This is a genomic window from Lysinibacillus sp. RU7, assembly GCF_057837305.1.
Map to the genome: position 1 here is coordinate 285,032 of NZ_JBYQFK010000001.1, position 43,416 is coordinate 328,447.

Below are 43,416 nucleotides of genomic sequence, written 5' to 3' on the forward strand. Positions count from 1 at the left end.
ATCCTACTTGGGTGAAATATAGTGCTGAATTACTAGCTGGTACAGATGTAAAAGTGTGTACAGTAATCGGTTTCCCTTTAGGTGCGTCTACTCCAGCAACAAAAGCATTTGAAACGAAAGATGCAATTGCTAATGGAGCTGGTGAAATTGACATGGTCATTAATATTGGCGCATTAAAAAACGGTGAGTACGATGCCGTTCGTGATGATATTAAAGCTGTTGTTGATGCGGCAAATGGGACGTTAGTGAAAGTAATTATTGAGACATGCTTATTAACGGATGAAGAAAAAGTAAAAGCATGTGAATTATCGGTAGAAGCAGGAGCGGATTTTGTGAAAACATCAACAGGCTTCTCTACTGGTGGGGCGACGGCTGAAGATATCGCATTAATGCGGAAAACAGTCGGACCAGATCTTGGTGTAAAAGCGTCAGGTGGCGTTCGTAATCTAGAGGATATGAAAACGATGATTGACAATGGTGCTACACGTATTGGCGCAAGTTCGGGTGTAGCGATTATGGAAGGATTAACTGCTCAATCTGATTATTAGTAGTTAATTTCCTTCAGCTAAGGGTTAGCTGCGGCGTCATGAATATACATGACAAGTACTTTCAAGACAGGCTAATACTTGCATCTTTTAATATTAATAGTTTTTGTTGACTGCTCTAAAACAATGCGTTATAATTTTTTAGTACACATCAATAAGCAGTATTGATGATGTATTGACGTGTGTTCGGAGGGAGGGAAAGAGAGATGTCAAAAACTGTCGTTCGCAAAAACGAATCGCTTGAAGATGCTCTTCGCCGCTTCAAACGTACTGTATCAAAAAGTGGTACAATTCAAGAAGTTAGAAAGCGCGAGTTCTACGAAAAACCTAGCGTAAAACGTAAAAAGAAATCAGAAGCTGCACGTAAACGTAAGTGGTAATTTTCCCTGTAAAAACCCTACGTTCATAACACGCAATTTTATGATTCACTGAGCAGACAAAATATATACGCCAACATTTGCAATTGCAAATGTTGGCGTATTTAGTTTGAGCAAAAGATGTCTAAGGCAATGTTTATGAGCCCTTGTGATTGCCTATGAAAATTCAGACAATCCTAACAGCCTTGAAATCTTTTTACTTAATTTGCAGCAAATCATACATAGTTATACGTTTTATTTAACAAATACCAACGAAAAAAGAAATCCGTCTGCTCCAAGACAAGGTGAGCCATGTCTTATGCATAGAAATAAGTTATAATAAAATGAGAAGAAATTCATTTTTTATGAAACTTTAATGAGAGTCGTTCGTAAATTAGGAGAAGCTATAAGAAGGGAGGTCGAAAATATGAAACAAACACGCGTTTTTAGCTGGCTATTTATGATGACGCTTTCATTTTTATTGATTATCCCGAGTTTAACGGCTTTTGCAAATGCCAAAGTATACCATGTCCCTATTGAAGATAATGTGGAAAAGGGACTGCTAGCATTTTTAGAAAGGGCTTTTAAAGAGGCGGAAGAACAACAGGCGGAGGCGATTGTGCTGGAAATACATACGCCTGGTGGCTATACGGATGCTGCTGAAAAAATAGGCAAACTGCTAGATCAATCCGAGATGAAGGTGATTGCTTATATCAATACAAAGGCCCATTCAGCAGGAGCTTTTATCGCGCTACATGCAGATGAGATTTATATGTCCCAAAATGCTACGATGGGTGCGGCTGGGATTATTGATGGAGAAGGCAATACGGCGGATGAAAAAGCTGAAAGTGCATGGTTTGCCGCAATGGAGGCAGCAGCGTTATCGTCTAACAGGAATCCGAAATATGCGCTAGCGATGGCTAATAAATCAATTGATTTACCAGAATACCGTGCACCAGAAGGTAAATTTTTAACGCTTACGGCTGATGAAGCACTAGAGGTAGGCTATGCAGAAGGAATAGCGAATACGCTTGAAGAGGTGCTACAACAGGCGGGGATTGAAAACCCGGACGTCATTGATTTGGAACCAACATTAGCTGAAAATATCGCGCGCATTATTACAAATCCGATTGTTGTGCCAATCTTGTTGTCGATTGCGAGTCTTGGGTTAGTGTTAGAACTATATTCACCAGGATTTGGGGTGCCAGGAACGATGTCGTTATCTGCATTCGGTTTATTTTTCTTCGGTCATACTATTGCAGGCTTTGCAGGATATGAGACGATTATTATGTTTGTCATTGGTTTAATCTTGCTTATACTAGAATTGTTTGTTCCAGGTGGTATTGTGGGTATTATCGGTGGGGCACTTATTATTATTAGTTTGTTATTTTCAGGGGCAAGTGTCACACATATGGCATACTCAATTATTATTGCAATGTTTATTGCAGTGATGGGAATGGTGATTTTAATGAAATTCTTCGGTAAAAAGTTGCATGTGTTTAATAAGTTGGTCTTAAAAGATGCAACGACAACAGAAGAAGGCTATGTGTCCAATACAAATCGTATCGAATTAATCGGTCGTATGGGAGAGGCGTTGACACCACTTCGTCCAGCCGGTGTGATTATCGTTGATAAAGAACGAATCGATGCGGTTTCAGAAGGCAGTTATATCGATAAAGGAAAGCCAGTAGAGGTTATTAAGGTAGAAGGCTCACGCATTGTTGTGAGAGAAATTTATAAAAAGATGGAGGAATAGCGCATGTTTTTAGATGGAGGTATGGTCGGCTTAATTTTTATTATTGTAGTCGCATTTATCGTACTAGCAGTATTCTTTACGCTTGTTCCGGTTGCACTATGGATTAGTGCTCTTGCGGCCGGTGTTCGTGTAAGTATTTTCACATTAATTGGTATGAGATTACGTCGTGTAATCCCCTCTCGCATTGTAAACCCTTTAATTAAGGCACATAAAGCGGGATTAGATGTAACGATTAATCAATTAGAGTCTCACTACTTAGCAGGTGGTAATGTAGACCGTGTGATTAACGCATTAATCGCGGCACAACGCGCGAATATTGAATTGACGTTTGAGCGCTGCGCAGCGATTGACTTAGCTGGTCGTGACGTATTAGAGGCCGTACAAATGTCGGTAAATCCAAAAGTAATTGAAACGCCATTTATTTCAGGTGTTGCAATGAATGGGATTGAAGTGAAAGCAAAAGCGCGTATTACAGTACGTGCGAATATCGATCGATTAGTCGGTGGTGCAGGTGAAGAAACAATCGTTGCCCGTGTTGGTGAAGGAATTGTATCCACTATAGGGTCAGTGGATACTCATGCTAAAGTACTAGAAAATCCAGATCTTATTTCACAGACGGTACTTTCAAAAGGGTTAGATTCTGGTACAGCATTTGAGATTTTATCGATTGATATTGCGGATGTAGATATTGGTAAAAACATTGGTGCAGAGCTTCAAATTGAGCAAGCGCAAGCGGATAAAAATATCGCCCAAGCAAAAGCGGAAGAACGTCGTGCCATGGCAGTAGCGAACGAGCAAGAAATGATAGCGAAAGTACAAGAAATGAAAGCAAAAGTAGTAGAAGCAGAAGCAGAAGTACCGAGGGCTATTTCGGAAGCATTACGTTCTGGGAACTTCGGTATTATGGATTATATGAATTATAAAAATATTCAAGCGGATACTTCAATGCGTGATTCAATTGCGAAAGTATCACAGGACAATCAAAATTCAGGTGACAAATAATCGAGGAAGGGAGTTGATGCTAAGTGGAAGGTCTAATCATGATGATTATTATCGGGATTGTAAGCTCTTTATTATCGAAAAATAAAGAGAAGCAAGAACAGAAGCCGACAAAAGCGATGCCACCATTTAGTCAGCAAAAGCCCCCTCGAGAAAATACACAAAGGCGTTCTAACACATCAGAGCGCCCGAAAGTGAAATCACTAGAGGATTTTGCGAATGAAATTTTCGGGCAATTAAACGAAAAAACGGGACAGAAGCAAGTAATGGATGAACCTATTGTGGAACAAGCAAAACCCGTCGTACAAGAGTTTGTACGGGAGGAAACTGTACGAGACCCACGAAAATCAACACGCCCTGAACTAGGCGCCTCGAGGTCAATTGTACAGCAGGCAAAAAAGGAGTCGCTTGTCGTTGTTCCACAGACGAAAGAGCAGTTAATGCAAGCGATTATTACTTCAGAAATATTAGGATTACCAAAAGCAAAGCAACGTAAATAATACATGCCCCCTTTGTTGCATAGACTGTAATGAAAGGGGGCTTTTTTTTGAAATCATTAATGCAGTTAGATGACATGCTAGAATGGATTCAATTTCAGCAAATTCGATGGAATGGTACATACGATGTACATGAAGTAAGTGCTACTATTTTTAGTTGTTCAATCGGAAAGTTCCGCTTGACAATTGAAGGAGAGGGGCTACTCGTACAGTATTTAACAACCGAGGGCTTTCTTTTAGAAGTTAAGGCAATACACCAGATTAAGATAGAAAAGCGGGTAGCGTAATGGACCGTCGCACAGTATTAGTAGAAGTTACGCAAGGGCCACATGTCAATCGTTTATTCCATCTTTTACATAAAGAACGTATTATCATAAAAAATGTTCGCTTTTGGGAACACAATGTGACGTTCGAAATAAAAAGAAGTGACTTGCCTACATTACGACGTATTAGACGTAACACAAAAGCGCGCTTGAAGCTCCGCTATGATAAGACAGATGCCGTCCTGCAACTGACGACAAAAACATTGATAGGTATGTTATTATTACTCGTTATACCCATTATATGCACGCAATTTATATGGCGTCTTGAAGTGACAGGCGCTACACCAGAAACAGGATATAAAGCAGAAAAATTTCTTCGTGACGAAATCGGCATTTCCGTTCCGCTTACGAAAAATGAATTGCCGACAGACTATGAGTTGCGACAACGACTGATGGCGGCATTTCCTGAGCTATCTTGGGTACACTTTATAAAAAGTGGTGGAGATATTACAATCGATTTGCAGCTCGCACCAGAAACTGAGGTAAAGACGAAATCTGAGGAACCGATGCATTTAATCGCAAATAATAATGGTGTCATTACCCATTATTTTTTAAAGAGTGGCGTAAGGGTAGTTGATACAAATATGACCGTTTATAAAGGAGATACACTTGTATCAGGTGTTTTAGAGGCAGGAGACAGGCATGTGGTTGTCGGAGCAGAAGGTGAAGTTTATGCAGATTACTGGTTTGAAACAGCGTTTACGTTAAATAAACGAGTAACGTATTATACACCGGTGGAAACATCTTGGAAAGTTGTAACAGATCAGAAATCTTATGCTGATGAAATAAAACTTCCTTCATGGATAAGACAATATATGCGGATTGTAAAAGAGCAGTCTTATCAAAAACATGAACAGGTGTTAACGGAAGATAATCTTGAAACGATTATACTCCCGTTACTTCATAAAAAAATTTTACAAAGCTTACCGCCTAAGACGACGATTAAAGCCGAAAAAATTTTGCACGTTACGTTTGATGATGATACAGTTAAAGGGGAAGTCCTATTTTTGGTAAATGAAAATATTGCAACACCCTACCCTATTTATCAAGGAGAATGATTTATGTCAGAAAATATGTCGGAACTTTTAGTCGATAATCCAAATGAAGCGGTCATGCTTTTAGGAATGTCGGATGCGAATTTAAAATTAATTGAAGAAACATTTGAGGTGCAAATCATTACACGCGGTGGAATCATTCAAATCGCTGGTGAGAATGATGCTAAAAAAGAGTGCGCAACAGCCGTTTTACGTGGCCTTTTGCAAGTCATTCGCAAAGGCATTAACATTGATCAACGCGATGTCGCGACAGCAATTGAAATGGCTGGAAAAGGAACAATTGAATACTTTGCAGAACTTTATGATGAAGAGATTGCCCGTACGACAAAGGGAAAAGCAATTCGTGCTAAAACAATTGGACAACGTGAATATATTAAAGCGATTCGCCATAGGGATTTAGTCTTTTGTATTGGGCCTGCTGGTACAGGGAAAACGTATTTAGCTGTTGTCATGGCTACACAAGCGCTGAAAAATGGACAGGTCAAACGTATTATTTTAACACGTCCAGCTGTAGAGGCAGGAGAATCACTTGGATTTTTACCAGGGGATTTAAAAGAAAAGGTAGATCCGTATTTACGCCCATTATATGATGCTTTGCATGATGTGTACGGTCAAGAGCAAACGCAACGCCTAATCGAACGTGGAACGATTGAAATTGCCCCGCTCGCTTATATGCGCGGTCGTACGTTGGATGATGCGTTTGTTATTTTGGATGAAGCGCAAAATACAACCCATCAACAAATGAAGATGTTTTTAACACGTCTTGGCTTTGGGTCAAAAATGGTCATCACAGGTGATAAAACACAAATTGATTTACCGAAAAATCAAGAATCAGGTTTAATCATTGCTGAACGTACACTAAAATACGTCAAGGACATTCATTTCCAAATACTAGAGCAAGGCGATGTAGTACGTCATCCATTAGTAGCAAAAGTAATCCAGGCATACGCTGATCAAGAATTATAATATGTTAAAAAAGCAAAATCCGTGTAGGATTTTGCTTTTTTCATGAAATCGCCTGTAGAAATTGGTAAAATGAACGTATGGACACTATAGGAGGTGCTGCATGGAAAAACATTTAAAGCGTTTTATCGACTTAATGGGCTTCCGTTCATTTTTGGTGGCAGTAGTCATCTTAACTGGGACTATACAATTTACATTAATGCTTGATAATGTACGGGGCGTTACATATGATATTTCAATGGGAAGTTTAGCACCAGAAACGATTCGAGCATCCAAGACGGTAGAAGATACAGAAAAGACCGAACAAGAGCGGATCAATGCCGAAAATGCTGTCACTCCAATCTATGATTTAAATCAAGGAATCGCAGAACAAAAGTCAACTCTTATAACATTGTTTATCGATTTAACAATTGAAGCAAGAAAGGAAATAGCAAAAGAGGATGACCTTACACAAACAGAAAAGCTAGATTTACTAAAGGCAAAATTAAAAAGTGTGACAGACAACCAAGGTGGTTTATCGTTAACAGATAATGAAATGCAATCATTGTTAGCGGCATCAGAAACACAGTTGATGAATACACGTAATAGACTAGTAAAATATGTCGAGGATGCACTTGCTGAAAGTATACGTAAAGAAAACTTAGTAACTGCACGTGCAAATATCGAAGCAACTATTCGTTCCTCTTCCATTGATAACTCGTTATTATCAGTGGCCATTACATTAGGGCGTGGGGCTATTGTTGAAACCGAAATATTAAACGAAGAAAAAACAGCTGTAGCTAGGCAACAAGCGCGTAATTCGGTGGAAGCAACAAAAATATTACAAGGTCAGATTATTGTGTTAGAAGGGGAAATTATTGATCGTGAAAAATATCGTCAATTAGAATTGCTAGGGTTTGTCGATAGCCAATCGTCTTTAAAGCCTATAGGTGGATTAGGGATATTTATCGTATTACAGATGTTATTTATGCTGATTTTATTTGATCGTTCAACAATACCATTTAAAGAAAAGCGTAATTATTTATTAGTGTCGGTCATTGTATATATTGGCACAATTATTATGATGAAATTAGTGAGTATCGTGTCCGATAACTTTGATGTTGTCGTAGCGTTTATTTTTCCAACAGCCTTGGCAACAATGCTAGTAAGGCTACTTGCGAATGAACGTGTTGCAAGTATTGTAACAATCCTTATTGCGTCTTCGGCAGGGATTATGTTTCAAGAAAGCTATGCAGCCATTTTACAAATGGACATCGCACTGTATGTTTTATTTGGTGGATTTGCTTCGTTGTTCTTTATGCATAGCGTGGAAAAGCGATCTCATATTTTGCAAGCAAGTACGGTCATTATGGCTGTCAACTTAGTGTTTATCGCGTTTTATTTGTTAATGACACAGTCTGACTATGGCTTGTCGGAAATTGCATTTTATATCGGGGCAGGGATAGTGTCTGGTTTATTATCTGGTGCATTAACGATTGGATTATTGCCATTCTTTGAATCGATGTTTGGTATTTTATCGACAATGCGTTTGATTGAACTGTCGAACCCAAATCACCCGTTATTAAAGAAAATTTTAACAGAAACACCGGGTACATATCACCATAGTGTAATGGTTGCCAACTTAGCTGAGGCGGCTTGTGAGGCAATCGGTGCAGATGGGTTGCTAGCACGAGTAGGTTGTTATTATCATGATGTCGGAAAGACGCGTAGACCCGCATTCTTTATCGAAAACCAAATGGGAATTAACCCTCATGACACATTGCCTCCTGATGCGAGTGCAGATATAATTATTGCCCATACAACAGACGGTGCTGAATTGTTGCGCAAACATAAAATGCCGCAAGAAATTATTGATATTGCGTTACAGCATCACGGGACAAGTTTATTGAAATTTTTCTTGCATAAAGCAAAAGAAGATAGGAAACAAGTAAATGAAGCAGATTTCCGCTACCCTGGACCGAAGCCGCAAACAAAAGAAATTGCCATTATTAGTATCGCTGATAGTGTCGAGGCTGCTGTGCGGTCAATGAAAGAGCCAAATGCGGAAAAAATTCACAAGCTGATTCAATCGATTATTCAAGATCGTGTCCAAGACAATCAATTTGACGAGTGTGATATTTCACTAAAAGAGTTAAAAATAATTGAAAAGGTGTTATGTGAAACATTAAATGGCATTTTCCATACACGTATTGAATACCCGAAAGAGAAAACGGAGGAACTATGATTTTAAATATTGATTTTTTAGATGAAACAAATGAAGTGAAGGATGAGCATATCGCGTTAGTTGAAAAATTGCTGCAACATGCAGCGAAAGTAGAAAATATTGAAGAAGGATCTGAAGTGTCTATTACGTTTGTGACAAACGAAGCCATTCATGAAATTAATCGTGAATATCGTGATAAAAATCAGCCAACTGATGTCATTTCGTTTGCATTGGAAGAAATGGGCGAGGGCGAAATACAAATTATTGGTGAGGGTATTCCGCGCGTTTTAGGCGATATTATTATTTCAACCGATCGTACACGTGAGCAGGCAGAAGAATATGGTCATTCATTTGAGCGGGAATTAGGTTTTTTAGCAGTCCATGGGTTCCTACATTTACTTGGCTATGACCATATGACAGAGCAAGACGAGAAAGAAATGTTTGGAAAGCAAGATGAAATTCTTGGCTCGTTCGGCTTATCACGTGAATAATGGATATTCGTAAGTTTATCAAGTCATTTGGCTATGCTATACAAGGAATCGTTGCGGTGATGCAAGAGCAAAATATGCGATTTCATGTGTTAAGTGCTGTAGTGGTGATTATAGTAGGTACTTTAACAGGTCTTTCTGTAACAGAATGGATCATATTAGTACTAGTGATGGCACTTGTCATCGGTGCAGAAATGTTCAATACTGCGATCGAGCGTGTTGTCGATCTTGCTTCGCCTACTATTCACCCGCTCGCCAAACAAGCGAAAGATATTGCGGCAGGGGCGGTACTTGTATTTGCTGTAGCGAGTGTTATAATCGGATTACTCATTTTTTTACCAAAATGGTTTTAACTTCTTTCAGCGTGTGTTAAAAGTAGTTAAAAGCCTCCAGAAATGTGTTAGCCGAGGCGTAATTGATACTTATTTGAAAGGGGTTGTTCTTCTATGAACATGGAACAGTTATTAGAGCAATCAAAAATTGCACGTGAAAAGGCATATGTACCCTATTCAAAATTCCCAGTGGGGGCTGCATTGCTAGCGGAAGATGGCACAGTATACCACGGGTGCAATATTGAAAATGCAGGATATAGCATGACGAATTGTGCAGAGCGTACAGCGTTTTTTAAAGCGGTATCTGAAGGGATAAAGAAATTTAAAGCGTTAGCTATTGTAGCAGATACAGATCGTCCATGTGCACCATGTGGGGCTTGTCGTCAAGTGATGAGCGAATTTTGTGCACCAGATATGCCTGTCTATTTAACAAACTTAAAAGGTGACGTACAACAAACAACAGTGGGTGAGCTATTACCAGGCGCATTCACACCGGAGGATTTAGATTATGCAGCTAGCAAACGATAAAGGGTTCAAATCGGGCTTTATCTCGATTATTGGCCGACCAAACGTTGGGAAATCAACGTTTTTAAACCGCGTGATTGGACAAAAAATTGCCATCATGTCAGATAAACCACAAACAACACGCAATAAAGTGCAAGGTGTATTAACACAAGGAAATTCACAAATGATTTTTATTGATACGCCAGGAATTCATAAGCCGAAGCATAAGCTTGGCGAGTTCATGTTAAAGGTAGCGAAAAATACATTACGTGAAGTCGATGTTATTATGTTTATGGTCAATGCCGAACAAAAAATTGGCAAAGGCGATGAATTTATTTTAGAAATGCTAGAAGGCAATAAAACACCGGTCTTCTTAGTTATTAATAAAATTGACCAAATACACCCTGATGCGCTGATTGATATTATTGCAGATTATAAGGATAAATACCCGTTTGCAGAAATTGTGCCGATTTCGGCTTTAGAAGGAAATAATGTGGAAAACTTACTTGCAACGATTGACAAGTATTTGCCAGAAGGACCGCAATATTATCCAGCTGATCAAGTGACAGATCATCCAGAACGCTTTATTATTTCAGAGCTAATTCGAGAAAAAGTATTGCACTTAACACGTGAGGAAATTCCACATTCGATTGCCGTTGTTATTGACAAAATTAAACGTGATGAGGAAAACGGAGACAAAATTCGTGTGCAAGCGACAATTATGGTTGAACGCGACTCTCAAAAAGGGATTGTGATTGGAAAACGTGGTGCATTATTAAAAGAAGTAGGGACACGTGCGCGTAAAGATATCGAAATGTTACTTGGCTCCAAAGTATATTTAGAGCTTTGGGTTAAAGTGCAAAAAGATTGGCGTAATAAGCAAACGCATCTTCGTGACTTCGGTTTCCGTGAAGACGAATACTAAAATACCGTTAAAACAGATGAAGGATTGCATTAGTCCTTCATCTGTTTTTTGTGGAAAGTATCATTTTTATACGATCAACTCGCACCCAAATAACGCGAGTGGTATAGTTCTCGTGTATAATAGAAACAGAAATCGAGTTAAGGACGGATGGATATGCTACATAAATGGGAAGGTATTGTACTGAAAGCAAAGGCGTACGGTGAATCAAATAAAATTGTTACATTAATGACGCGAGAGGCAGGGAAAGTGGCATGTATGGCGCGCGGTGCAAAAAAACCGACAAGCCGTCTCGCAGGGATTACACAGCCGTTTATGCACGGCTCTTTTTTAGTGCAACGAACGAGTGGAATGGGAACATTGCAACAAGGTGAGCATTTTAGTTCGATGCGTACATTGCAAACAGATATTATCGCAACGGCTTATGCAAGCTATATTGTGGAACTTGTTGATCGGTTAGTTGAGGAAGGGCGTGAAGAGCCGTACGCGTATGAGGTATTACTGCAAGCGTTAAATGCGATTGATGAAGGCTATGACCCAGAAGCGATTACATTGTTTGTGGATTGGAAGATGTTGCCGTATACAGGTGTACAACCAATCCTTCACTGCTGTGCAGGGTGCGGAGCGGTAGAAGGGGAATTTGCGTTTTCATTTACACAAGGTGGATTCCTTTGTCACAGTTGTTTTCATTTAGACCCGTACATTATCAGACTCTCTCCAACGCAGTTAAAATTGATTCGTATGTTTTACAGTATGTCTATTGACCAAGTAGGTAAAATTGAACTAAAGCCACAAACGAAAAACTTTATAAAAAAAATTGTTACAACGATTTATGAAGAACAGACAGGGATTCGTTTAAAATCAAGAACCTTTATTGAACAATTAGAACGAACACCGCAACTTCAGCCAAAAAGTAAAAATGACGAAGAACATTAGAGAAATGCGCTCTTATATCACTTTATATCGATATAAGAGCGCAATTTTTTTCTGGATTACAACGGTTTATCTTTAAAAGTGGGAAAGGACGAGTCATTCACTTATTCGATTTGTGTAAGAAGAGGGATTAAATCTTCCTTTAAGGCATGCCAAAACCCTTCCTCTAATGCAAGTGTTTTAATATGAGTAGCGTATTGTTCATAGTAGTGATACATTGTTTCAATCTGTTCCTTTGAAAATCGAAAGTGATGATTGAAATGCTCGCGTTGGCGTTCATCGCTAAGGTGCATATAGGCTCGTATAATTAAATAAAGCTGATGATATTTTGTATTGGCTTTATTATAGGCATTTTTTGAAAATGTACCGAGCGCTGTTGTGACATCACATTGTGAACGAAAAAAGTCTATTGCGTCACGATATTGTTCTAGCTGCAAGTTTGCTGTATGTAATAAATGATATTTGGAACTATGATGTGGACATTCTTGGTGTAAAGTTGCTGTGACTAATTGTCGCACTTGATCATAAGTATCAACTTCACTTTTTTTTGTTTCTCTTAGCTGAAAGAACATATTTCCCCCTCCTATTTCTAACAGTCCCATTTATTTGATTATAACGAAGTATTGTTCGTTTGGTTATATATTTTATTGAATTTTCAGTAAGTTATTATTGGGGGATAGTTGAAAAGTGGGGAGATTAAGTCTCTAGTACAATTAGAAGTGTAAGTGCTGTTCGATATAAGCTTTTACTTCTGAAATCGGCATGCCCAAAAAGTGCTCCTGCGGTTGTCGCTAGCGCCACAATCCTCGTCGCAAATCCGCATGCATCTAAAAAAGGACTTCGCTCACTGGCGTGAACGAAGTCCCTAGTACAATTAGAAGTGTAAGTGCTTTTCGATATAAGCTTTTACTTCTGAAATCGGCATGCGGATTTGCTCCATAGAGTCGCGGTGGCGGACTGTTACTTGGCCGTCTTCTGCTGAGTCGAAGTCGTATGTGATACAGAATGGTGTACCGATTTCGTCTTGGCGACGGTAGCGTTTACCGATTGATTGTGACTCATCGTAATCTACTGGGAATGCTTTGCGTAATTCAGCCCAAACAGCTTCTGCCCCTTCTGATAATTTTTTAGAAAGTGGTAATACGGCTGCTTTAAATGGTGCAAGGGCTGGGTGGAAGCGTAATACGTTACGTACATCGCCGCCTTCAAGCTCTTCTTCCTCATAAGCGTCACATAAGAATGCTAATGTGACACGGTCTGCCCCTAAAGATGGCTCGATACAGTAAGGAACATAGCGTTCATTTGTTACTGGGTCGATGTATGTGAAGTCTTCACCAGAGTGCTCCATATGTTGTTTTAAATCATAGTCTGTACGGTCTGCAATACCCCAAAGCTCGCCCCAACCGAATGGGAAGCGGAACTCGATATCTGTTGTCGCGTTTGAGTAGTGTGATAACTCATCGTCCTCGTGGTCACGAAGGCGCATAGACTCTTCTTTCATACCAAGTGCAAGTAACCAGTTTTTACAGAATTCTTTCCAATATGTGTGCCACTCAAGGTCTTCCCCTGGTTTACAGAAGAATTCAAGCTCCATTTGCTCGAACTCACGTGTACGGAACGTGAAGTTACCTGGTGTAATTTCGTTACGGAATGATTTACCGATTTGTGCGATACCGAATGGTGTACGTTTACGCATTGAACGCTGTACATTTTTAAAGTTTACAAAAATACCTTGCGCTGTTTCGGGACGTAAGTAAATTTCGTTTGAAGAGCTTTCTGTAACGCCTTGGTGTGTTTTGAACATTAAGTTGAACTGACGAATGTCTGTCCAGTCGTTTTTGCCACAGTCTGGACAATTAACTTCTAATTCGTCCATTTTTGCTTTCATTTGGTCAAAGCTCATACCGTCAACGATAATTTCTTTCCCTGTTTTCGTTAAAGAAGCATCTTCGATTAATTTATCTGCACGATGACGCGCCTTACATGCTTTACAGTCGATCATTGGGTCGTTGAAGTTACCAACGTGACCAGATGCTACCCAAGCACGAGGGTTCATTAAAATGGCAGCATCAAGCCCTACGTTATGCTCGGATTCTTGTACGAATTTTTGCCACCAAGCTTTTTTAACATTGTTTTTTAACTCCACACCTAGTGGACCGTAATCCCAAGTGTTCGCAAGACCCCCGTAGATCTCAGAACCAGGGAATACAAATCCTCGTTGTTTCGCTAAGCTTACGATTGTTTCCATTGATTTTTGTGTCATGAAAAATTCCTCCTTGATTATTGCCCGAAAAACAAAAACACTCGTCTCCGGGCGTCATATGTTGCCCGGGGACGAGTGTTTCCACCCGCGGTTCCACCCCGCTTGCTTGCTTGAGAGGGACGTCACATAGAAAAATGCGCACATGCCGATCAAACAAACCTCTTTCGAAACGTTAGCTCACGGGGTGCCGTTTCATTTTTCAGTTGTAGGCTTTCACCATCCCTACTCGCTAGTCATTTGAAAAATTACTTATTATCCCGTTCATCGCCTATTCAGTTTATACTGTACATATTGCAATAAAACGTTTGAAGTGTCAATAAAGAACATTCTAGTTTTATTCTTCGCAATCATTCACGAAATAGTATATAATATTAGTCGAATAAGTATAACATTATTTGAGGCGGGTGAGTCCAATAGAACTCAATAAACGTCAAGACGCTATTTTACAAATCGTAAAAGAGAACGGCCCTATTACAGGTGAACAAATTGCTGAGCGCCTGAGTTTAACACGGGCTACGTTAAGACCGGATTTAGCGATTTTAACAATGGCGGGCTTTTTAGACGCAAGACCACGTGTAGGATACTTCTATGCTGGGAAGAAAACAACAGTATCCTTAACAGAATCCATGATGAATTTGAAAGTGAAAGATTTCCAGTCTATGCCGGTTGTAGTTTCTGAAAATCTAACGGTATATGATGCTATTTTACGTATGTTTTCAGAAGACGTAGGAACACTGTTTGTAGTAGATAAAGATAAACATTTGCAAGGTGTATTATCTCGAAAAGATTTGCTACGTACAAGCATTGGTACACAAGATTTAACGAAGATTCCTGTTCATATTATTATGACCCGTATGCCGAATATCGCATACTGCACAAAATATGATTCACTTATTTTAGCAGCTAAAAAATTGATTGATCGTGAAATCGATTCTATGCCTGTCGTACATGAAAAAGAGTCAGGACTTGAAATTGTAGGACGGTTAACGAAAACGAATATTACAAAGGCGTTTATTTCGCTTGCGGAAACGCATGAGTTGTAGGAAGTGACGTATGAAAACGTTGCGTTTTTTTGTTGTGTCGGATTCAGTCGGTGAAACAGGGGAGGTCGCTGTAAAGGCAGTAGTAAGCCAGTTTAGACCGACATTTGAGCATGTTGCCATTCAGCGATTTCCTCATATTCAAGAAGTAGAGCATATTGAACAAATTGTAAAAATGGCCAGGAGACAAGATGCCATCATTATTTTTACGCTTGTGTTACATCAGCTTCGTAGTGTAATGGTAGCAGTGAGCCAGCAAGAAGGGGTCACAGTTATTGATTTACTTGGGCCAATGCTTGATGCGGTAGAGAAAAAAATCAATACAAAGCCATTAGAAAAACCTGGTATCGTCCATCAACTAGATGATTACTATTTTAAAAAAATTGAAGCCATTGAGTTTGCAGTAAAGTACGATGATGGTCGCGATCCGCGGGGGATTTTATTAGCTGACATTGTGTTGATTGGTGTTTCACGTACATCAAAAACCCCCTTATCGCAATATTTAGCCCACAAACGCTATAAAGTGGCAAATGTGCCGTTAGTGCCTGAAGTGGAGCCGCCGGTCGAATTATTTCATGTTGACCCGAAAAAGTGTTTTGGTTTAGTTATTTCACCAGGACAATTAAATAATATACGGAAAGAGCGGTTAATTGCCCTTGGTTTAACGGAGGGGGCTGTTTATGCACAGCATTCTCGGATTGAAGAGGAGATTCGTCACTTCTATCGAATAGCCGAAAAAGTAGGCTGCGAAGTAATTGATGTCACCAATAAAGCAGTTGAAGAAACAGCCAACTGTATTGTTGAAAAAATTGAACAGGGAAAAATCATATAACGATTATGTAAAACTTAAACCACCTCGACTCTAGGAGGAGGTTTTTTTAACGTGCTATAGTAAAAAAGTATGGAATTATTTTGGAATTTGTTTTATAATAATAAAATTGTGGTAAAAATATTCGCAAAGAGACAAAAGGTATGAAGAATATTAAAATTTTTGTCGAAATTTAGAGGGATTTTTCGTTTTATCTCGAATTGTGTTTAAGGACAAAAAAGAATGGTGATGACATGACTGGGAAAATACCTGAACATTTAATTGAGCAGATTCGTTCGCAGTCTGATATAGTCGACGTCATTAGTGACTATATGCAGTTAACAAGAAGAGGGCGTAACTGGTTCGGATTATGCCCATTTCATGGCGAACAAACACCCTCTTTTTCAGTATCTCAAGATAAGCAAATTTTCCACTGCTTTGGTTGTGGCGCCGGTGGCAATGCTCTTACATTTGTCATGGATATTGAAAATGTTTCATTTCCTGATGCAGTAGTAAAGCTTGCAGAACGTGTCGGCATTCAAGTTGATGTGCAACCACAGAGTGGAGAAGTGGTAAAAGGGCTCTCACCAACAGAACAAAAAATGCGTGAGGCGCATGAGTTTGCAATAGAGTTTTACCATCACTTACTTATTAACACGGAAGAGGGCGAGCCGGCACTAAATTATTTACTAGAGCGTGGTTTTACACGCGAGCTCATTGATACACATAAAATTGGTTGGGCTTTGCCTCAGTGGGATGCACTGACAACGCTGCTGGAACGCAAAGGTTTTACGTTAGAGGATATGGCAATAGGCGGCTTAATTATTCATAAAGAAAACGATAATCGATATTTTGATCGTTTTCGAGGTCGAATTATGTTTCCAATTCGCGATGAAAACGGAAAGGGAATTGCGTTTTCAGGGCGAATTTTAAATAGTGAGGCAGAAGAAGCGAAATATTTAAACAGTCCAGAGTCACCAATATTTCATAAAAGTCAAGTGCTTTACAATTTAGATAAAGCACGTGCATCGATTCGTAAAACACGCAAAATTATCCTGATGGAAGGGTTTATGGATGTGTTGGCTGCGAACCGTGCGGGTGTGTACAATGCAGTCGCTACGATGGGAACGTCGCTGACACCACAGCATGTCCAAAAGCTTAAGCGCTTAGCGGAGCAAATTACGATTTGCTATGACGGGGATAATGCTGGTGTTGAAGGGGCAAAACGTGCTGCTGAGCTATTGCATGCTGAAAAGATAAAAGTCGAAGTTGCAATATTGCCTAATAAAATGGACCCGGATGATTATATTAATCAGTATGGGGCAGAAAGTTTTACAAATCAAATATTAGAAAAACCGTATGCGTATATTGCATTTATGATGATGCATGCAAGACGGGGGAAAAATTTCCAATTTGAAAATGATACGTTCCAATACATTCATGAAGTACTCGAGCATTTAGTCGGTAAAACGTCACCAATTGAGCGTGATTTATACATTAATCAGCTTGCGAAAGAGACGAATATTACGAAACAAGCAATTGAAGCCGAGTACCGCAAGTTTGAAGCGGAACAAGTGAAACATCATAAGCAAGCTCAAAAGAAAATAGAGCGTATTGAGCAACAATCGGTGACGCCTAACAAGCCATTAACTGCTACAGAACGTGCCGAGCGATTATTACTTTCACATATGTTGCATAATGTTTATGTTGTTGACAAACTCTTAAAGAGTGAAGACCCAAATCCGTTCATTCGGGATGATTATAAAACGGTTTTTGTGAAACTAATCGGTTTTTACGAGGAGTATGCATCACCTGATTACCATCGCTTTGTAGAATTGTTAGATGATGCTAATCTTCGGAAAATTGTCATGGAAGCTGCATTAGTTGAGCGAGACCCTGATCATAGTGAACAGGAAATTGCCGATTGTTTAAAGCATATAAAGAAACATCGTATTCAATTAGAAATAGATCATTTAATTCATGAAAGTAAAGAAGCGGAGAAAATGTTTGATTACCTACGAGCTCGTGATTTAGTTACTAAACAAATTGAGTTAAAGCGGCAACTATCGAGCATGTAATCCGATTCGGTTTGCATAGAAGGAGGAAGGTTTATGGCGGACAAGTCAGAACGTTCGAAAGAAACAGGAAATGAACTTACTTTAGATGGGGTGAAGGCGCTTCTGAAAGCGAAGGCAAAACAAGATGGTGAAATTTCTATGAAAGAAATTTCAGATAAGCTTGCAGCATTTGATTTAGATACAGAAGAAGTTTTTAATTTCGCAGATGAAATTGAAAAAAATGATGTGCAAGTTGAAGGTAAGGAAGAGTTTGAAGAAGAAGCATTGTCAAAGCAGGAAGCAAGCGAAGAAGCATTTGATTTAAATGATTTAAGTGTTCCTCCTGGTGTAAAAATTAACGACCCAGTTCGCATGTATTTAAAAGAAATTGGCCGTGTTGATTTACTTTCCGCCGAAGAAGAAATTCGCTTAGCAGAGCGTATCGAGCAAGGTGATGAGGAAGCGCGAAAACGTTTAGCTGAAGCAAACTTACGTCTAGTAGTATCCATTGCAAAACGCTATGTGGGTCGCGGTATGCTTTTCTTAGACCTGATTCAAGAAGGAAATATGGGGTTAATTAAAGCGGTTGAAAAGTTTGACCACCGAAAAGGATTTAAATTTTCAACGTATGCAACATGGTGGATTCGCCAAGCGATTACGCGTGCGATTGCTGACCAAGCACGTACGATTCGTATCCCAGTGCATATGGTTGAAACAATCAATAAATTAATCCGTGTTCAACGTCAGTTATTGCAAGATTTAGGACGTGAACCGTCTCCGGAAGAAATCGGTGAGGAAATGGACTTAACACCTGAAAAGGTACGTGAGATTTTAAAAATCGCACAAGAGCCTGTTTCTTTAGAAACACCGATTGGGGAAGAAGATGATTCGCATTTAGGGGACTTCATTGAAGATTCTGAAGCACAATCACCTTCAGACCATGCAGCATATGAATTGTTAAAAGAACAGCTAGAAGATGTGTTAGATACGTTAACAGATCGTGAAGAGAACGTGCTTCGTTTGCGATTTGGATTAGATGACGGCCGTACACGCACGCTTGAAGAAGTAGGGAAAGTGTTTGGTGTAACACGTGAACGTATTCGTCAAATTGAGGCAAAAGCATTGCGTAAATTACGTCATCCATCACGTTCAAAACGCTTAAAAGATTTTTTAGAATAATGATGTCATTTTAATATGTACAAGAGTGTAGAGAACGTCGATCATTCGACTACGATCTACACTCTTTTTTTAGTAAAAGAGTAGAGCATTGTACATGCTGTTATTCGCTTATTTATGTATTTAGTCATATAAAAAAATCAGAATTTTTATGGTGATGTTACTTTTTGTGGATTTCGAATGACTATAGTATCCGTTAGAATAGTTTTATAAATTATATAAATTTTGGAGATGCATGCATGGCAAATCAACGCAAACAGATTATTATTAATGAAATTACATTTTGGCGAAAAAATAAGTTATTACCAGAACACTATTGCGATTTTTTAATGACGCTTTATACAGGTGGCAATCATGAAAGTGAAGAACTTATGGGAAAGGCAAAGCAGTCTGTGAAAGGCAAGGAAAAGCAAAAGCGGCAATGGATGTTTGTTCTATTTCCATTACTAGCAATTATATTATTTGCGTTATTATTCACGATTGATGCGGTATGGTTCGTAGCGATTCCAGCCACAATACTTGCTATAGGTACGCTATTTGCAACATTTTATTATGCTAAAAAGAATGAACTGTTAACACCCGTTCTTTATATTAGTGGAGCACTGATACTATTAGGTCTTACAGTTAAATTGTGCTTAACGTATTTACCTAAAAATGATTTAGCTATTTATAGTGTACTGATGGGAAATAGCCTATTCTGGTTTTTGTCGGGATTAAAAATGAAGTTAATTTATTTTACTATATCGGGTTTACTTGGAATGGTGGCGATCATCATTTATAGTGCAATGAATATGTAAAATCAAACTGTATAAATTTATTTATTTTATAAAATATTGGAACCTAATGCCCGCAGTGAAGTATTAGCGAGTGAAGAGATTGAAGTCATGTTCTCAAACTCGACCTCTGCCATATAGCATGTATGTCGTTGTCTATTAGAGATGTCAGTTATTGACGCATAAATGTCAAATTTGTTACAAACAAAAGAAAAGTTCCCTTTTAGGGCTTTTCGTTTCTCCATTAATGAAGTACAATAATGATTGTTGAAATGATTCTATATTTATAGAAGCAGTTTTTAAATGAGGGAGGGTATATACGCTATGAAAAACAATCCACTTATTCCTTACGTCCTAATTATGGCATTCGGTATCGGACTTATTTTCTTCATGTCATTACAAGGCGCTGGAAACAAAGATGAAGCAACTGAAGGCGAAAGCGGTGAAGCTACTGCAGAAATCGATGCTGCAGCAATCGTACAATCTTCTTGTATCGGCTGTCACGGTGGTGACTTAGGTGGCGGTATGGGACCAGCTTTAACTGGTGGTCTAGATGCTGAACACGTAAAAACTGTAGTAATGAACGGTCTAAATTCAATGCCTGCTGTTATTACAAACGAAGCTGAAGCACAAGCAGTTGCTGACTATATTGCTGGTTTAAAGTAATCATCAGACAATCAGGGGTGTAGATAGTTGCTTTTTTGCAAATATCTACACTTTTCTATTTTCTATAATAAATCCTTAGTTGTAAGGCGACTAAGGGTTTATTTTTTTATATAATAAATGTTGGAATTGGAATTTAGTAAAGTGAGGGTAAACTATGAATGCACAAAAGCTTTCAAAACGTCTAGAAACGGTTGCTTCGTTCGTGCCAACGGGAGCGGTATTAGCAGATATCGGAAGTGACCACGCTTATTTACCTTGTAATTTAGTACATAAAGGTATTGTAAGTCGTGCGATTGCAGGAGAGGTTGTCAAGGGACCGTATGAATCAGCAGTTCGACAAGTTCGAACGGAAGGATTATCGGAAGTAATTACGGTACGTTTAGCGGATGGGCTAGCAGCCATTCATCCTGAAGATAAAGTGAATACTGTAACAATTGCTGGAATGGGCGGTCCATTAATCGTATCTATTTTAGAGAAAAATCCAGAAAGCTTGCAAAGTGTCACGCGTCTTATTTTACAACCGAATATTCATGCAAAAGCGATTCGTGAATGGGCGATTCGAAATGGGTGGGCGATTCATGATGAAGCGATTTTAGAGGAAGATGATAAAATCTACGAAATTCTAGTGCTGCAGCGTGGAGAGGAACGTTATACGGAGGCAGAAATTTTACTTGGTAAAAAGCTAATGGCAGAAAAATCTCCTGTATTCATGCAAAAATGGACGCGCGAAATGGTGAATTGGGAGCGTGTATTACAATCAATTGAAAAAGCGGAGGCGACGCCAGAAATTGAAAACAAACGCGCTGAACTGCATCATTTAATTGAACTTGTACAGGAGGCACTGACATGAAAACTGCAAATGGAAATGAAATCATTCAGCTATTTGAAAGTTGGGCACCTAAAAAATATGCATGTATGCCAAACGATCCGATTGGATTAGCGATTGGCACACTAAATAAATCAGTCAGTAAAGTATTGGTGACACTGGATGTGACAGATGCAGTGGTGGATGAAGCAATTGCAAACGAATGTGAATTAATTATTGCACACCATCCGCCGATTTTCTTTAAGTTAAGTCATCTGCGAACAGATAACCCTCAAGGAAAGCTCTTTGAAAAATGTTTAAAACATGATATAGCGGTTTATGCAGCACATACAAACTTAGATGTTGCACCAGGTGGCGTAAATGATTTATTAGCCGATGCACTTGGATTAGAAAATCGCCAAATTTTGGAGCACACATATAGTGAACAGCTCATGAAGTTAGCTGTATTTACACCAAAAATGCATGTAGACGAGATGCGTACAGCACTTGCACAAGCTGGAGCAGGACAAATTGGTTTATATGATGCTTGTAGCTTTACATCAAGCGGTGAAGGACGCTTTCGTGCTTTAGAAGGAGCAAATCCTTTTTTAGGCCAAGTGGGTGAAATGGAAGTAGCCGATGAAGAGAAGATTGAAGTTGTTTTTCCTACAAGTGTCAAAAACAAAGTGTTAAAAGCGATGTTAAATACACATCCGTACGAGGAGCCAGCTTATGATGTGTGGACAATGGATTTGCAAGCGAATGAGCAAGGGTTAGGACGCATTGGTAGCTTGGCAAAACCTATGACGCTAAAACAGTTTGCTGAGCATGTGAAAGTACAATTAGATGTACCTGCACTACGTGTTGTAGGAGAGCTTGATAGCATGGTCCGCAAAGTAGCTGTTGTCGGTGGTGATGGCAATAAATATATCCGTACAGCCAAATTTGCAGGAGCGGATGTATTTGTGACAGGAGATATTGGCTTCCATATGGCGCAAGACGCAGAAATAAACGGATTAAATATTGTAGACCCTGGACATCACGTGGAAAAAGTAATGATAAAAGGGGTAGCTGAGAAAATGAGCGCGATGTGTACAGACAAAAAATTACGTGTCCAATTTATTCAGTCTACAATTCATACAGAACCATTTCAATTTATTTAAGGGGCATGAATGATGGATGAAAAACAAGTCATAAATAACGGCAAGGTTTGGATGATTATTGGCATTGCTATCGCTATTCTCGGATTATTATTTACGATTGCAATGAGTGTAGTGAGCAATCAAAATATTAACCGTTTAACAGAGCAGTGTGAAAAAAATGGCGGTCAAGCCGAAGTAACAGAACATGGTTTTATTGTGACAACAAGTTATGAATTTACATGTATTAAATAATGAAGTATACGAGAAATCCATTTGATTTCTCGTATTTTTATTGCGCTGATAAATCAGAATATTCTAACCTGTTTTATGAATATTGACATAGAACTGTTTGAATGCTATCCTTTATCACGTTAACGATTTAGTAGAGTAAACGTTTGAAGAATTTTCTGTCTATTAAACTACATAGGGATTGAGAGGGATTTAGGGTGAAACGTTTTTTACAATTTAGTCTTATGCTTGTGGCGCTTGTAGCCGTTTTAGCTGCATGTGGGTCTGACGATAAAGGGACAAGCACAGGGACAACAGACAAAGAGTCAACTGAAAAAGAAACTGTAATCATCGGAATCGACGATAAATTTGCACCAATGGGCTTCCGTGATGAGAAAAATGAAATTGTTGGTTTTGATATTGATTTAGCACGTGCTGCTGCTGAAAAAATGGGGATGGAAGCAAAATTCCAACCGATTGATTGGAAAACAAAAGAAACAGAATTAAATAGTGGTCGTATCGATTTGATTTGGAATGGTTACACAATTACAGATGAGCGTAAAGAGAAAGTATTGTTTACAAAACCGTATTTAGCAAACGCACAAGTAGCCATTACATTAGCAGATTCAAAATTACATGCTTTATCTGATTTAGAAGGTAAAAAAGTAGGGATTCAGTCATTATCATCAGCACTAGATGCTTTAAATGCAAACCCAATTAGCGAAAAGGTTGCTGGCGTAACAGAATTCGGGGATAATGTATTAGCGTTAACGGACTTAAAAACAGGCCGTGTAGACGTTGTCATTATTGATGAAGTTGTTGCTCAGTACTATATGACATTAGAAGAAGGTACATTTAAAATTCTTGATGAATCACTAGCACCAGAAGAATACGGTGTAGGTGTGAAAAAAGGTAATGAAGCTTTATTAGAAAAACTACAAGCAGCTTTAGATGAAATGAATGAAGATGGTACTGCTGCTGACATTTCAACTAAGTGGTTTGGAGAAGACAAAGTATTAAAATAATTTGAGAATAACGTATCGATAAGAGTTTCCATGTGAAACTCTTATCTTTTTGGGAGGAAATTTCATGGCGGATTATTGGAGTTCCATCGTGTTACCGATGTTAGATGGGGCTAAAATGACGGTCTTATTATTTATCATTGCGATTATCGCGTCAATTCCACTCGGCTTTTTATTAACATTGGCTGTAAAAAGCAGCTTAAAGCCAATTGCTTGGTTTGCACAAACGTATATTTACGTCATGCGTGGAACGCCGCTATTACTACAATTATTATTAATCTGTTTCGGGTTACCGATGATTCCAGGAATTGGAGAATATTTAGTATTAGATCGTTTTGTTGCAGCATGTTTAGGGTTTATTTTAAACTACGCCGCATATTTTGCTGAAATTTTCCGTGGTGGTTTACTGGCGATTGATAAAGGGCAATATGAGGCGGCGCAAGTACTTGGTTTATCAAAATGGCAAACGACAACGCGCATTGTTTTACCACAAATGTTCCGTGTTGCATTGCCAGCTGTTTCGAACGAATCGGTTACATTAATTAAGGATACGGCGTTACTTTACGCTGTAGCTGTACCAGAGTTATTACACTTTGCTCAAACAGCGGTGAATCGAGACTTTACTATTGTACCGTACTTTGTGGCAGGGACAATTTATTTACTTATGACGCTCGTATTAACAGTATTCTTTAAGTGGCTTGAACGTCGCTTTAAGTTTGAATAGAGGTGGAAACGATGGCATTAATCGAAATTACAGATTTAAAAAAATCTTACGGTACACTTGATGTACTAAAGCGTATTTCATTTGAGATTGAAAAAAATGATGTGATTGCCGTCATCGGTCCATCAGGCTCTGGGAAAAGTACGATGTTACGTAGCTTAATTCATCTAGAGGATATCGATGGGGGAAGTATTCGCATTGATGGCGATTATTTAGCTAAAGATGGCGTGTACCCAAAATTAGAAGAGATCAAGTCGATTACAGGGAAAATGGGGATGGTGTTCCAGCATTTTAACCTATTCCCACACTTAACAGTGAAACAAAACCTTGAAATTGCGCCGAAAATGTTAAAGTTAGAATCTGCTCAAGTGATTGAAGCACGTTGTCAAGACTTATTACAAAAAGTAGGTTTAGCAGATAAAGCGGATGTATTTCCGAGCCGTTTATCTGGTGGACAAAAGCAGCGTGTCGCGATTGCACGCGCGCTGATGTTAAACCCACAAATTTTATTATTTGACGAGCCAACATCTGCGCTTGATCCAGAGTTAACGGGTGAAGTGCTAAAGGTAATGAAAGATTTAGCGCAGGAACATATGACGATGATTGTCGTGACGCATGAAATGGGCTTTGCAAAAGAAGTGGCGAATAAAGTGATCTTTATGGACCAAGGTGAAGTTATTGAGGCAAATCATCCCGATGAGTTTTTTACAAACCCACAAAATGAACGTACAAAAGCGTTCTTAATGAAAAATTTGAAGTAATTGATAAGTAGAAGGGGATGTATGAAAAGTGAATGCCACTTTTCATACATCCCCTATTTTTAGTAAGGCATAATTTTTTCTACTGGTTTTGGTTCTTTGATTTTCGGTAAAATTTTGTTCAGTGTGACGGTACGAACAATTTCATGTGTCGCTGGATCATTTTTATCGAATTTTTCTAGGAAGTTAATGACTTCTTTGACGATTGGTGTCGGTGTTGAAGCACCAGCTGTCACGGCTACCTTTTCAATATTCATTAACCATTCGATTTTTAGTTCTGAAATATCCCCGATACGATAAGAAGGCGTACCAGCGATTTCTACAGAAACTTGCGTTAAACGGTTTGAGTTGTTTGATTTTGGGTCACCTACAACGATTAACAGATCAGCAACGCCAGCTTGTTCGGCTACAGCCTCCTGGCGTACTTGTGTAGCTAAACAAATTTCCTTGTGTACTTCTACATGTGGGAACTTTTCTTTAATGCTATCCATTAAAAAGGCTACATCCCATTGACTCATTGTCGTTTGGTTTGTCACTAAAATATTAGGATTTGTAAGTGTTAATGTATCAATATCTTTCATTGATTGGACAAGGTGAACATGGTCTGGTGCAACCCCGATTGCGCCTTCAGGTTCCGGATGTCCTTTTTTGCCGATATAGATAATATCATAGCCTTGTGCCGATTTTTCACGGATTAAATCATGTGTGACTGTCACGTCTGGGCATGTCGCATCGATTGATACTAGACCTTTACGTTTGGCGATTTCGCGAATTTCTGGTGACACACCGTGCGCAGTAAAAATGACTGTTCCTTGTTCTACTTGCTCAATAATATCTTTGCGGTTATCTCCATCAAGTGTAATAATGCCTTCTTCCTCAAATGCATCTGTTACATGTTTATTATGAACAATCATACCTAAAATGTAGATTGGTCGAGGTAATGTCTTATCTAGCGCGGCATTACGGGCGATAACCATTGCATCAACAACTCCATAGCAATACCCACGCGGATTAATTTTAATAACTTCCATGCTTCAAACTCCTTTCAAGCTTGTCCTTTTATTATAACGGAGCATAGAAATTAATACAAAGGAACGTTTTGTTGAATTAGAAGGTGGAAACAACAATAAGTGAAGAAGGCCTCATATCGAGACCTCCTTTACTTAGTAGTGAAGCAGTATGCATATATAGGAAAGGACCTAGCCCCCTCTATTTCGAACGGGCTGTATCTTTTTAAGGTTGATAAATTTTAGGAAGCGATGGTTTTGTCGTATAATCAGTGGAACGTTTTGGTTTTTGTGGTGATCCAACAAATCCTTCTGATTTAGGGGGGCTTGCTGAGTCTGTAGATTGTTGCATGTCGGGCATATTTTGGAACCCTTTATAAAGCTTTAGAAGTGCCGGTAAGTTTTTAAACATAGGCATTGCTTGTTGTACATAGGGCGCGTATGTTTGAGCAGTTTTCATTAATTGACCTGTCGATTGTAAAAATTGCTCTATGCGAGAAGGTGCAGCTCCAGCTCCAGCTACTGCAGCAGCGGCAGCTGCTGCTGCGGGTGCTCCAGGTGCTCCTAGAGGTACGGGAGGTACTGGGGATCTTGGGAATCCAGCACCGCCGCCGGGTATTCCAAAGAATCCGGGTGGTCTAATAGGCATCTGTGGAGAATACATTGGCATTTGATACGGTATATTTCGATAAAACGGATTCGGATACATACTTTTCTCCTTTCGGTCACATTATTAATTGACGCAGTGCTTGATTAAAGCTATCATATGCAAATGATTGCCTTAAAGTTCGGTAAATGTAAGTACACAAACTCATAGACTTCTACATTGAATAGGTTGCTGTACAGTTTTTATCTATTTAAAATGAATTTTTTTAGGTGGGGTATTCTGCTATATTTTATGCTCTAATTCATCGTAAAGTGCTTCCTATTCGTCCATTTGCTCATGGAATTTAGAAGTAAATTATTAGCTTTAAGTTTTGTATGCAGTATGTTAATGGCGAGGAATGTCTTGTTTTTAAAATGTATAACTACCGGTAAGTTAGTGAATGTCATGTCCTGTATGTACTTCATGGATGGAGCTTTAAAATAACTTATTATCTCCCACCTTTTTTTAACTGTTACGTTATGGAACAGTCTTAACAATGAGGGATTGCCCATCGGTGTATAGTATTATCTTGTCGTTTAGTAAAATGAAATCTACACAACTCATTTAAAAAGTTCAGCAATGGTTACTACCCTCTTATTTATAATTATTACAGCATATGTCGCTGAGATTGCAGAGGTTGGGCTTGAGTTGGATATGGGGAAGGGAACAATATTTCGCTACGTTTCTGTAAGATGGTTATACCACATACGTGTAAACGAAAAGAAAATGATTACTTTTACATAAGAAAAACCCTTTTTAGAACATGGAGTAGTATATGCTTTTACCGTCATAGCTACAGGTGCGGGCTGTGGCGCATCTATATGTTCATCTGTCTAGGGGGGAATCGCTGTAAAATTCAAAATATAATGATTGAACACGCATTTGTTGCATTCCTAATGAATTTTAGAGTAAATTAAGTAAGTTAATAAGCGTAAACAGGTAAAATACTTGTATAAACCGAACGTTTAGTCAACTAAATGTACATTTCGTGGTACAATAGGAGACGATAGAGGAGTGAAAAGATGTCAAAATATACAGATTATCAATTGAAGCCTTTTTTGCAGGACGCGATTGCAGAGTTAGGCTTTAAAGAACCGACACCCATTCAAAAAGAAATGATTCCATTAATTTTAAAAGGGAAAAGTGCAATTGGACAGGCGCATACTGGTACAGGTAAAACGCATAGTTTCTTGCTACCAATCGTAGAGCGTATTGATGAAGAGCGACAAGAAGTGCAGGCAGTTATTACATCACCAACACGTGAGCTTGCACAGCAAATTTTTGATGCACTACAACAGTTAATTGAAAAAACAACTATTCAAGCGAAATTATTTATCGGCGGTACGGACAAGCAACGTTCAATCGATAAATTAAAAACACAGCCGCAAATTGTTGTAGGGACACCAGGTCGTATTAAAGATTTAGTAAAAGAAGGGGCATTACTTGTCCATACAGCTCCGATTTTAGTTGTTGATGAAGCAGACCTTGCGTTTGATATGGGCTTTATTGAAGAGATTGATGGTTTTGCGAGTCATATGCCAGAAAAGCTTGAAATGTATGTATTTTCAGCAACGATTCCTGAAAAGTTACAGCCATTTTTAAAGAAGTATATGGATTCACCGATTCATATTCATATGAATGATAAACGTCCAGTTGCTGAAAACATTGACTTTTATCTTGTACCGGTCCGTTCAAAGTCACGTAATTCACGTTTAGTTGATGTCATTAAAGGGATTAATCCATTTTTAGCGGTTATTTTCTGTAATACACGAAAAACGGCTGAACACGTGGCCAATTATTTAGCAGAGCAAGGCATTCGTGCTGGGCAAATTCATGGCGATTTAACACCACGTGATCGCAAAAAAATGATGAAGCAAATTCGTGATTTAGAATTTCAATATATTGTAGCGACAGACCTTGCTGCGCGTGGTATCGATATTCAAGGTATTTCACATGTGATTAACTATGAAATCCCAGAAGATCTTGAATTCTTTATCCACCGTGTTGGTCGTACCGCACGTGCAGGTAACAAAGGAACAGCGATTACGCTATACACACCGGAAGACGAGGATGCATTAGCACGTGTCGAGAAGATGGGTATTCCGTTCGAGCAAAAAGATGTGAAAAACGGTGAATGGACAGATTTAAAAGATCGCCATCAACGTAAAAATCGCGTCAAACAGGAAAATGAAATTGATGTGAAAGCAAAAGCGCTTGTACGTAAGCCAAAGAAAGTAAAGCCGGGCTATAAGCGTGCGATGAAGTGGGAAATGGATAAAATTAAAAAGCGTGAACGTCGCTTAAAAAATCGTGGTAAAAAATAACTTTACTAGCAAATAGCATGAAAATTTAGAGAAGTCAGCGTGAACAACGCGACTTCTCTTATTTTGGAGGAGACGAGATGTTACTAGGTTCACATGTATCAATGAGCGGTAAAAAAATGTTACTTGGGGCGAGTGAGGAAGCACTTTCTTACGGTGCCAATACATTTATGATTTACACAGGTGCACCACAAAACACACGTCGTAAATCAATTGCAGAATTAAATATTATGAATGGCTTGCTGCATATGAAGGAGCATGGTATGGAAAAAATCGTCGTACATGCCCCGTATATTATTAATCTTGGTAATACAACAAAACCAGAAACATTCCGACTTGGTGTCGACTTCTTACAAGAAGAAATACACCGTACCGCAGCATTAGAGGCAACGCAAATTGTCCTCCATCCAGGTGCTCATGTTGGCGCTGGTGTAGATGCGGGAATCGCGAAAATTGTAGAAGGCTTAAATGAAGTATTATCACAAGATTATCCAGTACAAATCGCTCTAGAAACAATGGCAGGCAAAGGCTCTGAAATCGGCCGCACATTTGATGAGCTCGCGCGTATTATGGATGGCGTAACACATAATGAGCGTTTATCTGTGTGCTTAGATACGTGTCACGTGCATGACGCTGGTTATAATATTGTAGAAGACTTTGATGGTGTATTAAATGAGTTTGATCAAACGATTGGTCTTGACCGCTTAAAAGTCCTACATATTAACGATTCAAAAAATGTGTGTGGTGCTGCAAAAGACCGTCATGAAAATATTGGATTTGGTGAGATTGGTTTTGATGCACTCCAATATATCGTGCATCATCCGCAACTCATGCATGTACCGAAAATTTTAGAGACGCCATTTGTAGGACCAGATGCAAAAAATAAAAAAGCGCCATATAAAATGGAAATCGCGATGCTTCGTGATGGTACATTCCGTCCGGAAGAAATTGACGTATTACGCGCATAAGCAATAGTTCTTAGTAGATATTTATTAAGAAGCGAAGGGGGTATCAAGAAAGTTTTTGCTTTCTAGGTACTCCTCTTTTTTGTGTGGAGAAATTACGTGTCCACGAAAATACGTAAAAATATGTATTTTTGAACTGAATATGTAAAAACTATATACAAGTAATATAGAACATGGGGTGGGGATGAAATGAAGAAGGGTTTGATGACGCTATTATTGATGATTATAATTTTCCCGCTAGTTTGGCAACCTTCTCCAGCAAAGGCTTCGGTGAATATAAGCGATATGATCATGACAAGCTTAGGCGCCACAAATGCAGGTGTTTCGATCAGAGATAGTGAAACAGGTCAAATTTTATATCAATTTAATGGGAATACACCACGTAAGCCTGCTTCTACATTAAAATTACTAACGGGTGCTGCGACGCTTGCTCTTTTAGGTGAACAATACCGTTATCACACTTCACTATACATAGATGGCTCTATTTCGAAAGGGACATTAAATGGAAATGTATATATAAAGGGAAGTGGTGATCCGACGTTACAGTATGCACAACTACTCGCATTTGCGAATGCGCTAAAAAACAAAGGGATTACAAAAGTGAACGGAAATTTATATGGAGATGAACGCATTTTTTCTGGTTCACCATTAACACCAGGGATTGTAGCGGAGGATGAAAGGGACTATTATGCTGCCCGTACATCGGGTCTTGTATTATCACCTGATAATGACTTTGATGCGGGTACGATGATTGTACGAGTTGCAGGTGAAAAAGTCGGTCAAAAACCGTCTGTCTCATTTATACCAAGTACAATGGGGATGACGATTATAAATAATGCAAAAACGGCGAACAGTAGAAGTATGAATACAATTACCGTTTCGCGCAAGTATCGCACCGGTGAAGTCATTATTTCAGGAAATATACCGGCAGGCAAGTGGACGCAAGAATGGGTCACCGTAAATGATCCGACGATTAATACGGTATACGCGCTGAAAGAAGCGATGAAAACACAGGGGATTACGTTTGTTGAGACATCGGCTATTGATCGCGGGGAAGTTCCGAATAATGCTACTTTCATTACAACTCATAAATCACAGACGCTAAAAGAAATGTTTCCTACATTTATGAAGCTCAGTAATAATAGTATGGCCGATATCTTTGTGAAAACATTAGGGGCTGAAGTGCACGGAGTAGGGGATACACAAACGGGTGTCAATGTATTGCGTGAGTTTGGGCAAACAATTGGTCTTGATATGAGCAGTTGGACATTTGAAGATGGTTCAGGAATTTCGCATAACAACAAAGTTTCGCCTAATGATTTAACAGCGCTTCTTTATCATGTACGTGATATGGATGCATATCACACATATTATCAAGCATTACCGGTGGGTGGGAATAAGGAGCGTTTAACGGGTGGTTCTCTTCGGGATCGTTACACAAAAGCATCGACGAAGCTCCGTGTGGTGGCAAAAACGGGTGCTCTTACAGGCGTAAATACGTTAGCTGGTTATGTAAAAGCAAAATCAGGTAAAACGTATATTTTTTCTATTATGACAGAAAATCGATCTGCGCCTGCTATCGATGAAATTGACAAGGTTGTTTCACATCTTATCAATAAATATTAATAGGTAAAACGAGTGGTTTCTGTAAAGGGAATCACTTGTTTTTTTGTTGAAAATGTATTTGTGACAAAAATACGTCTAAAAGTAAAGCGCTTTACAATCAGTGACATAAAAATTGTGAGCGCTTCCATTGTTGTTGGAATAGTCTCCTTATTATTAATACCGAAACGAGATAAAAACGTTCGAAAATAGCTATGTTATAAAACCTAACATTTGATTGCAGGTAGAAATTACATGCTTTATCGTTAAACGTGTGAAAGGTGAGGTGAATTAAATGAATAAGGAAATAAGAAGAGCTATGCCGGTACTTCCAATCAGTACAGTTATGCAACTGACGAATTTAACCGCAAGACAAATCCGCTACTACGAAGAGCATCATTTAATTGAGCCGTTACGTACGGAGGCAAATCGTCGCATGTTTAGTCTCAACAATATTGATGAATTACTTGAAATTCAAGAGTTGCTAGAGCAAGGCATTAATATTGCAGGTATTAAAAAAGTATTTGCTTTAAAGAAAGAAGCAAATAAACGGACATTTCGTGGAGTCGATATTGAAGAATTAGATTTTCGTTCGATCGTGCAAGATGAAATACAACACTTATAATCTAATAGAATTGAGGAGATCAAATGATGATAGCTCAAGTTGAAACAAAGGCAAAATATACAAAAGAACAAATCAAACAGTTAGTTATTAAAAAGCAAGTAAAATTTATCCGCTTACAATTTACGGATATTTTAGGGACAATTAAAAACGTTGAAATCCCAGTAAGCCAATTAGATAAAGCGTTAGACAATAAAATGATGTTTGATGGTTCGTCTATCGAAGGTTTCGTACGTATTGAGGAATCGGATATGTACCTTCGTCCAGATTTAGATACATTTATGATTTTCCCGTGGACAGCAGAAAAAGGGAAGGTAGCTCGGCTCATTTGTGACATTGCTCGTCCAGATGGCACACCGTTCGAAGGAGACCCACGCTCAAACTTAAAGCGTGCATTAAAGAAAATGGAAGAGCTAGGGTTTACAAGTTTCAACCTAGGACCAGAGCCAGAGTTTTTCTTGTTTAAACTAGATGAAAAGGGAAATCCCACATTAGAGCTAAACGATGATGGCGGATATTTTGACTTAGCACCGACAGACCTTGGGGAAAATTGTCGTCGCGATATCGTATTAGAGCTTGAGGAAATGGGCTTTGAAATTGAGGCATCTCACCATGAAGTAGCACCAGGTCAGCATGAAATTGATTTCAAATATGCCAATGCAGTCGAAGCGTGTGACAACATTCAGACGTTTAAATTAGTTGTAAAAACAATTGCACGTAAACATGGTTTACACGCTACCTTTATGCCAAAACCGCTATTCGGTGTCAACGGTTCAGGAATGCATTTTAACTTATCTTTATTTAAAGAGGAAAACAATGCTTTCTTTGATGAACATGCAGAGTTACAATTATCCGACACTGCTCGTTCGTTCATGGCAGGTGTACTAAAGCATATACAGGGGTTTACAGCGGTTACAAATCCAACAGTAAACTCCTATAAACGTTTAGTACCAGGTTACGAGGCACCATGTTATGTAGCGTGGTCAGCACAAAACCGTTCACCGTTAATTCGTATTCCAGCATCTCGTGGGTTATCAACGCGTATTGAGCTACGTTCAGTAGACCCATCTGCGAATCCGTATTTAGCAATGGCCGTTATTTTAGAAGCAGGTCTTGATGGTGTAGTAAATCAATTAACGCCACCGGCACCAGTCAATCGCAACATTTATGTGATGAATGCCGAAGAGCGCAAACAACACGGTATCGATAATTTACCAGCTTCACTGGAGGAGGCGTTAAATGCACTAGCGCAAGATGAAGTGATAAAAGCAGCTTTAGGTGAACATATTTATGAAAACTTTAAAGAAGCAAAAGAAGTAGAGTGTGATATGTTCCGTACAACGGTCCATCAATGGGAACGCGATCAATATATGAAGATGTATTAATAACATGAAAGAGATGGCTTAGAGGCCATCTCTTATTTTAATCGATCCATTAGCTTTTTGTATTTCTCCGAGCCGACTACCTGCTCAGCATTTTTTAACACACCATCTGGAATCCCCATCAGGAGCCAAGCAGGGTTTGCTTCTGCAAATACGGTGCGCAATTTTTTTATCTCACTTTTGGATAGATCTACCTCGTATTGTAATAAATATTCCCTTACCGCGCTTTTCGAGCCATGCATTAAAAATTGAAATAATTCATGCTTTTTCAAATCCTCATCCTTTCAAGCGTAAAACCTTTACAAAGGGCGTCATTTCGCTTATACTAAAAAATTGTAAATCGTAATGATTTTGAATTGGAAAGAAGAGAAAGCTATGTCAAAAACAATCATTCAATTAAAAGATGTGTCATTTCAATATGACTATACGCAAGTGTTAAATAACATTTCGTTTCGTGTGCAAGAAGGAGATTTCCTTGCATTACTAGGTCCGAACGGCTCAGGGAAATCTACGCTATTAAAATTAATATTAGGTTTATTAAAGCCAATGACGGGTGAAATTGAGCTATTCGGTCATGCATCGAACAGCTTTAAACAGCGAGAATTAATCGGCTATGTTTCCCAAAAATCCAATGCGTTTAACTCCGGTTTTCCTGCTACAGTACAAGAAGTAGTCAAATCGGGGTTAGCCAAAAAAACAGGCTTATTTAAGCGGCTACCGAAAGACGCTGATGAACGAGTGTTCAATGCATTAAAAGCAGTAGGAATGGAGCAGTTCGCAAAGCGTAATATTGGGCAATTATCGGGCGGACAACAGCAGCGAGTATTTATTGCAAGAGCGCTTGTCGCCGAACCGAAGCTACTCATTTTAGATGAACCAACTGTTGGGATTGATCATGAAAATGTGCAGGCATTTTATGATATGCTGGCAAAGTTAAACGAGGAACAAAATATTACAATGATTTTAGTTACACATGATGTGGATACAGTGTCCAATCGCATTAGTCATGTGGCATGCTTAAATCAGAAGATTCATTTCCATGGCTATAAAAATGATTTTGACGCGATTAGTCAAGAAGAGCTTGATGCTTGGTACGGACACGCAGTTCGAAAGATTCACTAAGAGGTATGCATATGATTGAAGCACTATTGAAATATGAATTTTTACAAAATGCCTTTTTATCAGGTATGATTATCGGCATCATTGCACCACTTCTTGGTGTATTTATTGTTGTACGACGTTTGTCTTTAATTGCGGATGCTTTATCGCACGTCACATTAGCCGGTATTGCAGGGAGCTTATATTTAAGCCAATCATTTGTTGGGTTAGCAACATTAAATCCGATTTATTTTGGTATTGTTGCATCGGTGAGTGGCTCCATTTTAATTGAGCGATTACGCCGTTTGTATAAGCATTATGAAGAGCTGGCCATTCCGATTATTATGTCGGGTGGGCTTGGGATAAGTGCCATTTTTATCTCCCTGGCAAGTGGTTTTAATACAGACTTGATGAGTTATTTATTTGGTTCGGTTTCTGCTGTATCCAGGCAAGATTTATATGTTGTACTTGCTATTGCTGTTGTTGTTTTTATCTTTTTATTTACCTTTTTCAAGGAATTATTTGTGTTATCATTCGATGAAGAGTATGCAAAAGCGAGTGGTTTACCAGCAAAGTGGGTTCACTTTTTATTTATGCTAGTTGTGGCGCTTGTCATTGCTGCAAGTATGCGTATTGTAGGAATTTTACTTGTATCGAGTATGATGACATTGCCAGTAGCAGCGGCAATGCGTATTGCCAAAGGGTTTAAACAAGCTATTGTTTATGCTATTATTTTTGGTGAGTTAGCGGTCGTTGTAGGGTTAGTGAGTGCATTTTATTTAGATTTAGCACCGGGCGGAACGATTGTTGTCACATCAATTATCATTTTACTTGTGATTATTTTAGCCAAAAAGCTATTCGTACAATTTTCTACAAAAGGGGTGTAAGCAATGAATGTTACACGTGCTTGGGAAATTTTAAAAGAGAACGGGTATAAAAAAACAGATAAACGTGAACTCATTTTAAATATGTTTGCAGCGACAACAAAGTATTTAACGGCGCGTGATTTGCTGACGGTGTTAAAGCCACAGTTTCCAGGTATGAGTTTTGATACCATCTATCGTAATCTAGCGACGTTTGTAGAGTTGGGCATTTTAGATGAAACGGAGTTAAATGGAGAACGTAACTTCCGTATGCATTGTGAGTCTGATCATCATCATCATCACTTTATTTGTAAAGATTGTGGCGATGTGAAGCAATTATCGGTATGCCCGATGGATTTGTTGGGCGAGAAGTTGCCAGGCTATGAGATTGAGGCACATAAATTTGAAATTTACGGGAAATGTCCGAATTGTCAGTGAAATATTGTATGATTCAGATTATTTTCCAATAAAGTTGACCAAAATTCTTGTTGTTATGCTAAAATGATTATGCATAAATATTAGGAGGGTATCAACATGGCAAAGAAACCTAAATTAGGTCACATTACAGAGTCACGCCTACAAGAAGCGTTAGATGTTCGCGACCGTTTAATCATCGAAGTATTAGTAAAAGTTTTAGACGAGAAGCTAGTAATCGAGCGTCCAATTTTACGTGAACGTGTAACAAACTTTGTAGAGCTTGGCGACTATGATGATGAGTTAAAAGAAACTTTATACGCAATCATTAATAAGCTATAGTAGCTACATAATGAGAGGCTTCGATATCGGAGTCTCTTTTTTGTTGTTACTTTATGAAAAAAGGGGGCGTTATTGATGCCAGGACGTTGTGTGTTGATTTCAGGCGGTGTACGGAGTGGGAAAAGCGCCTTTGCTGAAAATTATATTATGCAATCTAAACAACAAAGACAAGCTGTTTACATTGCTTCGGGTGTAGCGTTTGATGATGAAATGAAAAAACGCATCGAACGCCACAAGCATGATCGTAGAAATGATGGGTGGATCACAATTGAAGTACCACATGACCTGCCAGCACGACTTAGCGAGTTTAACGATACACATATACTTTTATGGGATTGTATTACCACATGGTTAACAAATATTTTGGTCGAAAATTTGCCCGTAGAAGATATGGTGGAAAAGTTAAAAGAGCAGTTACATCATTGGCGAAAACGCGGTATGACAGTGGTAATTGTTTCGAATGAAGTGCTAGATGCAGGAATTTGTAAATATGAATTTACGGCGAATTATCAACGCCTTTTAGGACAATTAAATCAATGGCTCGTTGCATTTTGTGACGAGGCGTATGAATTAGACTACGGGTTTGTGAAGAGGTGGAAAGGTTGAAGCAAATCGTAATAGGCTATATGCTAGCATTACAATTTTTTACGGCGTTACCAATCAGAAAATCGTTTAATATGACGAACAAATCCGCAACGGTCATGTATAGTGCCATTCCGATAATTGGTTTAATGATGGGCGCTATTTTAGCGGGTTTTGTCACAATCAATGATCTATATTTTAGTTTATCACCGCTATTTACCGCTATTTTACTTGTTGTACTTCCTTTTGTGATGACAGGCGGCTTACATATGGATGGGGTTGTTGATACAGGGGATGCATTTTTTTCATATCGTGATCAGAAAAAGCGGCTAGAAATTTTAGACGATCCGCGTATCGGTGCGTTCGGTGCGATGACACTCGTTTTGTTTGTGTTATTAAAAGTCGGGATTTTTTATGAGTTATTATTGCGAGATGTTCCGCTATTATTCTTCATCTTCATGCCATTTATTGCGAGACAATCTGTGCTTTTAGTGTTTGTAACTACCAATACATCAAAAGAAACAGGGATTGCAAGCTACTTTAAAAAAACGGTCAATGAACGAGCAATTATGTGGAGCGCGGTTGTCTATATCGCTTTTATCTTCTTACTTGCACTCTTATTCAAGTTGCCTGTGCTAATCGGTTTATGTGTCGCGATGCTATTATTTACGCTTGTTTATCGGGCTTGGGCGAAACGAAATTTTGGTGGGATTTCAGGTGATTTACTCGGTACGATTTTTGAAGTGGGGGAATTGTTTTTATGGTTCGTACTATTGTGCATCTTATAAGACATGAGTTAACGGAGGCTAATATCGAACGACGTTATATTGGCTGGACAGATCAAGCGATTAGGCAAGCTGTACAGGCCACTTTACCGCTCCAGCCTACAGTGATATACGGGAGTGATTTAAAACGTTGTCAGCAAACAGCCGCTTGTTATTTTCCTAGTAGCTCGTTTATAGCGGATGAGCGGTTACGCGAGTTACATTTTGGCGATTTTGAAATGAAAACGTATGAAGACTTACAGCATGATGCATTGTATCGCGCATGGATTGATGAACCCTTTCAAGTGACGCCGCCAAATGGGGAGTCATTTAACGTATTTAAGGCGCGCGTGTTACATGCTTTTGAAGACATTGTCATCAAACAAAACGAATGTACATTTGTTATTCATGGCGGTGTGATCAAAATGATTTTAGCAACGTATTTACAACAGGGATTTCATGATATTCATGCGAAGCATAGAACGCTTTATACGTTAAGCTGGGAAGGAGAGAAGTCATGCATATCGTTATCGGAGGAGCCTATAATGGTAAACGAAAATACGTTTACGATCGAGTAGAAAAGCCGTATACAGAATTTGAAGGAATAATCCCAGATACATATTTTACGAAAGATGAAACGGTTATTATTTCGGGCTTTGAGCAACTCGTGATGGCATATCGGACATATGATGAATTGCAAGTAGCAGAAATCATTGTAACAAAGCTCAAAAAACTGGCGTGTGAAACAGACGTGATTTGTATTTGCAATGATCTTGGACGTGGGGTTGTCCCAATCGATAAAGAGGAACGCTTTATACGGGATGCTTGCGGTCGAGTATATCAAAAGTTGTTTCAGGAGGCACAATCAGTAACGCGCGTTTGGTACGGGTTGGGAGAACGTTTGAAATAATACCATTAGTACTTATGTCATTTATTATATGAAATTTTTCAACTATTAATTGTATTGTGACAACGGAGTTCGATAAGAAAGTAGGTCGTGGTATACTTACGCATAATAACATGAATAAAGGAGTTTAACTTATGCACGAAATGGAGCAGTATTTTTACAATGGGCAAGTGCATCTTAGTTTGCAAGCAGCAAAACAGGTCAAAGAGGATGCACCAGAAGCACAAACAGCGAAGCAACTAATTGCGCTATATGAACGTTACGGGGTGTCTACAATTCCTTGCTATAGCGAAAAGGGCAAGCAGTCTGTCGAGCGTGCAGATGAGACATACGCAGAAATGGATGAAGTAGCAGAAATTCGTGCGATACAAGATGAAGAAGCCTTTGGAAAACGCATTAAACAATTAGAACAAGTTGCAAAAGAGGGCACATCTGCTGAAAAAGCACAATCATTCTTTACGCAAGGTCAATTGTTTTTATACGCACACCATTATGATGAGAGTGTACATTGCTTTATGCAAGCTGTGAAGCATCATCCAAATAAAGCCGTTTATTATGGGATTGCCGCGCAAACGATGAATCGCTTTAGTTACCCGCCATTTGAGGTGTTAGGTTATTTAGAGCGTGCGATTGACTTAGATCCACAAAATGCACGTTGGTATTGGAATAAGGCACTTGTTTTAACGCAGCTTTACAAAGATCTGAAAAAAGATTTGTTTTTAGAAAATGCATTAATCACACTTGAACAAGCACAGGCGAATTGTAGCGAAGAACAAAAATCATTAAAAACGGCGATTGAAAACACATTTGAAAATATGCGTGAGTATGTATTTCAATAAAAACGAGGTAAAGTAGTTTTTTCTACTTTACCTGGTTTGTTTATACGGGTACTTTTTTGATTTTATTTTTTGATCGAAATGACATGACAAGTATCGCCGTGAGAATGGCAGCGGCGACAGCGTATGACGTCAAAACGATTCTCATATCACTATTTGCTACACCAATGCCGATAATAGCCCACACGAAAACGAGCGCAAAATATACGTCATTGGATACGTAAAGCCCAATGATCGCAAGAAGACCAGCAAATATAATGAGTATGATTGTAATCGTGACTTCATCCAGGGGGAACGTGACGTCGTAATATTTTAATGTAAAACTAATACTAGCAATTGTTGCGACTGAAACCCAACCTAAGTAAATGGAGAATGGTAACCGTCCACCAAGACTATTATTATCTTTAGGATAAGATACGTAAATCAAAATGAGTGTAATTAATAAGAGGATAATGATCACCGTTGAGAGAATAAAACGTTCATAATGAAAAGATATTATCCATCCGATATTTAAAAGACAACTTAAAATAAACAGATGTGCCACCTCATCTGAAACCGCTTTGTCTGATTGGCGGTTTATAAATGCGATGAGTAACCAGATAGCGAGTAATAAATAAATCAAGTTCCAAATAGAGAAAACATAGCCAGCAGGTGTGAAAAGAGAGTTCACACTACTTGAAATTTCTTGCATAGTTTTTCCGTTAATGGGCAATGTATTAGCTAGTACATTGACTGTAATCATTGCTATATAAGCAATGACCATCAAAATCCACTTTACCATAATATTTATGCTCCTTCCTTTAATAAATGGCTTATCTGTCCCTTTAAATAAGAAAATTTGGCTACCGTGCTTTGAACATCAAGAAAAAATAGATTAACAAGTGCCTAATTCGTCAATGAATGGTACGATAGGAAGTGCAAATGTAACAGTAAATAAGGGAAGTGAAATGGTTGGAAAATAAGGCGCAACAAGAAGTAAATCGCTACATAGAGACTGTCATGGCACAATTAACAAAACAAGCGAATACGGAGCAATTTGAGCATATTATGAAAGAAAATATTCAGACGAAGAAGGCGTCAGCAAAGGATGAACAAGATTATTTCGATCGTCTTATGCTAAATATTACGTATTTTGTGGAGAATAAAGCAGCATGGATGTCCATGATGCGTGATACCTTTGGCAAAGGGCTTGTACCACAGACAACCGCCATACAGAGTGAAGCTACGGCTCATCAAATGCGTATTCGTCAAGCGATTAGTGAAAAGATGGACGACTATACAAAATTATTTCATAGCCAATATAAAGCATTAAAGGTAACAGAAGAAGCTATTGTTTATGATTATGCTTATGCATCGGTAGAACATTCGTTACGTTTTGATTTTTTAATATATTTAACACTTCAAAAAGATATAAAGAACATATTTTCAGGCGATTTCGAGGAAACGCTGCGCATAGTTGATGGATATGTTGCATACTATGCCGATCAATGCGTCAATCAAATGGAATTGTTATAAGGGAGAGGATTATAATGCAATCACCATATACTTTTGTGCATAAAGCACCAGCTGTAACAGATGAAAAAAGACCAGCAATTTTTCTATTACATGGTTTAGGTAGTAATGAACATGATTTACTACAGCTAGTAGGGGAATTAGAAAGCAGTTGTCATATTTTTAGCTTACAAGGACCAATCAAGCATACGCCTGGTTATGCATTTTATACGTTTGAAGAAGAGGGCTTCCCAACACGTGACATATTTGATAAAGTGATTCAATTTACGCAAGCATTTATTTTTGAAGCGATTCAAGAATTTAATTTAGATGTGGAAAAAATTTATGTCGTTGGGTTCAACCAAGGGGCGGTGGTCGCGCAAACATTAGCTTTAATCATGGGCAGTGCGATTCGCGGGACAGTTGCTTTATCAGGATATCTACCAGAGTTTGTTGCAGTGGAGTACAATAAATTGCCAATGGATAAATCGAAAATCTTTATTTCACACGGCGAATATGATTATGTATTCCCATTTGTATGGGGCGAGGGAAGCGCAACCTTCTTTAAAGATTTTGGGGCTGATGTGACGTTTAAAGCATACCCAGATGGACATGGCGTGACAGCGGAAAATATACAAGACCTTGTCGCATTTATCGCAGGGGATTTAACGACTATAGTAAATTAAGCGATGTGTTAAACAAGATGAAAATTCAAGTGTATTGATTTCCCTTTTATTCTTATTAAAGAAAGCATTGGGCCACGTTGATTTCCGTAGGCACGGCTTCAACTCATTTATTTAGGTTCGTGCTTTTCCTACAGAAGTCCAGGCGCCTCTGCTCTAATCAACATAGCGGATTCACTTATTATTTATGTGTAATAAAGTGTAAAAAAAGATGAGCTTATCGTTTTGTAACCCGTTCAGTTGTCTGGTACAAAACACAAAATAAACATACGATTGGGCTGTTGATTAGCATACTTTTCAGCAGCCCATTTTTTATTGATATGGAGCAATTCTTACTGAATTTATACCATTCTCAACATAGTAATTAGCAGACAAATTAACAACATGACAATGTTTATTGTAAGTTGAAAAAACAGTGCTAATTAGTTTGCTAATCGTCATGTCAAAATAGGAAAAATAAATGGAATATACGTTTGAATTTCCATGTCTGAAAACTTATATAGCAATATTTATAAAATCATCGTATAGTATAAAAATGTTAAATTTTAGGTTGTTTTAAGTGACGTGCAGTTTTGTTGAATTAACAAATCAGGATACTATCTTTAATTTACCAGGAGATGAAAGTAATGATATTGTTTGACAAAAAAGTGATTTTAATTATAGTTTTATTTATGTTAGGGATACTCTATCTTCCCAACATAATCACTGATTTATTTTACTTCTTACTATATGAAATAACAAATCCCATCACCGTTACCTATACATCAGAATTTTCCGGGCTTCCTTTTATAGTAGCGTTATTTTGCTTTACTCCATATATGCTTCTGCTTAAATTCGGAAAGTTTACAGAGTTCGGCAGAAAGTTTCTGTTTTATGGAAGCCTTATTGGTCTTTTGATAGGCGTAGCAAATCTATCAATCTACACTACTACAACGCAAAATGGTATAATGAAACATTATTACCTTATGAGTAAAGAATATCAATGGGAAAATGTTAAATATGCATATACTTATGTAGATAAACAAACAAATAGTGGCGTTAATAGAGAATCTACTGTTATAACAAAAAAATACGAATTACATTTTAAAGACGGTTCAAAGATAAACGTTTGGGATAACGATATAGACCATTTGTATAACTTACATGTATTACTTGAACAAAAGAACATAACAAGAAAGCATTCTACACCTTATTATCTGATAGATAGAAGAATATATTCTATTGTCAAGGGAGATAATCAAAAAATAAGAGAAGTATTAGGTTTGAATGAGATAATAACCCGAGAGGAAAATATTATTGATTAACTGGTTGATTTAGCCAGCATTTTTTATTGTAGTTTTAAACTACTGCTGTTGAACTAAAGAGGGCTTTTGTTGAAGATTCTAACTTCGAAATAAATTAGAAAAGGGGGGGTGTCCAGAAAGTTTTTACTTTCTGGACACCCCCTTTACTCCTTAATAATGATCCATTAAGAAATATGGTTCTATAATAAATGTTGGGGTTTTCATACAATTTATGAAAAATAAAATGCACAACATCACCTGTTTTACTATACT

The 43,416-nt window shown here is 38.4% G+C and carries 49 protein-coding genes (1 of these 49 running past the window's edge); 43 read left to right on the forward strand and 6 right to left on the reverse strand.

All coding sequences use genetic code 11. The features are described 5' to 3' along the window. The 14 genes from deoC to recO form a co-directional block, all read left to right on the forward strand. On the forward strand, window positions 1–548 hold the 3' portion of the coding sequence (gene deoC / locus AC3II9_RS01535; protein WP_489152719.1) for a deoxyribose-phosphate aldolase. The gene continues 121 nt to the left of window position 1, outside the view; the window shows 548 of its 669 coding nt (coding positions 122–669); its start codon lies off the left edge, out of view; its stop codon occupies window positions 546–548. 203 nt (window positions 549–751) lie between these two features. Then, window positions 752–925: a 30S ribosomal protein S21 gene (gene rpsU / locus AC3II9_RS01540; protein ID WP_004227078.1), complete on the forward strand. Its 174-nt coding sequence runs from the start codon at window positions 752–754 to the stop codon at window positions 923–925. 403 nt (window positions 926–1,328) lie between these two features. Continuing rightward, a complete protein-coding gene (locus AC3II9_RS01545; protein WP_489152720.1) occupies window positions 1,329–2,657 on the forward strand; it encodes an NfeD family protein in 1,329 nt (442 codons plus the stop codon). A gap of 3 nt (window positions 2,658–2,660) precedes the next feature. Further along, window positions 2,661–3,659, forward strand: a complete 999-nt coding sequence (gene floA / locus AC3II9_RS01550) for a flotillin-like protein FloA (RefSeq protein ID WP_391367139.1) — start codon at window positions 2,661–2,663, stop codon at window positions 3,657–3,659. Window positions 3,660–3,697: 38 nt separating this feature from the next. Beyond that, window positions 3,698–4,156 carry a hypothetical protein gene (locus AC3II9_RS01555; RefSeq protein ID WP_489152721.1) on the forward strand — a complete coding sequence of 153 codons (459 nt, stop codon included), beginning with the start codon at window positions 3,698–3,700 and terminating at the stop codon, window positions 4,154–4,156. Window positions 4,157–4,203: 47 nt separating this feature from the next. Next, window positions 4,204–4,440 carry a hypothetical protein gene (locus tag AC3II9_RS01560; RefSeq protein ID WP_489152722.1) on the forward strand — a complete coding sequence of 79 codons (237 nt, stop codon included), beginning with the start codon at window positions 4,204–4,206 and terminating at the stop codon, window positions 4,438–4,440. Beyond that, window positions 4,440–5,534 carry a sporulation protein YqfD gene (locus tag AC3II9_RS01565; RefSeq protein WP_489152723.1) on the forward strand — a complete coding sequence of 365 codons (1,095 nt, stop codon included), beginning with the start codon at window positions 4,440–4,442 and terminating at the stop codon, window positions 5,532–5,534. Before AC3II9_RS01560 ends, AC3II9_RS01565 begins: the two co-directional genes overlap by 1 nt. A gap of 3 nt (window positions 5,535–5,537) precedes the next feature. Then, the gene (locus AC3II9_RS01570; RefSeq protein WP_489152724.1) at window positions 5,538–6,497 is read left to right on the forward strand and encodes a PhoH family protein; all 960 of its coding nucleotides are present in this window, start codon (window positions 5,538–5,540) and stop codon (window positions 6,495–6,497) included. A gap of 100 nt (window positions 6,498–6,597) precedes the next feature. Next, on the forward strand, window positions 6,598–8,718 hold the full coding sequence (locus tag AC3II9_RS01575) for an HD family phosphohydrolase (protein ID WP_489152725.1): 2,121 nt from the start codon (window positions 6,598–6,600) through the stop codon (window positions 8,716–8,718). Further along, on the forward strand, window positions 8,715–9,188 hold the full coding sequence (ybeY, locus tag AC3II9_RS01580; RefSeq protein ID WP_489152726.1) for an rRNA maturation RNase YbeY: 474 nt from the start codon (window positions 8,715–8,717) through the stop codon (window positions 9,186–9,188). Before AC3II9_RS01575 ends, ybeY begins: the two co-directional genes overlap by 4 nt. Beyond that, window positions 9,188–9,538, forward strand: a complete 351-nt coding sequence (locus AC3II9_RS01585; RefSeq protein ID WP_489152727.1) for a diacylglycerol kinase family protein — start codon at window positions 9,188–9,190, stop codon at window positions 9,536–9,538. The genes ybeY and AC3II9_RS01585 overlap by 1 nt, the downstream gene beginning before the upstream one ends. 93 nt (window positions 9,539–9,631) lie before the next feature. Beyond that, the gene (locus AC3II9_RS01590) at window positions 9,632–10,045 is read left to right on the forward strand and encodes a cytidine deaminase (RefSeq protein WP_391367159.1); all 414 of its coding nucleotides are present in this window, start codon (window positions 9,632–9,634) and stop codon (window positions 10,043–10,045) included. Continuing rightward, on the forward strand, window positions 10,026–10,946 hold the full coding sequence (gene era, locus AC3II9_RS01595) for a GTPase Era (RefSeq protein WP_391367162.1): 921 nt from the start codon (window positions 10,026–10,028) through the stop codon (window positions 10,944–10,946). Before AC3II9_RS01590 ends, era begins: the two co-directional genes overlap by 20 nt. A gap of 153 nt (window positions 10,947–11,099) precedes the next feature. Then, on the forward strand, window positions 11,100–11,879 hold the full coding sequence (gene recO / locus AC3II9_RS01600) for a DNA repair protein RecO (protein ID WP_489152728.1): 780 nt from the start codon (window positions 11,100–11,102) through the stop codon (window positions 11,877–11,879). A 101-nt stretch (window positions 11,880–11,980) separates the two neighbouring features. On the opposite strand, the gene AC3II9_RS01605 is transcribed toward recO, so the two are convergent. Both AC3II9_RS01605 and AC3II9_RS01610 read right to left on the reverse strand, forming a co-directional pair. Further along, the gene (locus AC3II9_RS01605; RefSeq protein ID WP_489152729.1) at window positions 11,981–12,448 is read right to left on the reverse strand and encodes a hypothetical protein; all 468 of its coding nucleotides are present in this window, start codon (window positions 12,446–12,448) and stop codon (window positions 11,981–11,983) included. 302 nt (window positions 12,449–12,750) lie between these two features. After that, window positions 12,751–14,139: a glycine--tRNA ligase gene (locus tag AC3II9_RS01610; RefSeq protein WP_489152730.1), complete on the reverse strand. Its 1,389-nt coding sequence runs from the start codon at window positions 14,137–14,139 to the stop codon at window positions 12,751–12,753. Window positions 14,140–14,543: 404 nt separating this feature from the next. Between AC3II9_RS01610 and ccpN the strand changes: the two genes are divergently transcribed. From ccpN to AC3II9_RS01670, 12 genes are all read left to right on the forward strand, one after another. Further along, a complete protein-coding gene (gene ccpN, locus AC3II9_RS01615; RefSeq protein ID WP_489152731.1) occupies window positions 14,544–15,182 on the forward strand; it encodes a transcriptional regulator CcpN in 639 nt (212 codons plus the stop codon). A 10-nt stretch (window positions 15,183–15,192) separates the two neighbouring features. Further along, on the forward strand, window positions 15,193–16,011 hold the full coding sequence (locus AC3II9_RS01620) for a pyruvate, water dikinase regulatory protein (protein WP_489152732.1): 819 nt from the start codon (window positions 15,193–15,195) through the stop codon (window positions 16,009–16,011). A gap of 230 nt (window positions 16,012–16,241) precedes the next feature. Further along, window positions 16,242–18,065, forward strand: coding sequence for a DNA primase (gene dnaG / locus AC3II9_RS01625; RefSeq protein WP_489152733.1), 1,824 nt, complete (start codon window positions 16,242–16,244; stop codon window positions 18,063–18,065). A 33-nt stretch (window positions 18,066–18,098) separates the two neighbouring features. Continuing rightward, on the forward strand, window positions 18,099–19,223 hold the full coding sequence (gene rpoD / locus AC3II9_RS01630) for an RNA polymerase sigma factor RpoD (protein ID WP_391367183.1): 1,125 nt from the start codon (window positions 18,099–18,101) through the stop codon (window positions 19,221–19,223). 236 nt (window positions 19,224–19,459) lie between these two features. After that, a complete protein-coding gene (locus AC3II9_RS01635; RefSeq protein ID WP_489152734.1) occupies window positions 19,460–20,017 on the forward strand; it encodes a hypothetical protein in 558 nt (185 codons plus the stop codon). Between the two features lie 300 nt (window positions 20,018–20,317). Then, on the forward strand, window positions 20,318–20,659 hold the full coding sequence (locus tag AC3II9_RS01640; RefSeq protein ID WP_489152735.1) for a c-type cytochrome: 342 nt from the start codon (window positions 20,318–20,320) through the stop codon (window positions 20,657–20,659). 154 nt (window positions 20,660–20,813) lie between these two features. After that, complete coding sequence (locus AC3II9_RS01645) at window positions 20,814–21,509, forward strand: tRNA (adenine(22)-N(1))-methyltransferase (RefSeq protein ID WP_489152736.1); 696 nt, start codon at window positions 20,814–20,816, stop codon at window positions 21,507–21,509. Next, window positions 21,506–22,627 (forward strand): Nif3-like dinuclear metal center hexameric protein, encoded by a 1,122-nt coding sequence (locus tag AC3II9_RS01650; RefSeq protein WP_489152737.1) that lies wholly within the window; start codon window positions 21,506–21,508, stop codon window positions 22,625–22,627. The genes AC3II9_RS01645 and AC3II9_RS01650 overlap by 4 nt, the downstream gene beginning before the upstream one ends. A 12-nt stretch (window positions 22,628–22,639) precedes the next feature. Further along, window positions 22,640–22,858 carry a hypothetical protein gene (locus AC3II9_RS01655; RefSeq protein ID WP_489152738.1) on the forward strand — a complete coding sequence of 73 codons (219 nt, stop codon included), beginning with the start codon at window positions 22,640–22,642 and terminating at the stop codon, window positions 22,856–22,858. 221 nt (window positions 22,859–23,079) lie between these two features. Continuing rightward, complete coding sequence (locus AC3II9_RS01660; RefSeq protein WP_489152770.1) at window positions 23,080–23,859, forward strand: amino acid ABC transporter substrate-binding protein; 780 nt, start codon at window positions 23,080–23,082, stop codon at window positions 23,857–23,859. Window positions 23,860–23,923: 64 nt separating this feature from the next. After that, window positions 23,924–24,580, forward strand: a complete 657-nt coding sequence (locus AC3II9_RS01665; protein ID WP_489152739.1) for an amino acid ABC transporter permease — start codon at window positions 23,924–23,926, stop codon at window positions 24,578–24,580. 11 nt (window positions 24,581–24,591) lie between these two features. Next, window positions 24,592–25,338: an amino acid ABC transporter ATP-binding protein gene (locus tag AC3II9_RS01670; RefSeq protein WP_489152740.1), complete on the forward strand. Its 747-nt coding sequence runs from the start codon at window positions 24,592–24,594 to the stop codon at window positions 25,336–25,338. Between the two features lie 59 nt (window positions 25,339–25,397). Here AC3II9_RS01670 and AC3II9_RS01675 read toward each other — a convergent pair whose 3' ends face one another. Together AC3II9_RS01675 and vrrA are read right to left on the reverse strand one after the other, a co-directional pair. Further along, complete coding sequence (locus tag AC3II9_RS01675) at window positions 25,398–26,366, reverse strand: 4-hydroxy-3-methylbut-2-enyl diphosphate reductase (RefSeq protein WP_489152741.1); 969 nt, start codon at window positions 26,364–26,366, stop codon at window positions 25,398–25,400. A gap of 202 nt (window positions 26,367–26,568) precedes the next feature. Next, entirely contained in the window at window positions 26,569–27,051 is a 483-nt protein-coding gene (gene vrrA / locus AC3II9_RS01680) for a VrrA/YqfQ family protein (protein WP_489152742.1), read from the reverse strand. 959 nt (window positions 27,052–28,010) lie between these two features. On the opposite strand from vrrA, the gene AC3II9_RS01685 reads away from it, so the two are divergent. From AC3II9_RS01685 to glnA, 5 genes are all read left to right on the forward strand, one after another. Next, window positions 28,011–29,312: a DEAD/DEAH box helicase gene (locus AC3II9_RS01685; protein WP_489152743.1), complete on the forward strand. Its 1,302-nt coding sequence runs from the start codon at window positions 28,011–28,013 to the stop codon at window positions 29,310–29,312. 77 nt (window positions 29,313–29,389) lie between these two features. Then, entirely contained in the window at window positions 29,390–30,277 is an 888-nt protein-coding gene (locus tag AC3II9_RS01690) for a deoxyribonuclease IV (RefSeq protein ID WP_489152744.1), read from the forward strand. Window positions 30,278–30,463: 186 nt separating this feature from the next. After that, window positions 30,464–31,900: a D-alanyl-D-alanine carboxypeptidase/D-alanyl-D-alanine endopeptidase gene (gene dacB, locus AC3II9_RS01695; RefSeq protein WP_489152745.1), complete on the forward strand. Its 1,437-nt coding sequence runs from the start codon at window positions 30,464–30,466 to the stop codon at window positions 31,898–31,900. A gap of 271 nt (window positions 31,901–32,171) precedes the next feature. Continuing rightward, window positions 32,172–32,501: a MerR family transcriptional regulator gene (locus AC3II9_RS01700; protein WP_489152746.1), complete on the forward strand. Its 330-nt coding sequence runs from the start codon at window positions 32,172–32,174 to the stop codon at window positions 32,499–32,501. A gap of 26 nt (window positions 32,502–32,527) precedes the next feature. Then, entirely contained in the window at window positions 32,528–33,883 is a 1,356-nt protein-coding gene (glnA, locus tag AC3II9_RS01705) for a type I glutamate--ammonia ligase (protein WP_489152747.1), read from the forward strand. 32 nt (window positions 33,884–33,915) lie between these two features. Here the strand turns inward: glnA and AC3II9_RS01710 are convergent, their stop codons facing one another. After that, window positions 33,916–34,152, reverse strand: coding sequence for a hypothetical protein (locus tag AC3II9_RS01710; RefSeq protein ID WP_489152748.1), 237 nt, complete (start codon window positions 34,150–34,152; stop codon window positions 33,916–33,918). Between the two features lie 103 nt (window positions 34,153–34,255). On the opposite strand from AC3II9_RS01710, the gene AC3II9_RS01715 reads away from it, so the two are divergent. The 9 genes from AC3II9_RS01715 to AC3II9_RS01755 all read left to right on the forward strand — a co-directional run bounded on the left by AC3II9_RS01715 (window position 34,256) and on the right by AC3II9_RS01755 (window position 39,689). Beyond that, window positions 34,256–35,002 (forward strand): metal ABC transporter ATP-binding protein, encoded by a 747-nt coding sequence (locus AC3II9_RS01715; protein ID WP_431029780.1) that lies wholly within the window; start codon window positions 34,256–34,258, stop codon window positions 35,000–35,002. A gap of 11 nt (window positions 35,003–35,013) precedes the next feature. Continuing rightward, window positions 35,014–35,865, forward strand: a complete 852-nt coding sequence (locus AC3II9_RS01720; protein WP_431029781.1) for a metal ABC transporter permease — start codon at window positions 35,014–35,016, stop codon at window positions 35,863–35,865. 3 nt (window positions 35,866–35,868) lie between these two features. Next, window positions 35,869–36,279 (forward strand): Fur family transcriptional regulator, encoded by a 411-nt coding sequence (locus AC3II9_RS01725; RefSeq protein ID WP_489152749.1) that lies wholly within the window; start codon window positions 35,869–35,871, stop codon window positions 36,277–36,279. A gap of 96 nt (window positions 36,280–36,375) precedes the next feature. Then, the gene (locus AC3II9_RS01730) at window positions 36,376–36,597 is read left to right on the forward strand and encodes a phosphate-starvation-inducible protein PsiE (RefSeq protein WP_431029783.1); all 222 of its coding nucleotides are present in this window, start codon (window positions 36,376–36,378) and stop codon (window positions 36,595–36,597) included. Between the two features lie 75 nt (window positions 36,598–36,672). After that, a complete protein-coding gene (locus AC3II9_RS01735; RefSeq protein WP_489152750.1) occupies window positions 36,673–37,203 on the forward strand; it encodes a bifunctional adenosylcobinamide kinase/adenosylcobinamide-phosphate guanylyltransferase in 531 nt (176 codons plus the stop codon). Further along, window positions 37,200–37,967, forward strand: coding sequence for an adenosylcobinamide-GDP ribazoletransferase (gene cobS / locus AC3II9_RS01740; RefSeq protein ID WP_489152751.1), 768 nt, complete (start codon window positions 37,200–37,202; stop codon window positions 37,965–37,967). The genes AC3II9_RS01735 and cobS overlap by 4 nt, the downstream gene beginning before the upstream one ends. Further along, a complete protein-coding gene (locus tag AC3II9_RS01745; RefSeq protein ID WP_489152752.1) occupies window positions 37,940–38,521 on the forward strand; it encodes a histidine phosphatase family protein in 582 nt (193 codons plus the stop codon). The genes cobS and AC3II9_RS01745 overlap by 28 nt, the downstream gene beginning before the upstream one ends. Continuing rightward, window positions 38,461–38,853: a bifunctional adenosylcobinamide kinase/adenosylcobinamide-phosphate guanylyltransferase gene (locus tag AC3II9_RS01750; RefSeq protein ID WP_489152753.1), complete on the forward strand. Its 393-nt coding sequence runs from the start codon at window positions 38,461–38,463 to the stop codon at window positions 38,851–38,853. The genes AC3II9_RS01745 and AC3II9_RS01750 overlap by 61 nt, the downstream gene beginning before the upstream one ends. A 131-nt stretch (window positions 38,854–38,984) precedes the next feature. After that, complete coding sequence (locus AC3II9_RS01755; RefSeq protein WP_489152754.1) at window positions 38,985–39,689, forward strand: O-linked GlcNAc transferase; 705 nt, start codon at window positions 38,985–38,987, stop codon at window positions 39,687–39,689. 40 nt (window positions 39,690–39,729) lie between these two features. On the opposite strand, the gene AC3II9_RS01760 is transcribed toward AC3II9_RS01755, so the two are convergent. Continuing rightward, a complete protein-coding gene (locus AC3II9_RS01760; RefSeq protein WP_489152755.1) occupies window positions 39,730–40,467 on the reverse strand; it encodes a tryptophan-rich sensory protein in 738 nt (245 codons plus the stop codon). Between the two features lie 170 nt (window positions 40,468–40,637). Here AC3II9_RS01760 and AC3II9_RS01765 point away from each other — a divergent pair, with 170 nt between their 5' ends. The 3 genes from AC3II9_RS01765 to AC3II9_RS01775 all read left to right on the forward strand — a co-directional run bounded on the left by AC3II9_RS01765 (window position 40,638) and on the right by AC3II9_RS01775 (window position 43,164). Then, window positions 40,638–41,201 carry a DNA helicase gene (locus tag AC3II9_RS01765; RefSeq protein WP_489152756.1) on the forward strand — a complete coding sequence of 188 codons (564 nt, stop codon included), beginning with the start codon at window positions 40,638–40,640 and terminating at the stop codon, window positions 41,199–41,201. 14 nt (window positions 41,202–41,215) lie between these two features. Beyond that, the gene (locus AC3II9_RS01770) at window positions 41,216–41,863 is read left to right on the forward strand and encodes an alpha/beta hydrolase (protein WP_489152757.1); all 648 of its coding nucleotides are present in this window, start codon (window positions 41,216–41,218) and stop codon (window positions 41,861–41,863) included. Between the two features lie 623 nt (window positions 41,864–42,486). Further along, window positions 42,487–43,164 (forward strand): hypothetical protein, encoded by a 678-nt coding sequence (locus tag AC3II9_RS01775; RefSeq protein WP_489152758.1) that lies wholly within the window; start codon window positions 42,487–42,489, stop codon window positions 43,162–43,164. Window positions 43,165–43,416: the final 252 nt, after the last annotated feature.

Excerpts from the sequence above, each read along its gene's own strand:
- AC3II9_RS01735 (WP_489152750.1), top strand. The coding sequence starts at position 36,673 with ATGCCAGGACGTTGTGTGTTGATTTCAGGCGGTGTACGGAGTGGGAAA.
- AC3II9_RS01575 (WP_489152725.1), top strand. The coding sequence starts at position 6,598 with ATGGAAAAACATTTAAAGCGTTTTATCGACTTAATGGGCTTCCGTTCA.
- AC3II9_RS01760 (WP_489152755.1), bottom strand. The coding sequence starts at position 40,467 with ATGGTAAAGTGGATTTTGATGGTCATTGCTTATATAGCAATGATTACA.
- AC3II9_RS01605 (WP_489152729.1), bottom strand. The coding sequence starts at position 12,448 with ATGTTCTTTCAGCTAAGAGAAACAAAAAAAAGTGAAGTTGATACTTAT.
- rpsU (WP_004227078.1), top strand. The coding sequence starts at position 752 with ATGTCAAAAACTGTCGTTCGCAAAAACGAATCGCTTGAAGATGCTCTT.
- AC3II9_RS01655 (WP_489152738.1), top strand. The coding sequence starts at position 22,640 with ATGGATGAAAAACAAGTCATAAATAACGGCAAGGTTTGGATGATTATT.
- recO (WP_489152728.1), top strand. The coding sequence starts at position 11,100 with ATGCTACATAAATGGGAAGGTATTGTACTGAAAGCAAAGGCGTACGGT.
- AC3II9_RS01585 (WP_489152727.1), top strand. The coding sequence starts at position 9,188 with ATGGATATTCGTAAGTTTATCAAGTCATTTGGCTATGCTATACAAGGA.
- AC3II9_RS01670 (WP_489152740.1), top strand. The coding sequence starts at position 24,592 with ATGGCATTAATCGAAATTACAGATTTAAAAAAATCTTACGGTACACTT.
- floA (WP_391367139.1), top strand. The coding sequence starts at position 2,661 with ATGTTTTTAGATGGAGGTATGGTCGGCTTAATTTTTATTATTGTAGTC.
- rpoD (WP_391367183.1), top strand. The coding sequence starts at position 18,099 with ATGGCGGACAAGTCAGAACGTTCGAAAGAAACAGGAAATGAACTTACT.
- AC3II9_RS01645 (WP_489152736.1), top strand. The coding sequence starts at position 20,814 with ATGAATGCACAAAAGCTTTCAAAACGTCTAGAAACGGTTGCTTCGTTC.
- AC3II9_RS01715 (WP_431029780.1), top strand. The coding sequence starts at position 34,256 with ATGTCAAAAACAATCATTCAATTAAAAGATGTGTCATTTCAATATGAC.
- era (WP_391367162.1), top strand. The coding sequence starts at position 10,026 with ATGCAGCTAGCAAACGATAAAGGGTTCAAATCGGGCTTTATCTCGATT.
- AC3II9_RS01565 (WP_489152723.1), top strand. The coding sequence starts at position 4,440 with ATGGACCGTCGCACAGTATTAGTAGAAGTTACGCAAGGGCCACATGTC.
- AC3II9_RS01620 (WP_489152732.1), top strand. The coding sequence starts at position 15,193 with ATGAAAACGTTGCGTTTTTTTGTTGTGTCGGATTCAGTCGGTGAAACA.
- AC3II9_RS01545 (WP_489152720.1), top strand. The coding sequence starts at position 1,329 with ATGAAACAAACACGCGTTTTTAGCTGGCTATTTATGATGACGCTTTCA.
- AC3II9_RS01750 (WP_489152753.1), top strand. The coding sequence starts at position 38,461 with ATGCATATCGTTATCGGAGGAGCCTATAATGGTAAACGAAAATACGTT.
- dnaG (WP_489152733.1), top strand. The coding sequence starts at position 16,242 with ATGACTGGGAAAATACCTGAACATTTAATTGAGCAGATTCGTTCGCAG.
- AC3II9_RS01650 (WP_489152737.1), top strand. The coding sequence starts at position 21,506 with ATGAAAACTGCAAATGGAAATGAAATCATTCAGCTATTTGAAAGTTGG.
- AC3II9_RS01720 (WP_431029781.1), top strand. The coding sequence starts at position 35,014 with ATGATTGAAGCACTATTGAAATATGAATTTTTACAAAATGCCTTTTTA.
- AC3II9_RS01555 (WP_489152721.1), top strand. The coding sequence starts at position 3,698 with ATGATGATTATTATCGGGATTGTAAGCTCTTTATTATCGAAAAATAAA.
- dacB (WP_489152745.1), top strand. The coding sequence starts at position 30,464 with ATGAAGAAGGGTTTGATGACGCTATTATTGATGATTATAATTTTCCCG.
- ybeY (WP_489152726.1), top strand. The coding sequence starts at position 8,715 with ATGATTTTAAATATTGATTTTTTAGATGAAACAAATGAAGTGAAGGAT.
- AC3II9_RS01700 (WP_489152746.1), top strand. The coding sequence starts at position 32,172 with ATGAATAAGGAAATAAGAAGAGCTATGCCGGTACTTCCAATCAGTACA.
- AC3II9_RS01770 (WP_489152757.1), top strand. The coding sequence starts at position 41,216 with ATGCAATCACCATATACTTTTGTGCATAAAGCACCAGCTGTAACAGAT.
- AC3II9_RS01675 (WP_489152741.1), bottom strand. The coding sequence starts at position 26,366 with ATGGAAGTTATTAAAATTAATCCGCGTGGGTATTGCTATGGAGTTGTT.
- AC3II9_RS01755 (WP_489152754.1), top strand. The coding sequence starts at position 38,985 with ATGCACGAAATGGAGCAGTATTTTTACAATGGGCAAGTGCATCTTAGT.
- AC3II9_RS01570 (WP_489152724.1), top strand. The coding sequence starts at position 5,538 with ATGTCAGAAAATATGTCGGAACTTTTAGTCGATAATCCAAATGAAGCG.
- AC3II9_RS01635 (WP_489152734.1), top strand. The coding sequence starts at position 19,460 with ATGGCAAATCAACGCAAACAGATTATTATTAATGAAATTACATTTTGG.
- AC3II9_RS01725 (WP_489152749.1), top strand. The coding sequence starts at position 35,869 with ATGAATGTTACACGTGCTTGGGAAATTTTAAAAGAGAACGGGTATAAA.
- AC3II9_RS01775 (WP_489152758.1), top strand. The coding sequence starts at position 42,487 with ATGATATTGTTTGACAAAAAAGTGATTTTAATTATAGTTTTATTTATG.
- vrrA (WP_489152742.1), bottom strand. The coding sequence starts at position 27,051 with ATGTATCCGAATCCGTTTTATCGAAATATACCGTATCAAATGCCAATG.
- glnA (WP_489152747.1), top strand. The coding sequence starts at position 32,528 with ATGATAGCTCAAGTTGAAACAAAGGCAAAATATACAAAAGAACAAATC.
- AC3II9_RS01660 (WP_489152770.1), top strand. The coding sequence starts at position 23,080 with ATGCTTGTGGCGCTTGTAGCCGTTTTAGCTGCATGTGGGTCTGACGAT.
- AC3II9_RS01640 (WP_489152735.1), top strand. The coding sequence starts at position 20,318 with ATGAAAAACAATCCACTTATTCCTTACGTCCTAATTATGGCATTCGGT.
- AC3II9_RS01665 (WP_489152739.1), top strand. The coding sequence starts at position 23,924 with ATGGCGGATTATTGGAGTTCCATCGTGTTACCGATGTTAGATGGGGCT.
- AC3II9_RS01685 (WP_489152743.1), top strand. The coding sequence starts at position 28,011 with ATGTCAAAATATACAGATTATCAATTGAAGCCTTTTTTGCAGGACGCG.
- AC3II9_RS01590 (WP_391367159.1), top strand. The coding sequence starts at position 9,632 with ATGAACATGGAACAGTTATTAGAGCAATCAAAAATTGCACGTGAAAAG.
- AC3II9_RS01690 (WP_489152744.1), top strand. The coding sequence starts at position 29,390 with ATGTTACTAGGTTCACATGTATCAATGAGCGGTAAAAAAATGTTACTT.
- AC3II9_RS01745 (WP_489152752.1), top strand. The coding sequence starts at position 37,940 with ATGGTTCGTACTATTGTGCATCTTATAAGACATGAGTTAACGGAGGCT.
- AC3II9_RS01610 (WP_489152730.1), bottom strand. The coding sequence starts at position 14,139 with ATGACACAAAAATCAATGGAAACAATCGTAAGCTTAGCGAAACAACGA.
- AC3II9_RS01730 (WP_431029783.1), top strand. The coding sequence starts at position 36,376 with ATGGCAAAGAAACCTAAATTAGGTCACATTACAGAGTCACGCCTACAA.